Annotated in this window: 44 protein-coding genes (1 of these 44 running past the window's edge); 22 read left to right on the forward strand and 22 right to left on the reverse strand. The window is 61.6% G+C overall.

From position 1 onward, the window contains the following. Positions 1 to 1,284, reverse strand: a 1,284-nt coding sequence (locus tag SGJ19_15150) for a hypothetical protein (protein MDZ4781586.1), incomplete at its 3' end; no start/stop codon positions are given. A 579-nt stretch (positions 1,285 to 1,863) separates the two neighbouring features. On the opposite strand from SGJ19_15150, the gene SGJ19_15155 reads away from it, so the two are divergent. The 5 genes from SGJ19_15155 to SGJ19_15175 all read left to right on the forward strand — a co-directional run bounded on the left by SGJ19_15155 (position 1,864) and on the right by SGJ19_15175 (position 8,168). Then, complete coding sequence (locus SGJ19_15155; protein MDZ4781587.1) at positions 1,864 to 4,929, forward strand: tetratricopeptide repeat protein; 3,066 nt, start codon at positions 1,864 to 1,866, stop codon at positions 4,927 to 4,929. 21 nt (positions 4,930 to 4,950) lie between these two features. After that, positions 4,951 to 5,997: a hypothetical protein gene (locus SGJ19_15160; GenBank protein MDZ4781588.1), complete on the forward strand. Its 1,047-nt coding sequence runs from the start codon at positions 4,951 to 4,953 to the stop codon at positions 5,995 to 5,997. Between the two features lie 112 nt (positions 5,998 to 6,109). After that, the gene (locus tag SGJ19_15165) at positions 6,110 to 7,027 is read left to right on the forward strand and encodes a MotA/TolQ/ExbB proton channel family protein (protein ID MDZ4781589.1); all 918 of its coding nucleotides are present in this window, start codon (positions 6,110 to 6,112) and stop codon (positions 7,025 to 7,027) included. A 220-nt stretch (positions 7,028 to 7,247) separates the two neighbouring features. Next, positions 7,248 to 7,685, forward strand: a complete 438-nt coding sequence (locus tag SGJ19_15170; GenBank protein MDZ4781590.1) for a biopolymer transporter ExbD — start codon at positions 7,248 to 7,250, stop codon at positions 7,683 to 7,685. A 3-nt stretch (positions 7,686 to 7,688) separates the two neighbouring features. Continuing rightward, complete coding sequence (locus SGJ19_15175) at positions 7,689 to 8,168, forward strand: biopolymer transporter ExbD (protein MDZ4781591.1); 480 nt, start codon at positions 7,689 to 7,691, stop codon at positions 8,166 to 8,168. A gap of 142 nt (positions 8,169 to 8,310) precedes the next feature. Here SGJ19_15175 and SGJ19_15180 read toward each other — a convergent pair whose 3' ends face one another. The 3 genes from SGJ19_15180 to SGJ19_15190 all read right to left on the reverse strand — a co-directional run bounded on the left by SGJ19_15180 (position 8,311) and on the right by SGJ19_15190 (position 13,954). Beyond that, positions 8,311 to 11,460: an efflux RND transporter permease subunit gene (locus SGJ19_15180; protein ID MDZ4781592.1), complete on the reverse strand. Its 3,150-nt coding sequence runs from the start codon at positions 11,458 to 11,460 to the stop codon at positions 8,311 to 8,313. 56 nt (positions 11,461 to 11,516) lie between these two features. Then, positions 11,517 to 12,728 carry an efflux RND transporter periplasmic adaptor subunit gene (locus SGJ19_15185; GenBank protein ID MDZ4781593.1) on the reverse strand — a complete coding sequence of 404 codons (1,212 nt, stop codon included), beginning with the start codon at positions 12,726 to 12,728 and terminating at the stop codon, positions 11,517 to 11,519. 182 nt (positions 12,729 to 12,910) lie between these two features. Next, positions 12,911 to 13,954, reverse strand: coding sequence for a type II secretion system F family protein (locus tag SGJ19_15190; GenBank protein ID MDZ4781594.1), 1,044 nt, complete (start codon positions 13,952 to 13,954; stop codon positions 12,911 to 12,913). Between the two features lie 269 nt (positions 13,955 to 14,223). On the opposite strand from SGJ19_15190, the gene SGJ19_15195 reads away from it, so the two are divergent. Beyond that, entirely contained in the window at positions 14,224 to 17,250 is a 3,027-nt protein-coding gene (locus tag SGJ19_15195) for a PVC-type heme-binding CxxCH protein (GenBank protein MDZ4781595.1), read from the forward strand. Between the two features lie 129 nt (positions 17,251 to 17,379). Here SGJ19_15195 and SGJ19_15200 read toward each other — a convergent pair whose 3' ends face one another. After that, a complete protein-coding gene (locus tag SGJ19_15200; GenBank protein ID MDZ4781596.1) occupies positions 17,380 to 17,595 on the reverse strand; it encodes a cold shock domain-containing protein in 216 nt (71 codons plus the stop codon). Positions 17,596 to 17,947: 352 nt separating this feature from the next. Next, positions 17,948 to 18,250 (reverse strand): glyoxalase superfamily protein, encoded by a 303-nt coding sequence (locus SGJ19_15205; protein ID MDZ4781597.1) that lies wholly within the window; start codon positions 18,248 to 18,250, stop codon positions 17,948 to 17,950. 276 nt (positions 18,251 to 18,526) lie between these two features. Between SGJ19_15205 and SGJ19_15210 the strand changes: the two genes are divergently transcribed. From SGJ19_15210 to SGJ19_15230, 5 genes are all read left to right on the forward strand, one after another. Beyond that, the gene (locus SGJ19_15210; GenBank protein ID MDZ4781598.1) at positions 18,527 to 19,507 is read left to right on the forward strand and encodes a PEP-CTERM sorting domain-containing protein; all 981 of its coding nucleotides are present in this window, start codon (positions 18,527 to 18,529) and stop codon (positions 19,505 to 19,507) included. Between the two features lie 248 nt (positions 19,508 to 19,755). Continuing rightward, positions 19,756 to 21,189, forward strand: a complete 1,434-nt coding sequence (locus SGJ19_15215; GenBank protein ID MDZ4781599.1) for a tetratricopeptide repeat protein — start codon at positions 19,756 to 19,758, stop codon at positions 21,187 to 21,189. Between the two features lie 15 nt (positions 21,190 to 21,204). Continuing rightward, positions 21,205 to 21,729, forward strand: a complete 525-nt coding sequence (locus tag SGJ19_15220) for a MogA/MoaB family molybdenum cofactor biosynthesis protein (protein ID MDZ4781600.1) — start codon at positions 21,205 to 21,207, stop codon at positions 21,727 to 21,729. A 194-nt stretch (positions 21,730 to 21,923) separates the two neighbouring features. Further along, positions 21,924 to 23,294 (forward strand): hypothetical protein, encoded by a 1,371-nt coding sequence (locus SGJ19_15225; GenBank protein MDZ4781601.1) that lies wholly within the window; start codon positions 21,924 to 21,926, stop codon positions 23,292 to 23,294. A 395-nt stretch (positions 23,295 to 23,689) separates the two neighbouring features. Then, the gene (locus SGJ19_15230; GenBank protein ID MDZ4781602.1) at positions 23,690 to 24,238 is read left to right on the forward strand and encodes an inorganic diphosphatase; all 549 of its coding nucleotides are present in this window, start codon (positions 23,690 to 23,692) and stop codon (positions 24,236 to 24,238) included. Positions 24,239 to 24,285: 47 nt separating this feature from the next. Here the strand turns inward: SGJ19_15230 and SGJ19_15235 are convergent, their stop codons facing one another. Together SGJ19_15235 and SGJ19_15240 are read right to left on the reverse strand one after the other, a co-directional pair. After that, positions 24,286 to 25,179 carry a PDZ domain-containing protein gene (locus tag SGJ19_15235; GenBank protein MDZ4781603.1) on the reverse strand — a complete coding sequence of 298 codons (894 nt, stop codon included), beginning with the start codon at positions 25,177 to 25,179 and terminating at the stop codon, positions 24,286 to 24,288. A 154-nt stretch (positions 25,180 to 25,333) separates the two neighbouring features. Further along, positions 25,334 to 25,531, reverse strand: coding sequence for a hypothetical protein (locus SGJ19_15240; GenBank protein MDZ4781604.1), 198 nt, complete (start codon positions 25,529 to 25,531; stop codon positions 25,334 to 25,336). Positions 25,532 to 26,022: 491 nt separating this feature from the next. Here SGJ19_15240 and SGJ19_15245 point away from each other — a divergent pair, with 491 nt between their 5' ends. From SGJ19_15245 to SGJ19_15260, 4 genes are all read left to right on the forward strand, one after another. Continuing rightward, the gene (locus SGJ19_15245; protein ID MDZ4781605.1) at positions 26,023 to 26,250 is read left to right on the forward strand and encodes a transposase; all 228 of its coding nucleotides are present in this window, start codon (positions 26,023 to 26,025) and stop codon (positions 26,248 to 26,250) included. Then, positions 26,214 to 26,750 (forward strand): hypothetical protein, encoded by a 537-nt coding sequence (locus tag SGJ19_15250; GenBank protein MDZ4781606.1) that lies wholly within the window; start codon positions 26,214 to 26,216, stop codon positions 26,748 to 26,750. Before SGJ19_15245 ends, SGJ19_15250 begins: the two co-directional genes overlap by 37 nt. Before the next feature lie 16 nt (positions 26,751 to 26,766). Further along, the gene (locus SGJ19_15255; protein ID MDZ4781607.1) at positions 26,767 to 27,465 is read left to right on the forward strand and encodes a pirin family protein; all 699 of its coding nucleotides are present in this window, start codon (positions 26,767 to 26,769) and stop codon (positions 27,463 to 27,465) included. Between the two features lie 249 nt (positions 27,466 to 27,714). Next, positions 27,715 to 28,860, forward strand: coding sequence for an anthrax toxin-like adenylyl cyclase domain-containing protein (locus SGJ19_15260; protein ID MDZ4781608.1), 1,146 nt, complete (start codon positions 27,715 to 27,717; stop codon positions 28,858 to 28,860). A gap of 151 nt (positions 28,861 to 29,011) precedes the next feature. Here the strand turns inward: SGJ19_15260 and SGJ19_15265 are convergent, their stop codons facing one another. The 6 genes from SGJ19_15265 to SGJ19_15290 all read right to left on the reverse strand — a co-directional run bounded on the left by SGJ19_15265 (position 29,012) and on the right by SGJ19_15290 (position 37,640). Continuing rightward, positions 29,012 to 29,899: a protein-glutamate O-methyltransferase CheR gene (locus SGJ19_15265; GenBank protein MDZ4781609.1), complete on the reverse strand. Its 888-nt coding sequence runs from the start codon at positions 29,897 to 29,899 to the stop codon at positions 29,012 to 29,014. Next, positions 29,896 to 30,996 (reverse strand): chemotaxis response regulator protein-glutamate methylesterase, encoded by a 1,101-nt coding sequence (locus SGJ19_15270; protein MDZ4781610.1) that lies wholly within the window; start codon positions 30,994 to 30,996, stop codon positions 29,896 to 29,898. The genes SGJ19_15265 and SGJ19_15270 overlap by 4 nt, the downstream gene beginning before the upstream one ends. A 107-nt stretch (positions 30,997 to 31,103) precedes the next feature. Continuing rightward, a complete protein-coding gene (locus SGJ19_15275; GenBank protein ID MDZ4781611.1) occupies positions 31,104 to 33,155 on the reverse strand; it encodes a methyl-accepting chemotaxis protein in 2,052 nt (683 codons plus the stop codon). Positions 33,156 to 33,232: 77 nt separating this feature from the next. Continuing rightward, the gene (locus tag SGJ19_15280) at positions 33,233 to 33,718 is read right to left on the reverse strand and encodes a chemotaxis protein CheW (GenBank protein MDZ4781612.1); all 486 of its coding nucleotides are present in this window, start codon (positions 33,716 to 33,718) and stop codon (positions 33,233 to 33,235) included. Positions 33,719 to 33,754: 36 nt separating this feature from the next. Then, positions 33,755 to 36,433, reverse strand: coding sequence for a hybrid sensor histidine kinase/response regulator (locus tag SGJ19_15285; protein MDZ4781613.1), 2,679 nt, complete (start codon positions 36,431 to 36,433; stop codon positions 33,755 to 33,757). A 439-nt stretch (positions 36,434 to 36,872) separates the two neighbouring features. Beyond that, the gene (locus SGJ19_15290; protein ID MDZ4781614.1) at positions 36,873 to 37,640 is read right to left on the reverse strand and encodes a 3-hydroxyacyl-CoA dehydrogenase; all 768 of its coding nucleotides are present in this window, start codon (positions 37,638 to 37,640) and stop codon (positions 36,873 to 36,875) included. A gap of 234 nt (positions 37,641 to 37,874) precedes the next feature. Here SGJ19_15290 and SGJ19_15295 point away from each other — a divergent pair, with 234 nt between their 5' ends. Further along, entirely contained in the window at positions 37,875 to 39,263 is a 1,389-nt protein-coding gene (locus SGJ19_15295) for a serine/threonine-protein kinase (GenBank protein MDZ4781615.1), read from the forward strand. A 171-nt stretch (positions 39,264 to 39,434) separates the two neighbouring features. Here SGJ19_15295 and msrA read toward each other — a convergent pair whose 3' ends face one another. Then, positions 39,435 to 40,028 (reverse strand): peptide-methionine (S)-S-oxide reductase MsrA, encoded by a 594-nt coding sequence (gene msrA, locus SGJ19_15300; protein MDZ4781616.1) that lies wholly within the window; start codon positions 40,026 to 40,028, stop codon positions 39,435 to 39,437. A 254-nt stretch (positions 40,029 to 40,282) separates the two neighbouring features. On the opposite strand from msrA, the gene SGJ19_15305 reads away from it, so the two are divergent. The 4 genes from SGJ19_15305 to SGJ19_15320 all read left to right on the forward strand — a co-directional run bounded on the left by SGJ19_15305 (position 40,283) and on the right by SGJ19_15320 (position 43,693). Beyond that, positions 40,283 to 41,281 carry a beta-RFAP synthase gene (locus tag SGJ19_15305; GenBank protein MDZ4781617.1) on the forward strand — a complete coding sequence of 333 codons (999 nt, stop codon included), beginning with the start codon at positions 40,283 to 40,285 and terminating at the stop codon, positions 41,279 to 41,281. Between the two features lie 7 nt (positions 41,282 to 41,288). Next, positions 41,289 to 41,654 carry a DUF202 domain-containing protein gene (locus tag SGJ19_15310; GenBank protein ID MDZ4781618.1) on the forward strand — a complete coding sequence of 122 codons (366 nt, stop codon included), beginning with the start codon at positions 41,289 to 41,291 and terminating at the stop codon, positions 41,652 to 41,654. A gap of 98 nt (positions 41,655 to 41,752) precedes the next feature. Next, a complete protein-coding gene (locus tag SGJ19_15315; protein MDZ4781619.1) occupies positions 41,753 to 42,910 on the forward strand; it encodes an aldose 1-epimerase family protein in 1,158 nt (385 codons plus the stop codon). Between the two features lie 15 nt (positions 42,911 to 42,925). Continuing rightward, on the forward strand, positions 42,926 to 43,693 hold the full coding sequence (locus SGJ19_15320; GenBank protein ID MDZ4781620.1) for a methyltransferase domain-containing protein: 768 nt from the start codon (positions 42,926 to 42,928) through the stop codon (positions 43,691 to 43,693). 122 nt (positions 43,694 to 43,815) lie between these two features. On the opposite strand, the gene SGJ19_15325 is transcribed toward SGJ19_15320, so the two are convergent. The 6 genes from SGJ19_15325 to SGJ19_15350 all read right to left on the reverse strand — a co-directional run bounded on the left by SGJ19_15325 (position 43,816) and on the right by SGJ19_15350 (position 49,918). Beyond that, the gene (locus tag SGJ19_15325) at positions 43,816 to 44,502 is read right to left on the reverse strand and encodes a glycerophosphodiester phosphodiesterase (GenBank protein MDZ4781621.1); all 687 of its coding nucleotides are present in this window, start codon (positions 44,500 to 44,502) and stop codon (positions 43,816 to 43,818) included. A gap of 185 nt (positions 44,503 to 44,687) precedes the next feature. After that, the gene (locus tag SGJ19_15330; protein ID MDZ4781622.1) at positions 44,688 to 45,485 is read right to left on the reverse strand and encodes an SDR family oxidoreductase; all 798 of its coding nucleotides are present in this window, start codon (positions 45,483 to 45,485) and stop codon (positions 44,688 to 44,690) included. Between the two features lie 67 nt (positions 45,486 to 45,552). Continuing rightward, a complete protein-coding gene (gene gnd / locus SGJ19_15335; protein MDZ4781623.1) occupies positions 45,553 to 46,995 on the reverse strand; it encodes a decarboxylating NADP(+)-dependent phosphogluconate dehydrogenase in 1,443 nt (480 codons plus the stop codon). A gap of 87 nt (positions 46,996 to 47,082) precedes the next feature. Further along, the gene (locus tag SGJ19_15340; GenBank protein ID MDZ4781624.1) at positions 47,083 to 47,619 is read right to left on the reverse strand and encodes a transposase; all 537 of its coding nucleotides are present in this window, start codon (positions 47,617 to 47,619) and stop codon (positions 47,083 to 47,085) included. A gap of 63 nt (positions 47,620 to 47,682) precedes the next feature. After that, complete coding sequence (locus tag SGJ19_15345) at positions 47,683 to 48,549, reverse strand: HAD hydrolase-like protein (protein MDZ4781625.1); 867 nt, start codon at positions 48,547 to 48,549, stop codon at positions 47,683 to 47,685. Positions 48,550 to 48,628: 79 nt separating this feature from the next. Then, positions 48,629 to 49,918, reverse strand: a complete 1,290-nt coding sequence (locus tag SGJ19_15350; protein MDZ4781626.1) for a diphosphate--fructose-6-phosphate 1-phosphotransferase — start codon at positions 49,916 to 49,918, stop codon at positions 48,629 to 48,631. A 441-nt stretch (positions 49,919 to 50,359) separates the two neighbouring features. Between SGJ19_15350 and SGJ19_15355 the strand changes: the two genes are divergently transcribed. Both SGJ19_15355 and SGJ19_15360 read left to right on the forward strand, forming a co-directional pair. Then, positions 50,360 to 52,645: a diguanylate cyclase gene (locus tag SGJ19_15355; GenBank protein MDZ4781627.1), complete on the forward strand. Its 2,286-nt coding sequence runs from the start codon at positions 50,360 to 50,362 to the stop codon at positions 52,643 to 52,645. A 167-nt stretch (positions 52,646 to 52,812) separates the two neighbouring features. After that, positions 52,813 to 54,906, forward strand: a complete 2,094-nt coding sequence (locus SGJ19_15360; protein MDZ4781628.1) for a flagellin hook IN motif-containing protein — start codon at positions 52,813 to 52,815, stop codon at positions 54,904 to 54,906. A 47-nt stretch (positions 54,907 to 54,953) separates the two neighbouring features. Here the strand turns inward: SGJ19_15360 and SGJ19_15365 are convergent, their stop codons facing one another. Then, positions 54,954 to 57,671 carry the 3' portion of a PVC-type heme-binding CxxCH protein gene (locus SGJ19_15365; GenBank protein MDZ4781629.1) on the reverse strand. It continues 252 nt past the right edge of the window, so the window shows 2,718 of its 2,970 coding nt (coding positions 253-2,970); its start codon lies off the right edge, out of view; its stop codon occupies positions 54,954 to 54,956.

Here is a 57,671-nt window from a genome sequence, read left to right on the forward strand (position 1 = left end):
AATGGTGACCGTGGTCCGGTTCAACAGCCCGCTGGAATCCACGTCGTTGGCGACGACGTCGATCAGCACCGGCTTGACGTTGGTCGTGGCGGCGCTGTCGTTCGTGGCGGTGGGCGGCGTGAGATCGACGGTCGGTTGCACCGTGCCGGTGATCGTGTAGCGGCCCAAGTCGCCATAGGTTCCTTGGCTGGCAACGACGAGGCGATAATCGCCCTGTGCGACCGAGGTATTGATCGTCGCCCCCAGGCTGTTCGAAGGGGCCGCCGAGGCGATCAACGTGTTAAACGAATCGCGTAGCTCAATCCGCGCATCGAGATTTGCGCCGACCGAAGCGACGTTCACTGTCAGGCTGATGGCGCCGGCGCCGCTGGAGAAGCTGAAATAGTCGACGTCCGCCATCTGGCTGATCAGGCCTGAACCGCTGCGGCTGTTATTGAACGCGGACAACGCTGTAGCGGTTCCGGCGCTGTTGCCGTGATCGTCCGCGACATAGCCGTAGCCGTTGGTTCCGTTACTGAGTATCAAGAGGTTGTCTTGGTAAGTGCTCGAAGTGTTGGTGGTGCCGTTGGCCCACGTGCTGCGTTCCGAATAGTAGCCGACGCCCATAATCGGCGCCCAATTGGCGTCCCCTTGGTAATAAGTCGATTGGAGGTTGCCCTGAGCGTCGTACAGGCTTTGATGCAATAGCCCCAGCGCGTGCCCGTATTCATGGCTCGTCGCCTCGGCGACGTACTTGCCGTTACCATTGCCGAGATTCGCCGAGAACACGTAGACCGTGTTAACAACGCTATTCGTAAAGGCGTTGATATACGCCACGCCGCCGGCCGAACCATACCAACTGCCGTTACCGCCGATCGATGCGCGCAGGCCGACGCCGTTGCTGAAATTCCCAGGATCCTGCGTCGTGACGTCGATGTTAAACGGCGCGAAGTCCTCGGACACGCGTTCCCAGATCTCTTGAATCGTGCTTAGTTCGCTATTGCTGAACGTCGTGGCGTCGCCGTCCCGATCGAACACGGGCGTCGTAACATTCGAATAACTGCCCCAGGTCGATTCGAAGTGTCCGTTGAAATCGAGATAGAACTTCGCCGTGGCGCTCGAGCGGCTGTGCAGGAGCGGAATGCTCGACAGGGGATTGCTGGCCTGAGGCTCTTCGGCTCCGACCGGCTGGTTCAATTCCTCGGCAAGCAGCACCGAGGCGTCGATCAGCGGCAGTCCGCAGGCGCACAACGTGCCGCCGCATTGAGAGCAGCAGCAACTATCTGAACCCCAATCGGCGTTCATAAGCTGCTTCGCCTCGAGCGGCTCGATCCGCAGCGCGCGCCGTTTCCGCGGCCTGTGGCGCGGGGCGGGCGCAACCGCCTTGGGAGTAAGTGTCCAGCTAGTTAGCCAATGCGAAATAGAGCGGCGCGATGCCATGGAAGTCCCCGTCCCGGATGCTCAGTCGTGGCGGCGCGAACGGCCGTTTGGATCGATCGACGGGCATCGACGCGGCGGGGAAAAGATGAGTAATTTCCGCTGCGCGACGACCGGCACTCTGGGGAGGGGAACCCCTGCTTCCAGCGGGACTCCACGGCAAACCTAGGTCAAAAGACGACCAGACGCAAATCACGTGCGTAACGGTTCGGGCAGTCGGACATGTTCTGCGGCGAATCGCGATTGTGCGGTGTCAAACACTCGCCAATCAGGTCGAAAACAGCGGCAAGCTCGCTCGGCAAACTACCTTCCGGCAGACAACTTGCTTGAACATTTCCTGGCGCGGCTATACCCTGGAAGGGACATGTGCGAGTTTCCTTCCACGGCTGGCGGACCGGAACCCGTCGGTCGAAATGTTTCGCTCGGTCGCGCCGCTCGGAGAGATCGGTGACGAAAACTTTGTGTTGGTCGCGTTGGTGCGCGCCGTGGGCCGTGGCGTTCGCGCTGGCTTGGGGTGTTACGGCTGGCGCTACCGAACCGTATGCGGCGTTTCTCGAAGGCCTCAAACAGCGCGGCATGCTGGACGAGGCCGCGGCCTATCTGGACTTGATGGCCGACAGCCCGCTGATTCCGACCGAACAGCGCGCCCGCATTCCGTTCGAAAAAGCGCAGCTCCAGTTCGACCGCGCCCGCGCGGAGCGAGACACCACGCGGCGCATGAAGCTGCTCGACGAAACGGCGGCCGGCTTCCGGACCTTCGCCGAGGCCAATCCCACGTCGCCGATGCTCCCGTCATTACGGATGCAATTGGGGAGCATTCTGGCCGAACGGGCCAATACCGCCGTGGCTCAGGCCGAACAGCCGGAGAACGCCGCTAAGAAGCCGGCACTCTATGAGCAATCGCAAACCTGGTTCACCGAAGCGCTCCAGGAAATCACCGCCGCGGAGATGGACTTGCTGGCGAAGATCAAATCCTTGCCGGAAGCTGACGCCGCGGTGGATGGGCTGCGCAGCGATTTGATTCGCGCGCGGTTGATGCTCGGCGCCGTGTTGTTCGATCAGGCGAAATCATTGGCCGCGGACAATCCGGAGCGCAAGAAGTTGTTCGAGGCCTCCGCCGAGAAATCGAACGAGGTTTACACCAAGTACCGCTCGCTGTTCGCGGCCTTGCGCGGCCGGCTGAACGAAGCCCGCGCTTATATCGAACTAGGCGACACGCAGAAAGCGCTCGGGATGTTGAACGAGATTCTCGTTCAGCCCTCGGAGGAACCGCTCGTCCGCGAGGTCCAATCGCAGGCGCTGGAGTTGGCGATTCCGGCCTGGTGCTCGGACCAGGAGAAGAAATACGCCGAAGCCGCGGCGGCGGGGCGTTTGTGGCTCAGCGGCGCGAAATCGGCTGATGCCCGCACGCCGTTGGCGCTGGCGGTGCATTATTTCACCGCGGTCGCCATCGAGCAGCAATTGCTGCATGCCCAGGCCGGCGACGCGTTGCGCGAGGATGACCTCAAGGTCGAAGCTCGCGATTTGGCGCAGATGGCCAGCCGCTACCCGAACCGGCATCAACTGGCCGCGCGCGAGTTATTCCATCGCATGCGGGGCGAGCGCGCCGCGGACGCCAAGGAACCGCAATCGTTCGCAGAAGCGTTCAGCTTGGCGGAAGAAGCGATGCGCGAGATGGAAGGCCGCTACCAGCAAATTCAACTCGCACCGAAGACCGGCGACTCGGAGAACGTCGCGCAGTATGAGCAAGAGTCGCGGCGGTTCGGGAAAGAAGCCCAGCGATTTTTCCGCCTGGCGCTCAGCCTACAGACTCCCGAAGTGGAGATGGAGCAAGTCAACTCGGTCCGCTACTACCTCTCGTACGTTCACTACCGGCAGGGAAATTACTACGACGCCGCGATCCTAGGCGAGTTTCTGGCGCATGGATACCCGCAGTCGAGTTGGGGGCGCAAAGGCGCTCAACTGGCTTTGGCCTCGTATCTGGCTGAACACAATTCCACGCCCGAACCGAACCGCGGATTCGACGCCAGTCGCTTGGAGAGTATCGCGACATACGCTGCGAAGCGTTGGCCCGGCGAACCGGAAGCGGACGAGGCGGTGATGTTGCTGGTCGAATTGGCGGTGATGGACAAACGCGCCGGCGATGCGATCAAATATCTGGAACAGGTTCCGACGGCCTCCCCGCGCCGCGGCGACGCTGAATTGAAGACCGGACGCGCGCTCTGGGCGCAATACCTGGCCACAAACCGACTGGAGCCGGGGCAGCGGCCGCCGCAAACCGATCTGGATCAACAAGCCAAGCAGGCGCGCGAGTTGCTCGTCTCGGGCGTCGCCCGGGCCGCCGGGGGCAGGGCTTCGACAGAGCTAGTCGCTGGCGCAATTACCTTGGCATCGATCAAGCTTAACGAAGGTGACGCCGCTGGCGCGCTCCAAGAACTGACCAAGGAAAGCTCTGGGCCGCTCATGCTTGCAGCGAGCAATGATCCGCTGCTGGCGCAAGGCAACTTGAAGGCGGAAACGTATCGCCTGGGGTTACGGGCCTATATCGCCGGGCAGGACTTCGCGAAGGCCGACGAAATGCTCGTGCTACTCGAGAAAGAAGTCGCGGCCGGCGGCGACGAAGCGGCGAACGAGCGTTTGACGATGGCGTTGGTCTCGCTGGGGCGCGAATTGGAGCAACAGATTACTCAACTGCGCGAATCCGGTCGCATCGATAAGATCGCGTCCATCTCGGCGGGGTTTGAGAATTTTCTCAAGCGCATTCTTGCCCGCGAACAGGGGAATGATTTCAACTCGTTGAACTGGGTCGCCGGGACGTTCGCGAGCCTGGCCACGGGACTCGACTCTGGCGCGGGAGAAAGTTCCGCGGAGGCGAAGCCGTATTTTCAGCAGGCCGCCGAGGCGTATCGCTTACTCGTCAAGAAGTGCGACGACGGCTCATTCCCAGCGACGCCGCAGCAGCGGATGGCGATTTCGGTACGGCTGGCCAGCGTGCTGCGCCGTTTGGGGCAGTATGAAGAAGCGGTTGACTTGCTGGTGAACGTGCTCAAGAAAAACAATCAATTGCTGGACGCCCAGCAGGAAGCCGCGATGGCGCTGCAGGCCTGGGGCGAAAAAGATGAGAAATACTTCGACGCGGCGATTCGCGGCCATCGCCAGGCCAAGAACAAGCAGGGACAAATCGTGCCGATCGTCTGGGGGTGGGCGCATTTGTCGCGTCGTGTCGCCGGCAGCGAGAAATACGCCGAAGTCTATTTTGACGCCCGGTACAACCTGGCCAGGTGCCGATTGAAGCAGGCCATGAAGCTCAAACAGCAAGGGCAGTCCAAGGCCGCTGACGAATCACTGGCGCGCGCGGCGGCGGAGATTGGCATTCAATACCGTCAAACGCCATCCCTGGGCGGCGCGGAATGGTCGGGCAAATTTGATAGCCTGTTGCGCACAATTCAGCAAGCCGCCGGACAGCCGGCGACGGGGTTGCCGTCTGAGAAACCGATGGCCAAGAACAAGTAACGTGACCACAACGAGTTGATGATGCAGACATTTCGATTCACCAAGTGCGCATTCCTGGCCGCCCTGACCGTGCTCGCCGGCGCGATGCCCGCTTGGGCGGATACCATCGGACGCCATCATGGCGCGCCGATTCCGGGCGACGTAGTTTCGATGTCGCCGTTGGAGGTTAAGGTCAAGCAAGGCTCCACGGAGAAATCGATTCCCGTCAACCAGATCGACTATATCGGCTGGAACGCGGAGCCGAGTCAGTTGAAGAACATCCGCGCCAAACTCAAGGCTGGCGACTATGAGTTCGTGATTCAAACCGCGGACAAGATCAAACCGGAAGATTTGAAGCGCAAGGAAATGCAGCAGGACGTCGAGTTCTATCGCGCGCTGGCGAAAGCACGATTGGCCTTGGCGGGCGGCGGCGACCTGCGCGAGGCCGGTCAATTGATGAAGGAATTCGTCAAACAGAACGACGGTAGTTACCACTTGCTGCAGGCGGCCGAAACGCTGGGCGATTTGCTCGTGGCGGTGGGCGCGTATGACCTGGCCGCGGTGGAATACGGCAAGCTCGACAAGACTCCTTGGCCGGACATGAAGGCCCGCGCCGCGATCGCCATTGGCCGTGCGCACCTTTCGCAAAAGAAATACCCGGAGGCGTTGGCGGAGTTCGACAAGGTGCTCAGCGTGCCGGTGACGGAGGACTCCGCGGAAGTTAAGACGCAAATGCAGACGGCGCAGCTCGGCAAGGCCACTTGCCTGGCCGCCACGGGGCAGTTCGACGACGGCATCAAGCTGATTGAGAGCGTGATCGCCGAGGCCGACCCCGAGGCCGCCGACCTGCACGCCAAGGCGTACGTAACGCTCGGCAATTGCTACCGGCAGAAACCAGGCTCGACCAAGGCGGCGTTGCTGGCGTTCCTGCATGTCGATGTGTTGTATTCGGCGCAAGCGGAGGCGCACGCCGAGGCACTGGCGAACCTGCGAGAGCTCTGGAACGAAGTCGGCAAGCCGGATCGCGCCCAGCAGGCGGCGGAGATGCTGGCCGAACGCTATGCGAACAGCGTTTGGGCGAAGAAGTAGCCGCGCGATCGTTACGACCGCTACCATATCGCGTTTGCTTTACGCTTGGCGCGATCAGGACTAGACTGAATGCTGCGACACCACACTGCGAACACGGGCGAGAGGAAAGATCATGGCGGAGCATGACGGACGTTGGGCCAGTTTTGCCGCCGGAGGCCTGCGCGGCGTCGGCCGCATTTGGTCGATAACTTGCACCGCGGCGTTGGTGGGACTGGTGTTGTTCATCGGCGCCAACGCAGTCTTTGCGCAGGATGCGAAGGAAGCGGCCGCAGCGAAACGTGCGGCAGCGGATGAAGCCGCCGAACTCGAAGAAGTCGCCGATGATGTACCTGCCGCCGACGCCCCGGCTCCCCAGGCGGCCGCGCAGCAACCGGCCGCAGCATCAGCGGCGCCGACCAGTGCGCCGCGTCAGAACTTGCTGTCCTGGATGTACAAGGCGCTCGGTAGGACGTACACGCTCGTGTTCCTCACGATCTCGTTCACTTTCGTGGCCCTGATCGTGATGAACTTGCTTTCCGTGCGGCGCGATCGCGTGGTGCCGGAGGCGCTCGTAGCCGCGTTCGAAGCACACCTCAATGAGAAGCGCTATCAGGAAGCCTACGAGCTGGCCCGCACCGACGATTCGTTTTTGGGACGCGTGCTTTCAGCCGGCCTGGCGAAGTTGCAGACCGGTTATCCGGAAGCCATCGAGGCGATGCAGGAAGTCGGCGAAGAAGAGACCATGAAGCTGGAGCAACGCGCCGGCTATGTGGCGCTGATCGGCACGATTAGCCCGATGTTCGGTCTCCTGGGCACGGTGGACGGCATGGTCGCCTCGTTCGGCGTGATCGCCGACAGCGCCACGCAGCCCAAGCCATCGCAACTGGCCGAAGGCATCGAAATGGCGCTCGTGACTACGCTGGTCGGCCTCTGGTTGGCGATCCCGGCGATCGGCCTCTACCACTTTTTGAAAAATCGCATCGCCCGCCTGGTGTTGGAAGCCGGCATCGTCAGCGAAAGCCTGATGAGCCGCTTCAAGGCTGGTAAGTAGGCGGAGGACTAAAGTGAAAGAGGAGGAGCCGGACGTGTCGCCCCGTTGGGGCTCAGGCAATTTTTAACGTATTCAATCCAGGGGTTGCCACCCCTGGCTACTATCGGTCGCCCCTGAGGGGCTAAAGGCATACTCCTCCTTTACTCCTTTACTCCTTTACTCCTTTACTCCTTTACTCCTTTACTCCTTTACTCCTTTACTCCTTTACTCCTCACGCCCCATGCGCATCAAACGTTACGACGCGGCGCCGCCCGAGTTGGATATGACGCCGATGATCGATATGACGTTTCAGTTGATCTGCTTCTTCATGGTGGCGCTGAGCTTCGATGAAGCGGATCGGAGCGAGAAGGTGCGGCTGCCGTCGAGCGAATTGGCCAAGCCGGCGGATGTGCCCTTCGAGTTGCCGATTACGTTGCAATTGACCAGCGAAGGGACGGTGCTGTACGCCGGGGAGGAACTGGCCTTGGCGAATCTCGGGTCGAGGCTCGTTTCCGAAGTGCAGGTCATGGAACGACTGGGGAAAAAGCCGTCCGACGCCACGGTGATCATTCGCGCCGACGGCGACGCGCCGACCGGCAAGGTGCAGAAATTGATCCAGGCATGCCAGGAACGACGCTTCGAGATCTTTGCGCTCCGCGCGCGGCAGGAGCAGAGCTAAGCCATGCGAATTCGCAAATCGGCCGGCACCATGCCGGACAAGATCGACCTGCAGATGACGCCGATGATCGACGTCGTCTTTCAATTGCTGATTTTCTTCATCTTCTCGTTCAAGATCGTCACCCAGGAAGGGGACTTCAACGTCAAGATGCCGCTGGCCGGCGGCGCGGCGATGAATACCGATGTGCTGCCGCCGTTCAAAGTGCGGCTGCAGGCCGGCGCCGACGGCAAACTCTCCGGCATCCAGCTCGACGACCAGCCGATCGATAGCTTCAAGACGTTGCACGAACAAATCATCGCCCGCATCGGCGTCGACGCGCCGGCGTCGCTCAAGGAAAGCGCCGAAGTTGAACTCGACTGCGACTACGGCCTGCACTACCGCCACGTGATCGACGCCATCACCGCCTGCTCCGGCTATATCGCGCCGGACGGCAACATCGTGAAGTTGATCGAAAAGATTCGGCTCACCCCGCCGAAACAGTGAGATTCACCTCGGACGGAGAGAGTTTGAAGTCTTCAGTGTTCAGTTTTCAGTGACTTGAAACTACGTCCTCACTGAAAACTGAACACTGAAAACTTCAAACTCCCTCCGTGCTCTCCGTGGTGAAGCACTGGAGTGACCCTTGCTATTCGTTGGGATAGACGAGTCCATAGCAAACCGGGACGACGATCAGCGTTAGCAATGACGCTACGGTGAGGCCGAAGACCACGGCGCCGGTGAGGGGTTGCCAGAATTCTGCGCCGCCGCTGAGGTTCAAGAGCAGCGGCAGCATGTCGCCGACGGTCGTCGCCAGCGTGAGAATCACGGGGCGCGAACGGATGATGCCGGCTTCCATCAGTGCGTCTTTCACGCGCATGCCGCGCGCCCGCGCGTTGTTGGCGAAATCGACGAGCACGATGGCGTCGTTCACTACGACGCCAGTCAAGCTAACCAGCCCGATGAACGACGCGAGGCTGAACGGGAAGCCGTACAGCCACATGCAAAGCACGACGCCGATAAAGCTCAGCGGCACCGTGAACATCACCACGACGGCTTGCCGAAAGCTGTTGAACTGAATCACCAGGATGCCGAAGATCAGCACGACGCCGATCGCCATCGACGTGACCAGATAGCCGAACGCCTCGCGCTGTTCCTCGTTCTCGCCGGTGAACGTCGCGCGGACGCCTTCCGCGTCGGTGCCTGGCTTGCCGATAAAGGCCATCGCATTGCCCTGCACCGGCTCGAAGCCGAGGCTGGGCAACAAGCTGCCGCGCAATTCGGTGAAGACTTCCGCGGGGATTTTGTCCGGAACCACGTCGCATCTGGCATTCACGGACCGGCTGCGCTCATACCGATTGATGCTGAACAACCCAGCGTCGCGTTGAATCTTCGCCACTTCGCCGATCGTGGCCATGCGCCCCGTGGAACTGGTAATCATCAATCGCGAGACGTCGTCCTCGTAGCGTTGAAATTCCGGCGCGGCCTGCACGCGCAGCGTCACGTCTTCGTCGTCGAGCGAGAGCTCGATCGCCGTGTCGCCTAGGATCGCGGTTTGGATCGCGGCCGAAATCTCCTGCTTGCTCATCTCGAACATGCCGGCCACGGCGGGGTCCGGCTCGATGACCAACTCGGGACTGTCGGGGCGATAATTGCATTCGGCGTCGAGCGTGCCGGGAATGTTCGCCAGTTGCGCCGCCAGGCGTTTACCGAGCGCGCCGAGTTGTTCCAGGTCTTTGCCGGTCAACCGCACCGCCACCGCCGCGCCTCCCGGCGGGCCTTCTTGCACCGCCTCAATGCGATATTTCATACCCGGCCATGGTTTGATCTTCTCGCGCAATTCCGCGATCACAAGGTCCTGATGCCGATCCCGCTTGCTGGGCGCCACGAGTTGCACCATCACCTTGCCGAATTCCGGCCCGGTGACGCTGTCGCCGTCGATGCGATTCGCCAGGCCGGCCGACGAGCCGACGGCGGTGACATAGTTGTCCAGTTCTCCCGTGTCGCGTAGTTCTTCCAGCGGATCGGTGATGCACTTCGCGGCGCGAATCGTTTCTTCGATGCTGTAACCGAGCGGCAGTTCGTACGTAAGTTCGAACTGGCCGCGATCGCTCCCAGGAAAAAAGTCAAAGCCCAGGAAGAAGACGCAGACGAACGCCGCCCAAGCGACGCCGACCAGACAACAGCCCAGCGCCACCCAAGGGTGATAGAGGCAATACTTCAACATCCCCGCGTAAGTGCGGGTGAAGAAGCCGAGTTTGGGACGTAACTGATCGCTGGCAAAAAAGCCGGCTTGCCCATCCGTAGTCAGCGCCGCCGGCACAGGGCGCTGTTTGAAAAAGCGGCTCGCCAACACCGGGACTAAAAAATGATCGACGATCAGCGAACCCAACAGCGCCGTGCTCACCACGACCGGCATTACGCCCATAAAGTCGCCGAGAATGCCCGGCACCAGCAACAGCGGCCCGAACGCGGCGACCGCGGTGAGATCGGCCGCGATGACCGGAACGGACACCTCTTCGACACCAATCTTCGCTGCCTCGATCGGCGGCAAGCCGCGCTCGATGTGCCGGTGAATGTTCTCGGTGACGATAATCGCCCCGTCGACGACCATTCCCAGCACGAGGATGAAGCTGAACAGCACCATGTTCGAGATCGGCAGGCCGAGCGCGTAGAGCGCGATCAGTCCGATGGCCGTGGCGAAGGGAATCGCCGTGATCACCAAGAGCGCGCTACGAAAACCCATCGACCAGATCAGGATGCAACACAGGACCATCGCGCCTTGGATGGCGTTCGAACCCAGGACGTTGAACATCTCCGAGATGTCGCCGGAGATATCCCGCGTGATCGACAGCTTGACCTGCGGATAAACGTCTTGCAGTTCTTCGACACGATGGCGGATCGCCTTGGCCGTGCCGAGCGTGTTGATGTTGGCTTCCTTGTTGACGATGATCGTGGCGCAATCGTGTCCGTCAAGTTGGGCGACGTTCATCAGCCGCCGGTACGTGTCGCTCACCTCGGCGACGTCGGACACGCGGACCAGGCGGCCTTCGCTTTGCGAGACGACGACCTGGCGAATGTCCTCCACGCTCTTGAACCGCGTGTCATTGCGAAGTTGCAGGTTGAATTCGCCAGTGTTCAACGGCCCGCCGGGCAGTTCGGCATGCGCCGTGGCGATCGCCTGTCGCAGCTTGTTGATCGACAATCCGTATTGCGCCAGTCGGTCGGGATTGGCATCGACGTGGATTTCCCGTTCCCGGCCGCCGAACAATTGCGTATTGGCGACGCCGGAGATGCCCTGCAGGTCTTCCTGAATGTCTTCGGCGATTTGCTTCAACGCCCGCTCGTCAAAGCCCGGCGGACCGCTGACGTTCACGAGCATCAACGGCACCGACTCGAAATCGATATCGGTGATGATCGGCTGGATCTCGCGGCGCACCGGAAGTTCATTGCGAATCTGGTTGACCAGATGTTCGACATCGTCCCGGGCGCGCTTGGGATCGACGCCGTCGAGAAAGATTACCTGCGTGACGCTCGACCCCCGCAAGCTGCTGGAGGCGATGAAATCGACCTTGTTTAGCCGCTGCAGCGCGTCTTCGATCTTGCGGGTAATCTGCTCCTCGACCTCGCTCGGCTCCGCCCCGGGATAGGGCACCGCCACGAGTACCACGGCCAGGTCGATCGCGGGCGTGCGCTGGACCGGAATCGTGAAGATCGCCACGCCCGCCAACAGCAGCACCAGTAAGGTGCCGACGATGGTGGCCCGTGGATTGTCAATCGCTTTGGCGCTGATCTTCATGAGAGTTCACGATCCTACAGGCGACGCGTGGCGAAATACACCGAACTGCGTCGCAGCTACTTTCCCGATGCGTTCTGCGCCGCCGTGCGCAGCGTGGCGTCATCCGCGGCGGGCGTGAGTTCCACTTCGCGGCCGTCCATCAACCGATGCTGCCCGCGAATCACCACGCGGCGCCGATCCTCGGGCAGATCGTCGAAGACGACGTCCGCCCCTTGTTCGACCCAGTGCGACAATTCCCAGGGATGCGCGCGACCGTCCTGGCCGACGGAGAAGATCAAGGCCTTCTGATCGCGAAACACGACGCTGGAAAACGGCACGCGAAAACCGTCCATCCGCTCGACGACGATTTCGCCGACGCCGATCAGGCCCGGCCGGATCGCTCGTTCCCCGTTGGGGATTTCGACTTCGACCTCGAACAACCCGGTTTTGTCGTCGGCCGTCTGGCTGACGCGAAAGACCTGGCCGTCGACGGCCGCGGCCTCGCGGCGGAAGCGATCACGGCCGGTGAATTGCACGCGCGCCGGTTGCCCTTCCTTGATCGAACGCACGCGCGATTCCGGCACGCCGACCACGAGCAGCACGCGATCGACTTCGATGATCTCATACACCGGCATATGCATATTGATCGATTCGCCGGAGTTAAGCATCCGCTTGGAGATGACTCCATCCACCGGCGAACGGAGCGTGGCGTCGTCGAGCCGCTTCTGGGCAATCTCGCGCCGTGCCTCGCCCAAGGCGACGTCAGTCACCAGCTTCTGGTACTCCGCCGCGGTAATCGACTTAACGTCCCGCTCTCGCAGGTCCGTCGCGCGCTGCAATTCGGATTGGGCTTGCTCCAGATTCGCCACGCTTTCGCGCAATTGAGCGACGAGCAGTCGATCATCCAATTTGGCGATTACCTGGTTCTTGGCGACGGCGTCCCCTTCATCCAGCGCAGCACCGGAAGCATTCGTTCCCAACTCGCGGACGCGTCCGGCCACTTCGAACGCCAGGGTGTAACGTTCCCAGGGGCGGACCATGCCTGAGTAGCGATCGGTAATGTCGATCGGCTCTTTCGCGACCGACATGACCGTGACGATCGCCTTGGGAAGCGTCTCGACGGGCAACTCCTTGGTCGCATCCATGCCCAACAGGCGTTCGCCGACGCCGATGACCCGCTCCCAATCGCGGACAAACGTACTAGCCACGACGAGAAACGTGAACACGATCAGAACGGCAAGGCCCGTAAAGCGTCGGGCTATATCTGCGGCGGCGGGGAGTAGTGCCACAAAAGGAATCTCGCGCGGTCTCATGAGAAGCAGCCAGGCGAAGCCCTTAGCTCGCTAATCAATCCAACGATCTTAGGCGGAGTGGAAACCGGATTCAACGCCGAAGATTCACCGTCGACAAGTTCGCACCTGCGAGACACCCCCTAAGATGGTGGTGGATCACCGCCAATCGCCGAAGACAGCTAGATCGGCTTGGCAAATTCGTTGATTGTGCCCACGTAAAAGAAAGCCAGTTTGAAGATCAACGAGATGATCACGCCGGCAATGACCATGAACGTCACAACCCAGCCCAGCACGGACAGGGCCCGAATCGCCAGGCGGCCTTTGTCCTGGTACTGCTGGGCGAGGTGCTCCATCGACTCCGGAATCCGGCCGCTCCGTTCGCCGATATCCAGGGCTTCGAGAAAATCGTCCGGAAAGACATGCGTTCGCTCGAACGCTTCCGTCAACGAGCGTCCGCTCGCCACCTCGCGATTAATATCGGGTCCGGCGTCCCGATAGACGCCGTTTTGCGTACTCCGCAACGAAAGGTCAATCGCCTGACGTGTTTCCATATTGGTGTCGAGGGTCAACCGCAGCGACCAGGCGAGGCGCTCCATCGCCAAGACGCGCAACGCCCCGCCGATGAATGGCACGCGCAGCAGGATGCGCTCGACGATGCGGCCCCAGAGCCAGCCTCGCTGGATGGCCTGCCAGATGAAAACGCCGATCGCCGACAGGGTCGCCAAAAAGGCGAAATACTTGATCAGTCCCTGCGTGCCATAAAGGCCGAAGCCCAGGATGTCGATCGGCTTGCTGTTGGAATAACTGGCGATGGCGCCTAACGCCCAAATGAGGACGGCGATGATCAGAATCGTGGCGCCCAGTTGCAGCAACGGCAGGGCGAGCGCCGTCAGAAACACGCGCCGCACCGCGAGTTGATGATCGTAATGGTCGGCCAGATGGCGGAAGATCTCGGCCTGCTTGCCAGTCGCTTCGCCGACCGCGATCATTTCGCGGAACAGCGGCGGGAAATAATCGCCGGTTGCCGCCACCGCCTCGTGAATGCTCACGCCAGCGGCCACCTGCCGGTCGATTTCCGCCAATCGGGAACGCAAGGCCGGGCTGCCGCGCCCCTCAGCCTCGCGGGTCATGATGCGGCGGATATCCAGGCCGGCTTCCAGAGAAGTAGCCAACCGCCGGCAAAGCGCCGCCAACTGCCGCTTGCCGACCCGGGCGGAGAACATAGGAATGCCCAAAGAGTTGTTCCGAAGATGCCAACTGCCGATCCACCGCCGGCAGGCAAACGCCCCTTCCCGACGTTATTCTAGTGTGTCACCGTGCCAACGGGCAATCAATGGTCGCTGAATTCACCAACTAGCCCGACGCGCCAGCGAGGGAGAGTTGCCAGCGGTCAGGATTCCGACATTTAAATCGATGCAACGTCTGCTCCCCCTCGCTGGCGCGTCGGGCTAGTATGGCGATCACCACTCCGCCACACAGGAATTCGCCAGTTATGTCGCGCATGTCCATGGTCGGCACCCTGACGTTAATCTTGTCGTTCGCGTTGATGATCGGCACGATCCAAGCGGACGAAGCGTTCCCTGAGCCGTTTGACACGGAAAAGGCGGCGACGAAACCGTTGGAACCGGAGGAAGCGGCCGCCTCGTGGACGACGCCGCCGGGCTTTCAGGTCAGACTGTTTGCCGGCGAACCGGACGTGCGCCAGCCGATTGGCATGACGTTCGACGATCGCGGTCGGCTGTGGGTGGCCGAGAACTACACTTACGCCGAATCGGGCGTGAACTTCGACGCCCGGCTGCGCGATCGGATCGTCATTCTGGGAGACACCGACGGCGATCATCGCGCGGACCGGCGCACTGTGTTCGCGGATCAGCTCGAACATCTGACGAGCGTGGAAATTGGGTTTGGCGGCGTCTGGGCGCTCGCGGCGCCTTACTTGTTGTTCATTCCGGACCGTGACGGCGACGACCGGCCGGATGGCGAACCGGTCGTGATGCTGGAAGGTTGGAACGTCGCCGACGTGCGGCATAACGTCGTGAACGGATTGCGCTGGGGCCCGGACGGTTGGCTCTATGGCCGGCATGGCATTCTGGCCACGTCGCGGGTCGGCACGCCGGAGACGGCCGAGTCGGCAAGGACGGCGCTCAATTGCTGCGTCTGGCGATTTCATCCGACCCAGCATCGTTTTGAAGTCGTTTGCCAGGGGACGACCAATTCCTGGGGCATGGATTGGAACGAGCAGGGCGAATTGTTCTTCATCAACACGGTGATCGGCCATCTCTGGCATGCCGTGCCCGGGGCGCATTTCCGGCGGATGTACGGCGAGGATTTCAATCCGCACACCTACGAGTTGATTGAACAGACCGCGGATCACGTCCACTGGGACGTCACGACGGAAGACTGGCTTGCCACGCGCAAGACGTTGTCCGAAAACACCAGCCACACCGGCGGCGGCCATGCGCATTCCGGGCTGATGATCTATTCCGGCGACAATTGGCCGGAGGAGTATCGCGGCGACGTGTTCATGCTGAATTTTCATGGTCGGCGCTTGAACCGTGACCGCCTGGAGCGTCATGGCGCGACCTACACCGCGCATCATCAGCCGGATCCATTGCAGAGCGGCGACCCCTGGTTTCGCGGCATCGACTTGGCCTGCGGACCGGACGGCGGCGTCTATGTGCTGGACTGGTCCGACACCGGCGAATGTCACGACGAAGACGGCGTGCATCGCTCTTCGGGGCGTGTTTTCAAAATCGTGCATGACGGCCCCTTACCTGTCAAAACTGGGAGCGTCGATCTCGCCAAGTTATCGAATCGCGAACTGGCCAAATTGCAATGCGATGGGCAGCAGCGACTGGCCGCCCAAGCGCGTCGCTTGCTGCAGGAGCGCGCCGCAGCAGGCATCGACATGAGCGACGCCAACGAAGTGCTGCGCATGACGCTCGTCTCCACGGACGAGCCCTCGAACTTCGCATTGCGAGCCTGCTGGGGATTGCACGCAATCGGCCAGCTGAGCGATGTCGATCTGCGCTGGATGCTCAGTCACGCGGACGAACACGTTCGCACCTGGGGCGTGCGCTTACTTGCCGACCGACCGATCACCGATGCCAACACACGCGCGTTGCTTGAACAACTGGCGGAACATGAGCAATCCGGCCTCGTGCTGACGTATCTGGCTTCCGCCATGCAGCGATTTCCGTTGGACGACCGTTGGGCGCTGGCCACATTGCTAGCGTCCCACGCGGAGTTTGCCGACGATCGCGTGTTGCCGCTCATGGTCTGGTATGGCATCGAGCCGTCGGTTCCGGTTTCGCCCGCGGCAGCGACGGAACTGGCGCTGAATTCGAAGCTGCCCAAGTTGTCGACGTTTATCGTCCGACGGATCACCGGGGAGTTGGCGCGGAATCCACAAGCGGCGGACCCGTTGGTGACGTTCCTCCGCAGCACGCCTGACGCTGCTTTGCGGCGAGCAATTCTCATCGGCATGAGCGACGCCCTACGCGGTTGGCGTCAGGCGCCGGCGCCGGCGGGATGGGCGGCGTTCGCAGCCACGCTGAGCGATGCGGATGATGAAACGATGTCGTGCGTCCGCGAGTTGTCCGCTGTCTTCGGTGACGGACGCGCACTCGATGAATTGAAGCAAGTTGTCGGCGACGCCTCGCAACCGCTCGTCCAGCGGCGCGAGGCGCTTCGCGCTTTAGTGCAGGCTCGCGTGGAAGGACTGGACGAGACGCTGCGGCCGTTACTGGCAAACCGCGAATTGGCCGTGGACGCGGTGCAGAGTTTGGCGACGCTCGACTTAGCGCACCACCAAGACCTCTTGTTGACCAGCTATCCGCGATTAACTCGGGCTGGGCGCGAAGCCGTGATCGAAGCGATGGCCACGCGTTTGGAAAGCGCGAACGCACTGTTGGACGCCATCGCCACTGGCAGCGTGCCTGCCGAGGACCTTGGTCCGACCGCGCTCCGACAATTGCAGTTGATGGGCGAGGCTGCGCTCACGGAGCGCCTCGCCAAGGTCTTACCGGGATCACGGCTGCTGGCGGTGGACAAGTTGAAACAATTGGCGCAATATCGCGAACAATTGACTGCGGAGCGTTTGGCGGCGGCCGATCTTGCGCAAGGGCGTTTGCTGTATTCACAGCATTGCGGGAAGTGCCACAAGCTGTTCGGCGAAGGGGGCGCGATCGGTCCCGAGTTGACCGGGGCGCAGCGCGGCAATCTCGATTATTGGTTGTCGAACATCGTCGATCCCTCGGCGACGGTTGGCACCAACTATCGGTTGTCGATCATCGCGCTCACCGACGGCCGCATTCTCAACGGCGTCGTGGGCGCCAAGACCGAACGCACCGTGGCGATTCAAACCGCTTCAGAGGCGTTGGTGCTGGAGCGCTCCGAGATCGACGCGATGGAGGAATCGGACCTGTCCTTGATGCCGGAAGGTCAACTCAACGCGTTCTCCGCGGACGAGATTCGCGACCTCGTGGGCTTCTTGATGTCAGACACGGGCGCTCATTGAGCCCGGTGAAACAAACAAGCCTCGGTCGCAGGCGACCGAGGCTTGATGAGGTGCGCTAAACTGAAGACAACTTCGCGTCGCCATTCCCCCTAGCGCTGGCGCCGCGGACCCGTCCGCGAAACGGAACAATCACAGCGGCTTCACAGTCGCCGCTCGCGGACCCTTTGACTTTCCGCCACCTCCACCCTGGTCGAGCGTAAACTCGACCTGTTGCCCTTCGGTGAGATCGTCAAACTGTTGGTCGTCCACGGTCGTGTGATGGAAAAACACGTCGGCGCCATCCTCGGGCTGGATAAAGCCGAATCCCTTGTCCGTCACCAACTTCTTAATCTTGCCGATCGGCATGCCGCACTCCTTCATGCACAACGCGCTCTTACTATCGCGAATCAGTTTTGTGCCTGCCAATTCGCGCGCCTCCCGCTGGCGCACCCGCAATCGACGAGAAACCGCTTTCATGGTCGATCTGCGCGCGCAACATGGGCAGCCCGAGCAACTCGCTCGAACTACGTGCAACAGACGCGGAGCGAAGAAGTATGCGCGGCCCAAGACGCCCATCACCGTCCCGCACGTCCCACGTTCATCGAACACAGCCTAGAAAAGTGTTCGGAATCCCGCAACCTAGGACGCACGCATTGCCCAAAAATGCAAATTCGTCACTCACTCGATAGAGGGAGAGCGATTCGCGCGCTAAGCGATATTACTTGTCCAGATACTCATTGATCCGGAGTCGATTGCCAAACGGGTCGATCACTTCTACGCACTTCGCGCCGTAGAACGTGCGTTCCACACCAGCTCGGTTGTAGCCGTAGTTCTTAGCCGCGATTTCTTGGTGGAATTCATCGCTGCCGGCCATCGTCAGGAAAACCGTGGATCCTGGACAGCAGTCGCCATGGTGCTCTGATAAGTGGAGCACGCATCCTGCACGCGAGAACTGCATGTACACGGGCGCCCGACTGTCGAATCGATGTTCCCATTTGCCATGGGCTGATTCTCGCCTCATTGCTAAGGCGGCGATCGGAGACGAGGCCCAATTCTAGTAGTCGCCGGGGCGCCGCGGCGGCGAATTTGTGAGCGCGCCATTGGCAAACCGCCTGGCGCCCAATTCGCACTTCGGCCAAATGATTGCGACATTCTGGTGAAAAATCGCTTGCCACGCTGGTTGCCGGCCGTTATTTTCACGGCATCCAGGCGGCTGCGCGCTCACTTGCCGGGAGTGGGCCGCTTGGTAAGTAGTGACCCATACGCACCGCGTTCACATCTTGAAGGACCATGATTTATGCGCATTCGTACTCGAGGGCTATTGCTGGCAGCGCTCGCCGCGCCCTTGTCAGCCACTCCCGCCCTGGCGGCGCCGATTGTTCCCGGCTTCACGGTCGAGCATTATGCTGACGTTACGGACCCGGCGGAGATGACGTTCAATCCCGCGACTGGTGACCTTTACGTCGGTCGCGATAACTCCGGCTCCGGCGGCAGCCAGGCCGAAGCGGTAAAGATTCACCTGTTCGCTCCCGGCGGGGCGACGGTCACGGAGTTCGGCGACACGGCAATTCCGGACCCGGATTCCGTGTTGTTCGACGCCACAGGCGATGTCAGCGGCGTGCCGGGATCTGTCCTGGTGGCCGGTCGCCAAGTCGCTGAAGGCGCATTGCGTGCGATCCATCCCGATCAGACGACCACGCTGTTGTTCCATGTCGGCAGCGGCCTGGTCAATCCGAATGGTCTGAAGTTCGACAGCACCGGACGCGTGATCATCGCGGATAATCTCGGCCCCGTGGCGGCATCGACCGGTGGCAATCCCACGATTCTCTACAACTTGGGCGGCGTGAACGGCACAATCGCCATCGACGCAGACGACAACATTTACACCGACGGCCCGGACGGCGTCATTCGTATCCATGCCGCCGACGGCTCGCTGGTGAATGGGAATTTCTACACCGATCCGAATCCGGGTCCTGGCGGGTTCCAACTCGAATTCGGCCCCGGAGGTCCCCTGTGGGGCGACTCCCTCTATGGCATCAGCCGTGATACCGGCGAGCTGCTTCGCTTCGATGCGCTCGGCGTCCCGACTGTCATCGGCACGGGTTTCGGCGGCCCCGGCGGCCCAACCGCCCCGGACATGGAATTTGGCCCGGACGGCGCTTTGTACGTCGCACTGTTCAGCGAAGACGAGATCATCCGCATCGTTCCTGAGCCCGGCAGTCTGGCCCTGCTAGGGATTGGTTTCGGCGCGGCCTTGTACTGCTTCCGCCGACGCTAAGCGGTTCGATTCCAACAGGCATTTCACCGGGGCGGACGCCAATGCTGGCATCCGCCCCGGTTTTTTTTGTTGGTTTGCACTGAGCGAGGATTTGGGTTGTGCCTCGATACCGCTTCAATGTCAGTTTCATTCACGTCCGGTGGCTCGTTGGAGTCCGCGCCTCGGGCGGTTAGAATGGACAAGGCGGGGCGTTTCCTACTTCGGAATCGCACGGACGTCTCGGCGCGGAATTTCCAGGTACTTCAGGCATGGCGACAGATATTCCAGGCAATACCGGCGGACTTCCTCCGGCAGTGCGCCGTCGATTACAGGCGCAGTTCGAGGCCGGCAGCCAGAAATCGAACCGCGGCGAGTACGACTATGCCACCACGATGTTCGCCGCCTGCGTCGAGGGGGATCCGGCCAACCAGATCTATTTGCAGAGCTTCCTCGGCAACCTCTATAAGAAGTTCGACAACAACAAAAAGGGAGATCGGCTGTCCTCGGTGAAAGGGGTCGGCATCAAAGGCTCGATCAAGAAATCCGAGATGCAGAAGGACTGGCTCGGAGTGATCAAATCGGGCCTGGACATGCTCAAGCTCAACCCCTGGGATGTCGGCGCGTTGACGGCGATGGCCTCTGCCAGTGAAAAACTGGGCCATGAGGAGTGCCGGATTCTCTACTTGCGCGGCGCGCTGGGGGCCAATCCCGCAGATCCGGAAGTCAATCGCTTATGTGGCCGTGCTTTGCGCGAGCTGGGGCGTTTCGACGAAGCCATCACGTGCTTTCGCCGCGTTGTGCAAGCCAAGCCAGGCGATGAAGAGGGAATGCAAACGCTGCGCGCGCTGGACGCCGAGCGGGCCATCAAGAAAGGCGGCTTCGAGGACGCCCAGTCCAGCACCGACGTGATGGTCGACAAACAATTGCAACAGGAACGTCGCCAAGGGGGCGGCGTGCAATTGACGGCCGAACAAGTGATTGAGCGACATCTCACGAAGAATCCAACCGACATTCCCAAGTATCTGGAATTGGCCAATCTTCATGCCAGCAACCAGAAGCTCGAAGACGCCGAAAAAGTGCTGACGCGGGCCCTTGAAGCGTCCGGAGGCGATTTGCAAATCCGCGAGCGTCTCGAAGACCTGCAGATGCGCCGCACGCGCGAAGCCGTCGAGACCGCCAAGAAACAGGCGGAAACGGACCGCACGCCGCAATCGGAAGAATTGTGGAGAAAGATGAAGGCGGAGTTGAACACGCGCGAGCTGGAGTTCTATCGCGGGCATGTGCAACGCTATCCGACGCAGCATGGCTACAAATATGAGTTGGCCTCACGCATGATGAAGGCAAAAATGTATCGCGAGGCGATCCCGCTGCTGCAGGAAGCTCAGCAAGACCCCAAGCGCAAGGCCGAGGTCTTGAAGGCGCTCGGCGAGTGCTTCGTGCAGATCAAACAGTACAAGCTCGGCATGCAAAACTTCGAGGCGGCCTTGGAACAAATTCCCGCTCGTGAGCCGGAACTTCGCAAGGAAACGCTTTACTTCACTGGCAAGGTAGCCTTCCTGGCGCTCAAGGATTTGGAGAAGGCCGACAAGTATCTGACGGAACTGGCCGGGATGGATTTCGGCTATCGCGACGTCTCTCAACTCCTCGAACAAATCGCTAGCGCCCGCGGCGACGGCGCCGCCGGCGCGGTCGATTTAAGTTAGTTCGCGGAGCACCTCATGTCGCCTGCGCCCCCACCGGACAGCGTCTCGGAACATCGCGCATCGTCGCCGCGCCGCATTCAATGCGCGGTCATCACCGTGAGCGACACGCGGACGCCGGAGACCGACACTGGCGGCGCCACGGCGATCGATCTCTTGAACGAGTTCGGCCATCACGTCGTAGTCCGTGAAGTCATCCGTGACGAGCCAACTGCGATTCGCGCAATAATGGAATCACTGCGCACGCGTGACGACATCGATGCGATCTTGCTCACCGGCGGCACCGGGTTGGGCTCCCGAGATCAAACTTTCGAAACGATCTCGTCGTTGCTCACCAAAACATTGCCCGGCTACGGCGAGCTGTTTAGGATGCTGAGTTACGCGGAAATCGGCGCGGCGGCGATGCTTAGCCGCGCGGTGGGGGGCTTGATCGACAAGCAAGTTGTGCTAACGATGCCCGGCTCGCCCGCCGGCGTGCGTTTGGCGGTACAACAACTGATCGGACCGGAGCTGGCACATCTGGTGCGCGAGGCGAAGCGCTAACGATCGCCGTGGGGTGCCAAGCCGAAAAACTCCAAAATGGGGGCTTTTTATTCTCGGCGGCTGTGCCTAAAGTAGCTCTGCGGGCAATGTCTTCGCCTCACGGGGCGAAGCCCACATGAGGCCAGGTCTTGAGCGCCGGATTCGTGTCGTGGCCGGGCAGGACGCCACACGGCGGCGGCTGAAAGGAACAGAGCTTGAGCGACGACGGTTTCCGGGCGCACCTCGTGCGCGCCGTGGGCAGGGGACTGGTCTGCCTGCTGGGCGTTTTTCCGGTTTGCTTTCTGAGTAGTCCCGCGCGCGCGCAACAGGCCGCGACGACTCCCGCGTCGTTCGAACCGGCCGACTACAATACTGCGCGGTTCGCCCTGCATACCGATTTGTCCGAGCCGGACGCCAAGGCGTTGCTCAAGCGTTTGGACGTGACACTCAAGTCCGCGGTCCGGTTGTTCGGATTGCCATCGCGACAGCCGATCGAGTCCTTTGTGGTGGAGCGACTCGACCAATGGTCCGCGGAATCCTTCACGCATCCCGCGGCCAGGTTGTTAATCGGCGGCGTCGGCGGCGGGTCCGTCTCCAGCGGCTACGATACGAACATCAATACGCCGCGCAAGGCCACCGTCTTCGCCGCGGCCACCGAAGGCATCCCCGAGCACGAAATCGTTCACGCCTATTGTGTACAAACCTTCGGGCAAACCGGTCCGACCTGGTTCGCGGAAGGCATCGCGGAGATGTTGGCGAACGGCGGCGAAGACCACGCAGCAGTGCGCTGTTCGACCAAGGTCATCGACTACCTACGCGGCGAAACTCCTCGGCCTCTCGACGAGATCGTCGGCGGCGATGAATTCACGGCGCCCTTGGCGGCCTCGCTCATCACCATGGTGGCCCGGCACGATTCCAAAGGTCGGCTCACCGACGTGGTCTCGATGGACCAATGGAAAGACGAGCAAGCGGAAATCGTCGACGCCGCCCGGCTTTCATATCATTGGTGTTGGTCCGCGTGCCATTTTCTTCATCAGCATCCGGCCTACAACGCACGCTTCAAACTGCTGGCGCGCAGTTACGTCGCTGGCCAGGACGTGCAGTTTGATCAGGCCTTCGCGCCGGTCCGCGATCAGCTCGACTTCGAATACCGCTTTTTTATGGAGCGGTTGGCGTCCGGATACCGGGTCGACCTTTGTGCGTGGGACTGGCGAGATCCCTGCCTGCCGAAATCCGGCGCCCGGCGACAAACCGTGAAGATCGGCGCCTGCCGGGGCTATCAGGCGACCGGCGTCAAATTGCACAAGGGAGATTGCGTGGCGTTTGAGGCCAGCGGCGATTGGCAGCTCTCCGCCGAGGGCGCCGCGCTGGACGCCGATGGCGACGGCTTCGGCCAGGGGCAGCTCGAGGGCGTGCTGTTCAACGCGGGAGAGCTCTCCGAACCGTTCGACCTGGGCCGGAGTGGCGAATTTGCCGCTCCCATGGAGGGAAAGCTGTACCTCCGTTGTCGCGACGGCTGGGGCGAATTGGCCGATAATCGCGGCGCCATCCGCGTCAACCTCCGCCCCGCCGACCCGCGCGACTAGCGCAGTCCGCGCAGGAGGATTCACCACGGAGAGCACGGAGCACTCGGAGGTGGGATCTAGTTCTACCTTCGTTCCCCGGACGAGCCGGCCAACCCAATCGAATGGGGATTGGTTCCTCGCCGTACGACTGTTCTCCCGCTCTTTCGTTCCCCTCTCCGTGTCCTCCGTGCTCTCCGTGGTAAATCCTCGGATTTGCGCCCCGTGGATTCCTCGCCGCGCCCCGTCCGCGCTGCTCTTGCGCGCGGCTATGCTTATTGGACGCCATGACGGCGGCATTTCCGAGCGACTCGGTTTTGATGCGACACCCGGTATTTCCTCCATTTCCCCTTGACGCGGCATTCGTGAGCAGCACAACTCCCCGACCCATTTCCCCGGCTATCCCCGCCTCCACCACTATGCACGCCTGGCACGACATCTACATCGACGACAACATGATCGAGAGCAGTTTCCCGGTCGTGATCGAAGTTCCCAAGGGAAGCAAGAACAAGTACGAACTGGACAAGGAAACCGGCTTCCTGCGTCTCGACCGAATCCTCTACAGCGCGATGTACTACCCCGCCGACTACGGGTTCATCCCGCGCACGTTCTGCGACGACGGCGACCCGCTCGACGCGCTCGTGTTGAGCCAAGAAGCCGTGGTGCCATTGACGATGGTAGAAGCCAGGGCGATTGGCCTGATGCGAATGCGCGACGAAAAAGGCATCGACGACAAAATCATCGCCGTCAGCATCCACGACCCGGCGTTCAACAACTACATGAACCACACCGAGCTGCCGGAGCACACGCTCAAGCAGATCAAGCGGTTCTTCGAGGACTACAAGGCCTTGGAAAACAAGCAGGTCGTCGTCGACGACTTCATGGGCCCGGTCGACGCGGCCCGCGTTCTGCGCGAATCCCTCGGCATGTACCGGCAGCTTCGCCGCGGCGAGCTATATCGAAAATAGGCGCAAAGTCGTCGTCGAATCGACGAACTTCGCGCGGAATTCGATTTTCAGTCAGCTGCCTGTTCCCGGCGGAGCGCGCGCATTTCATCCTGAAGTTCTTGCACCATTCGTTCCAAGCGGTAGATGCGGTCTCCCAGTTGGATCATTCGCGCATCCGCCAGATCTTGCGAAGTCGGGACGCGCTGAGTTTCGTACGTGGCCGGCGCCGTGTCCTCCGCTTCGGAGGCGCGCCCTGCGGAATCTTCAAACCGGCCGATGGCGGTATTCACCGGCACACTGGCGCCGTTCCGGTAAACTAATAGTTCCGCCGACGAGTTGGGAATCAAATTGCTGATGCGGTCCATCATGTCGCGATAGTCGACCACATTCTCGCCGTTGATTGCGAGCACGACGTCTCCGGCGCGAACTCCAGCACGCGACGCCGGACTGGACGGCGCTACTCGCGAGATCAGCGCCCCGCGTTCGGCGAAGTCGCGCGACAATGCCACGCCGATCCACGATCGATTCGGATCGGCCGCACGCGGCGCAATCGGCGCTGTACGCGGATAGAGCAGCGAGATCGTTTGCGGCTGGCCGTTGCGTTCCACGATGATCTCGATCGTTCGGCCTTCGAAACCCGATGCCGATGCGCGAAATTCATCCGCGTTCGCAACATTACGGCCGTCGATCGTCACAATGCGATCGTCGGCACGTAGCCCCGCTTGATCCGCCACGCCACCTGGCGTCACCGAGCCGATCGCGACAGCGCCTCCGTCGTAACGCAAATCAAACCCCGCATCGAATCCAGTCGGAACGGCAACGGTCGCAGGCGCCAGTGCGGGAGGCAAATTAGCGGCCGTCGGAGCCGGCGGCGGCAATTCCGCGTCGGGCGCCTGGGCTGAAACTCGCGTTTCGAACAACAGGATCGCCATGCCGGCGATCACGAGCATTTTGCGTGTCATCGGGAACCTCGGGAGTCGAAGAAGTTGCGTCAGTGTGAGTTGCAATCGGCGTGCCGCTACGGAGTTCGGGCGCTACGCGCGCTCCGTGGGGCGCGCGCCACACCGGTAAGGAAAGACTCGCGTGCGCCATTCCTGCCTGGTCAGCTCCGCGATCTCAGATCATGCCCAACGTCAGCATCTCTTGGCGCGTCAACCAGCCGTGCTCAAGCGTCGTCCAAGCATCCAGGGATGCACGCAGCAATGGACCAACAATCCTTAGATCGAGTGCGTAGCAGAATAGCTCGTCCAACCCGATCACCGCCTGCTGCTGCATGGCACGTCCAATGGAGCGAAGCGCCTCGGCCGCAAGCATTTTTGCCGTCCCTCCTGTGCCACGAGCGAGTGAGAATCAAGCAGTGGTCGATCTCAATTCTTTCCCACTGCGCTCGAATCGACCACGATTGGTTCGAAGCTGAGAGGAGGCCGAAAGGCGGGCGTGCCAGTACCGCTGTGCACGACAGACGGGAGCTCGCGTTGAGACACAGCGAGTGAATCTTCAGCGGCCTGGCACGCCCATGAATTCCGCGCACGAAATCAAGTTGCACATTCATCGAGGCACATGCCCGTGCCTTGCATTGTGGTGCAAAAGCTGCGCCGCAATGGCCTACCCGATCAATAGCAGGCTGCTGAAAAACCTCGAAAGCGAGGCGTTTGTTCTCTTTTTGCGAGCTGGTTTTTGCTTGGGCCGGGCGGGTTGCTGGCAGGATCGCGGTGGCCAGTGGCGCTGTTCGCCCTGCGGGCGCCCCCCCAGGACTTTCGGACCGTGGCGTGGAGCGGACAATGCTCTCTACAGGAGGTCCGACGATGGGTACTACGAAGCTGGATGTGAAGGCAGCGGTTGCGACTCTGCCGCGGTATAGCGAGGCGTTCAAGCGGGATGCCGTGCGGTTGGTGACCGAGGAGGGTTGCAAGTTCGCGGCCGCCGCCCAGGCGGTGGACGTGAGCGATCCGACGCTGCGGTTGTGGCGCAAAAAGCTCGGTTCAAGGAACGGGGCATGGCGCCGGGCTCGAAACTTTCCACCGCGAACCTGAACAATGATCTTCGGATGCTCAAACGTGCGCTCCGAACCGCGGAGCGATGGGGCTACATCGACCGCGCGCCGCCCGTCACGTTTGCTCGAATGGATCTGGAACTACCGCGGATCATCGCGCCGGACGACTTCACGCGAATCTACGCGGCGTGCGATGCGGTGACCCTGCCGGCAAAGCTAGGTTGTGAACCGGCGGACTGGTGGCGGGCGCTGCACTTCACCGCTTTCACGACCGGCTGGCGCATCGGCGTGCTATTGTCGATGCGACGCGCTGACGTCGACTTTGAGACGGGCGAAGTCAGCTTGTGCGCAAGCAACACGAAGGGCCGCAAGCCTGCTGGTGCCCCGTCAAGAATAACCCATCGCCCACGGCTCGGAGGGCCTTCCCTGGGCTTAGCGCGCAAAGCGCTGGGCAAAACGCGACGATTTTCGACTACTGAAACCTTGTGCGTCGCGGATTCATCCAAGACTGTGCTAGTAAACCCGTTAGTCGACGCCTAGTAAGGAGGACGGTCCCATGCTCAGCCTGCGCAAGTCTCACGAACGCGGCCACGTCAATCACGGCTGGCTCGATTCGTACCACACCTTCTCGTTCGGCTCGTACCGCGACCCGAAGCACATGCACTTCCGGGCGCTCCGGGTGATGAACGAAGACGTCGTCCAACCGGGCCAGGGATTTGGCACGCATCCGCACGACAACATGGAGATCGTCACCTACGTCCTCTCCGGCGCGCTGGAACATCGTGACTCGATGGGCAACGGCGAAGTTCTCCGCCCGGGCGAATTCCAACGCATGACGGCCGGCACGGGCATCACGCATAGCGAGTTCAACCCGTCCCTGGACGAGCCGGTCCACCTGTACCAGATCTGGCTGTTCCCGGAACGCAAGGGACTCGAACCAAGTTACGAGCAAAGGCGGTTCGATGAAACGGAGCGGCATAACCGGCTGCGCTTAGTTGCCTCGCGTGACGGCGCGGAGGGTTCGTTGCTGATCCACCAGGACGCGCGGATTTACCTGGCGTCGCTGGATGGACACCAGCAACTCCGCCATCCGCTGCACGTGGAACGCCACGCCTGGCTGCAAGTCCTGCGCGGCGAAGTCACGGTTAACGGTGAACCACTCGCGGTTGGCGACGCCGCCGCACTGAGCGAGGAGCGGGAGCTGACGAGCGCAGCGCAGAGCAGCGCGGAAGTCATGCTCTTTGACCTGGCTTGAGGTCGATGCCAAAGGGCCGGGGCGGCCGGCACGAACGTAAACCGTTCGCGCCGAGCCGCCTATTTTTGTTACCGAACGGCCTCGCGAAACATTTCTGTAAGCGCCCCTGGCCGTGGGCGTAATCTCCCTATCTGATCGCGGGCCGTGCTCCACCTCGCCGGTGGACGGCCGCGATCTTGAAATGGTAAACCTTTGGGAGATCTTGCCATGGCAGCCCCGGCCGCAGGTATTTGTCGTTTGGACGGCACAATGACCCCGCTTCCTCCGCAAACCGCTCAACCGAACACCGCCGTAAACGTGGCGACGATGTCGCTCGACGATCGGTTTCGCGAAGTTCTGCGCCGCACCGCGCCGTTGCTGCCCGGAGAAATCCAGGAGGAGTTCGTGGCAATGCTTTCGCCGACGGCCTTGCTAATCATGGCCGGCACGTTGGCGGTCTGGGCCGGATCGCACTACTTCGGCGTCGGTTTTGTCGTCGACGCCTTGATGCTGGCCGGCGGCGCGATATTTCTTGGTTACCAGGTAATCTCCGCCGGCATGGATTTCTGCAACGCCATTTCGCTGACGGCCAGCGCGAAAACCAGTCAGGACCTCGACGCGGCAGCGGCGTTGCTCGCAAATTTCGTGGCCACGGTCGGAGTGGCCGCGTTCAGTTTCGTGGTAATGAAAGGAGCCAAAGCCGCCGCGCCGACCGCTCGGGCGGGAATCGCCGGACTCGCTGCCGCTAAGTACGGCGGTATGACTCCGGCGCATTACCGCATCTTTCAGCAAGTAGCGCGATTGCAGAATCGCATCATCGCGGTGCGGAATACCAACGTTCATTCGACGAAATGGATTGAGCTAGGATACCCCGGCAAGCCAATCGCGATTAAAGCGCATACGAGCCAGACGACCGGCATCGTCACTGCGGCCAACGCCGCTGAAACACAGACGGCGCGAACGTTCAACTACTATGTCGTCGACGCCGATGGCGTTGCCCGGAATGCCAGCGGGCAAGCATTGAAACTGCCTGCCCGTACCGATTGGCCGCTGGAACCGGGTCAAATCATCGACGGCAAATCGATGAAGCCGCTCGTCGGAGACTACGATCTGTTAGGCGTGATCGATCCCACAGCCCGCGGCCGCAATATCGTGCTGGCAACCGATCGCGGCAGGACGTTGCTGAACTGGAGCGGTCCGGAAAACGAGCGCGTCGCCAACGCTGTGAATCAACTGATGGACCAGCCCCGCGTATTGCACGGCGCTCACGACGGTTTCGCCGATGTCGGTTCCGCCGGACCTTCGACGGTCTTCTTTCCCGACGGGTTTGTGCTCGATCTGCCGACTCCGGAAGCAGTCACGCAGTTCTACCGCTCGATCGGGCGGCAACCGATCATCAAGCCGAAAGCGCCGTGAGTCCGCATGCGGGGTCGCCGACACTAGCCCGACGCGCAAGCGAGGGGGAGCGGACGTCGGCAATGAGTACGGCCAATACTCTCAGCCTACGTCAACTCCCCCTCGCTTGCGCGTCGGGCTAGTGAACATTCATCGTTGGTTATGGCGGCCGCTAGCGGCGCACCGGCGTGGACGCAGCGGTGCTGGCACGGGCCGGGTCGCCGAGCGCCGGCAAATTCGGGCGATAGTACATCCCGCGGCAATGATGGTGCGGCGTGTACTGCGGTCCCATGTCGGCCAACGATTCCGCGCACCCTACGAACAAGTATCCGTCGCGAGTCATCGTCTGGGCAATCTTCTGGAACACGTTGCGGCGGCCTTCGGGCGTGAAGTAGATCGCCACATTGCGGCAGAAAACAACGTCGAACGGTCCCAAGCCCATCAAGGGCTGCATCAGGTTCAGGTTCTGAAACGAGACGAGCGCCCGAACTTCGTCGCGGACTTTCCAACTGGCGTTGTGGCGCACGAGGAATCGATCCAGGTATTGGGGCTTCATACCACGTTCGACTTCGAAGGCCGAGTAAGTGCCCATGCTGGCTTGTTCGATAGCGGCGTCGCAGATGTCGGTGGCGTGGATGCTGATGTCCCACGCGTGGATATCGGGAATTAGCTCATGCAGCGTCATCGCGATGCTGTAAGGTTCCTGCCCGGTGCTGCACGCGGCCGACCAGATCCGCAATCTTCGCGGGAACGCGGTCTTGGACTTGGCGTCGATCAACTCCGGAATCGCCTTGTGGCGCAAGGCTTCGAACGGAGACTCGTCGCGAAAGAACAGCGTCTCATTCGTCGTGATGGCGTCGACAATTTGCTTGAGCAATTGTTGGTCGTATCCGACGCGGGCTTTCTGGACCAGTTCGGTATACGAACCGAGGCCATGGTGCTGCGCGATCGGCGCGAGCCGGCTTTCGATCAGATAGCCTTTGCTCTCATCGAGCAAGATGCCGCACAGGTCCATCACGAGACCGGCGACGGACGCGACTTCCGCAGACGCGAGTTTCATGGCGATGTTCTCCGCCCCACTCGGGCAACTATATGGGACGCGATTTCTTCCAAAGGTAGAACTTCGTCGGCCAAGCCTTCGGCGACCGCCACGGCGGGCATGCCGAAGACGACGCAGGTTTCTTTGTTTTGAGCAATCACGGCGGCGCCCTTGCGCTTCAGCAGTCGGATGCCAAGCGTGCCGTCCGTGCCCATGCCGGTCATGATGACTGCCAGTGCTGACTGCGGGCACAACTGCGAGACCGAGCGAAACAGGTAGTCGACCGACGGTCGGCAGGCACATTCCGGTGGATCGTCCGTGAGACGGACCAGGTATTGATTGTCTTCCTGTACGATTTTCATCTGGCGACCGCCCGGGGCGATGAGCGCCATGCCGGGGCGGATGGGCTGCCCGTCCGTGGCTTCTTCGACTTGCAGGGCGCAACGCTTGTTCAAGTCGTCGGCGAGAGACTTGGTGAACATCGGCGGCATATGCTGGACGATCAACACCGGCGCCGCGAGATCGCCGGGCAGCTTTGGCAACAAACGATTGAGGGCTTCGGGGCCGCCGGTCGAGACGCCGATCGCCACCATCGTCGCAGCGCCTGGCCGTACCGGCTCATGGCGAATGACGCTCGCGGGAGCGCGGCGCTCGGCCACTGGTGCGGATGGTCGGCGCTTACCTCGCTTGGTAATCAGCGCTTCCACGCGCGGCGAAAGCTTCTCGCGCAGTTGCACCAGGTTGTCTTGCGGCGACGCGCCGGAGGGTTTCAACACAAAGTCAAAGGCGCCGAGCGCCAAGGCCTCGGTTGTGCGCGCGGCGCTGGAGGAGTTCGCAGCGCTGAGCATAATCACCGACGTCGTCAGGCCGCGCTGCTTGATCTCTTGCAGCACCTGCACGCCGTTGAGTTCCGGCATCTCGACGTCGAGCGTGATGAAGTCGGGATGCAGCTCGATGATTTTTTCGAGCGCAATCCGCCCGTTGACCGCCGTGCCGACGACTTCCACGCCGGGAATTTCCTGCAATACATCGCTGACGATGCGCCGGTAGATGACGGTGTCATCCACCACCAGGGCCCGAACGGGAGAGCTGTCAATGTTGTCCGTCACGGTTGACATGCGAGCTAATCGAGGGAGATGCGTTGTCCATCTAGAGAAAACCGGTCCCGGGGACACATGCCCCGGGACCGGCTCTTACGATCACGTTCGAACGATCGAGTTCTGAGTTAGACGCGGAACTCGACGACCAGGCCTTGCAACGTCTCGGCAAGTTGCGAGAGCTGCGTGCCCGACGACTTGGTCTGCGAAGCCCCGGCCGCCGTGCTCTTGGCGGCCTGGTCGACGCCGATAATCGTCTTGGTGATTTCCTGGCAGGCCGAGGCAGACTCGGTCACGCCGCGCGAGACGCTCGATGCGGCTTGCGAAGTCTGCACGATGTTGCGGGAAATCTCTTGCGTCGCCGTGCTCTGCTGGTCGACCATTTGAGCGATCGACTTGGCCACGTCGTTGACATTCTTGATCGCCGCGCCGATCTCGGCGATCGCCTTGACCGTGTCGGTGGTCGAGCCTTGCATGCCTTGGATCCGCTGACGGATGCTGTCCGTCGCGGCCGCGGATTGCTTGGCCAACTCCTTGACTTCGGTGGCGACGACCGCGAAACCCTTGCCAGCTTCACCGGCGCGGGCCGCTTCGATCGTGGCGTTCAGGGCGAGCAGGTTCGTCTGATCGGCGATGTCCTGAATCACGTCGATGACCTTGCCGATCTCATCGGCGGCCACGCCGAGCTGCCGGACCTTGTCGTTGCTGATCGTGGCCAACTCCGCGGCCTGGCTAGCGACGCCCGAGGACGACTCCGCACTGCGGGCGATTTCCGACACGCTGGCCGTGAGTTCCTCGACCGCGGCGGCAACCGTCTTGATGTTGCTGGACATCTCTTCGGTGCTGGCGGCCATGGTCCGCATGTTGGTGGACATCTCTTCGGCGGCCGCGGCAACCGTGGCCGATTGCTGCGTCGTGCCTTCGGCGCTTTGCGCCATTTGCGTGGCGGTGCTAGTCAACTCTTCTGAGGAGCTAGCCAGTTCACGCGAGCTGCCGACGATCTTGCGGACCACATCCTGCAAGCTCGAAGACAGTTTGTTCACGCAGTCGCCCACGCGGCCGATCTCGTCGTTGCTTTGGACTTCGACGCGCTTGGTCAGGTCGCCAGCGGCGATCAGTTCCAACGTGTTGGCCGTGGCGACGAGCGGACGAGCGAACGACCGGGCCACGAAGAAGCCGATCGCGGCGATGGCCAACGCCATTCCACCGGTAAGTGCAGCGACAAAGTACGCCAATTGTGAGGCGGCCGCAAAGGCTTCCGCCGTGTCTTGACGAACGAGCACGCCCCAGCCATAGCCCTTGAAGCCGAGGGCGCCCTTCGACCCGGCGAAGCCGTTGATTTGTTCCGTGCCGGTGCGCTTGTTGTTTTCGATCGTCACGCCGCTCTTGCCGGCGGCTGCATCGATGGCGCATTGAAGTTTGGCGTCCACCAAGTTGAACGTCAGTACCGCTGCGGGATCAGGGTCTTCCAGCAGGAACCCCTGCTTGTTGATCAAATTCACGACGCTGGTCGTGGCGCCACGGTCCTTGAGACGCTGGCGGAGGCCGGTCATGATTTCGCAGCCGGTCCGCTCCCAGTTCGCGTAGTTGGCCCAGACGCGGGTGACCTTGCCGTCCGCGTCGACGATCGGCGCGGCGAAGACGAGCGACAGCCCCCGTGTCTTGGTTGCATCAGCAAGGCGCTTATCCGCCGTAACGTCCCCGAAGTACGACTGTCCGAGCGGCACCGTGCCCGAGGTAACGGACTCGAACCACGCCTCGCCCTTGACGCTCGTGCCAATCAACGCGTCCGTGAGGAACGGCGCGCCTTGGGAATTGACGGTGTTGGCCGCGATGATTTGACCATTCGCGTCGGCAATGACCATCAGGTCATAGATGCCATACGTACGCGTGTAGAAGTTCGCGGCACGTTTCAACAGTTCCGCGTCCCCCTTGGCATCGGGGTTCGCGGCGAAGGCCTGTACGTCGCCGTAGCGTTCGAAAAAGAGCCGGTCGAGCTTATCAATCGTCTCTTCAGCCACGGATTGAACGCGGCCACCCGCCTCGACGCGCAGCGCGTCACGTGAGCGATTGTACGAGACAGTCGCCACAATCGCCGCGGGGATCACGCCGATCGCCACGAACAGAAACATGAGTTTCGTGCGGACGCTCTTGAACTTCAGAATACTCAAACGGGACATTCTTCATCTCCTTCGCGACTCGTGAAAACGACGCCGGTTGCTTGACCGCGGGCGACGTGGGCACACACGCCGCGCGACTAGGATTCGTTGCAGATACTGGCCAACGTGACGTTCACGTCGAGGATCACCAGCAATCCGAGTTCCAGCTTGTAGACCGCCTTGAAGAACCGTTGATCGATGCCCCGCAAGTTCTCAGGCATCGGATCGAGATCATCCGTGTTCGCTCGCACCACGTCGGCGACGCGATCGACCAGCAGGCCGATCTGTTCGCCGCCGTTCTTGACAATGACATTTCGATTGCTGCGGGTGAGGGCTGATTTCGGCAGCCCGAGCACTTCCCGCAGATCCACCACCAGCACGACTTCGCCACGGAGATTGATCACGCCGCGGACGGCCTGGGGCGCGTGCGGCACCGGCGTCATGTCGACGTTGCGATTGATTTCCTGAACCTGGTGAATGTCAATTCCCAGCAGCAGGTCGCCGAGATAAAACGTGATAAATTCTTGTTCGCCGGCCGTGGCGGCGACGCGGTTGGCCGTGGGCGCTTGCATCAGGGCGGTCATGAGTTTAATCCTCGCCTGTGGAGGGGAGTCAGGTGTTTATACGGAGAGCAATTCGGCGCGACGGTTGGGGAGCAATCGCCGCACGGCGGTCAGCAATTTGTCGCGGTCCATCTTGACCTGGTAATCGTCGATGCCGACTTCACGCCCGTGGGCCACGTCGTCTTCTCCCGCGAGCGAAGTCAACGCGATGACCGGCAATCCATCGAAGCGGGCGTCCGTTTTGATGCGACGGCACAGCTCGAAGCCGTTCATCCGCGGCATCTCGATATCGGTCACGACAAGGTCGACCTGGCGCTTGGGGTCCTGCAACGCTTCCCAGGCCGCCTGGCCGTCTTCGAAGGCGACCACGTCATGCCCCAGCGTTTCCAGGAAGTGCGAGACTTGCGTGCGGAAGAAGTTGGAGTCCTCCACCAGCATGATCCGCAATTCGCGAACGTCCTCGAGTCCTTCTTCCTCGGCCGGAACCGTGAGTTGCGGACAGCCTTTCGAGGCCAGCTCATGGACGTCGAGCAAACGGACCGTACGACGATCGACGACCAAGGAACCAATCACACCCGGCTCGCGGAGCGTGCGGAAATCGACGTTCGTCGACAGTTGGCGAATCTCCACGAGCTTCGGCACAATCAGCCCGATCTCGCGGCCGCCAGCTTCGAAGACCACCACGTAGAGCCAGGCTTGGTCCGGGCGCGGCTCGGCGCGGATCAAATCGTCGAGCGCCAACAGCGTGAGCGTTTCCTTCTCGTATTCCAGCAGGCGCTGCCCGCCGACCTCGTGTACTTGCTCCTTCTGCACTCTTTCCAGTCGCTTGATGACTGCCATCGGGATGGCAAAGTATTCTTCCGGCCCGTTGGTCAGCATGAGCGCGGCTTGCGTCTCCTCCGCTCCGCTGCCAGAGGCGTCCTCGTCTTGCTCGGCTTGGGAGTCGGAACGCTGCAACTCGGCGTAGGCGGCGATGCCGTTGGCGTCCAGGATAAACGCCACGCGGCCGTCGCCGAGAATCGTGGCGCCGGCTAGGCAGATGGAGCCCTTCAAATGTCGTCCCAATGGCTTGACGACGATTTCTTCCGAATCTTGCAAGCCATCGACAATCAGCCCGTAACGCACCGCGCCGGCGTCGACGACGATGATATCGAGATTGCGCGGCGTCCGGCTCTCGTCCAGATCCATGCGTGCCTGACGTTGTTCCGCGTTGGCGAGAATCTTGCCCAGGCGGACCAGCGGCAGGAGCCGTCCACGCAGCTTGAGCACTTCCGAGCCGTTGATCGTGGAAATCCGCTTGTCGGCCTCGTTGGCGCTGACCCGGACGAGTTCCACGATGGACGCTTGCGAAATCGCAAAGGGAGCGTTGCCGCTATGCACAATCAGCGACGGGATAATCGCCAGCGTCAGCGGCAGCTTGACGAGAATCGTCGTGCCGCGACCCAACTCGGACACGACTTCGACCGTGCCGCCGAGTTTCGTAATGTTCGATTTAACGACGTCCATGCCGACGCCGCGTCCGCTGACGTCGGTGATCGTCTCAGCAGTCGAGAAGCCGGGATGGAAAATCAGATTCACTGCGTCTTCGTCCGAGAGGGCCGCCGCTAGTTCGGCAGTGAGGATGCCTTTCGAGACCGCCTTGCTGCGCAACCTGATCGGGTCAATGCCGGCGCCGTCATCGCGTACGACGATCAGTACGCGACCGGCCTGATGCGAAGCTTCCAAGGCAATCGCGCCGATCGGCTTCTTGCCCTTCCGCGAACGGACGTCCGGCAATTCGACGCCGTGGTCGAGCGAGTTCCGCACCAAGTGCACGAGCGGGTCGCCGATGGCCTCGATGATGGACTTGTCGACCTCGACGTCCTTGCCGGAAATGTTCAGATCGCATTGCTTGCCGAGCTTGGCGCTTAGGTCGCGGACCAATCGCGGGAAGCGGCTAAACACGTTGGCGAGCGGCTGCATGCGGGTTTGCATGACCGCTTCCTGAAGTTCGCTGGTGACCTGATCGAGACGCGAAGAAATGGTCTCGACTTCCGGGCGCCCGAGCGAATTCACGGCCTGGAGCAACTGATTGCGGCTAAGCACCAGCTCACCGGCGAGATTCATCAACCGGTCCAACAAACCAACGCTGACGCGAATATTCGCGTCAGCCGCCGGCGTCGCTTCAGACGATGCCGCAGGCGCCGGGGCGCTATTGTTGGCTGTCGCACTCACCGGAGTTTCGACGTGTTCGATAATCGGCGTCGGCGTCGGCGCGAGGGGAGGCGCGACAATCTCGACGGTTTCAATAGGAGGCGTCGGCGTCGGTTTGGCGAAGGTATTGGGATCAAACGGCTCGGGCACGTGATTCGAGTTCATATTCGCTACTCCATCGAGAGCGGAGACCAAGGCGCTCACATCGGCGCCGTTGCTGTTGGCGAGGTCATTGATCAGTGACTTCAGTTGGTCGCACGACCTGAGCAGCACGTCGACTGTCTCCGCCGTTGGCGTCAAGGCGCGATTTCGCACCAGATCCATGACGTTTTCCAGCGAGTGCGCCAGCTTGGCCACGGTGTCGAAACCGAGAAACCCGGCCGCGCCTTTGATCGAATGTACGGCGCGAAACAGCGCGTTCACGGTTTCGATATTCGAGTTGGCGCCGCCAGCTTCGATCTCCAACAGTTGCGATTCCACATGAGCGAGATGCTCATTCGACTCCGTTACGAAGTCTTGAATGATCGATTCGTCTTGGAACATAGCAATTCCGCGGGGAAGAATGCGCTAGGAATGGGGGCGTCGTAGGCCAGGATCGCAGCGTCGCTGGTGGATCAATCGTGGCAACACGGGCGCAGAGCGAATGCCAAAACAAATCGCTCGAACCCCGTCGGCTGCCGTTACTTGCAGTGAGCAACGCTAAGTCAGAAAAACTAGCCTGATGGAGGGGAAACGACCAATTTGTGGTTCCGCGCAATTTTCGCCCACTCGCGTAGGTGAAACCCCCGATCCAGCGACCTTCCCAAGCGCCAAGATGGCATTGCGACCGGAAAACCTGATGCAAGCAAATCTGGAAGCCGCGGCGTAGAGATTGGCTTTGAGGGCTGCGCCATTGAAAAGACGTCCGCCCGGGAGACGAACGAGCACGTTCGCAATTAAGCTCAAAGCGTACTTATTGGCTCGTGCGATGGCGCGTGCTTACTTACTTCGCCCCCATCCGCAGCGCACCATCAAGGCGAATGACCGTGCCATTGAGCATGGTGTTGCCGAGGATGTGTTCGACGAGCGCGGCATATTCGTCAGGGCGGCCCAAGCGCGGCGGGAAAGGAACTTGAGCGGCGAGGGAGTTGCGAACTTCTTCACTCATGCCCGCCATCATCGCGGTGTCGAAGATGCCGGGGGCGATCGCCACGCAGCGGATGCCATGTCGTGCCAGTTCGCGCGCGATCGGCAACGTCATCGAGGCCACCGCGCCCTTCGAAGCGGAATACGCGGCCTGGCCGATCTGCCCGTCGAAGGCGGCGACCGAAGCCGTGGTGATTAACACGCCGCGTTCGCCTGTTTCGTTCGGTTCCTGGGTAACCATCTGCGCCGCGGCCAGGCGCAACGTGTTGAACGTCCCAATCACGTTCACCGCCAATACGCGAGCGAAGCTATCCAATCGATGCGGGCCTTGCTTGCCGACGACGCGCTCGCCGATCGCGATTCCGGCGCAACAAACTGCTCCGTGCAACCCGCCACCCTGGCTAACCGTGGCTTGAACGGCGGCGCTGACGTCGTCCTCGCGTGTCACGTCGGCGGCGACAAACTGGGCAGCGCCGCCGAGTTTCCTGGCGGCGAGCTCTCCTTGTTCGCGATTGAGATCGGCGATCGTCACAAGTCCGCCGTTACGGACAAGCATTTCCGCACAGGCGAAGCCCAGGCCCGAGGCGCCGCCGGTGACGAGGAAGCTGTGATCGGAAAGGAACATTGGCAGTACCTGGTTCAACTGGGCTGGGCGAAATATGGGCGACGAAGCCGCTCTCCGCAGCAACGGCTTTGGGGCGACGCACTGCTGGCGGCGTGATTATAGAGGAATTGGCCGCGGTCCCGCCTGGGCGCGTAGTCGGCGACGGGTAAGCGGATACTTGGCGCGGGATCGTGCGGGGGGGTAAGTTAGGTTGGGCCAAATGTTTTCCAATGGACTTCAGCCACCAGATCGGCAATGGGCGGCGGTTCGAGCACCGTATTCCGAAAGTCTGCGCTGGCGAGCGGACTCCTCACGACCGAGGAGCTCGACGCCGGGGTAGCGGAGCTGTGCGCCAAGCACGGATTGGTCGCCGCCGAGGTGAACGATGAATTGCTGGCCGCCAAGCTGGTTGAGAACGGGCAGGTAAATCGCTGGCAAGCGGGACAGCTCGCCGCCGGTCGATCGAAGTTCAACCTCGGTCCCTACCAGATCGTCGATTCCATCGGCGAAGGGGGTATGGGCCAGGTCTTTAAGGCCGAGCACACCGTGATGGGCCGGATCGTCGCGGTCAAAGTGTTGCCGCGATATAAGTCCACGCCCGAGTCGGAAAAGAGCTTCATGCGCGAGATTCGCAATCAAGCTCAGCTCGATCACCATCACCTGGTCCGCGCATACGATGCTGGCCACGACGGCAATGTGAACTACCTGGTCACCGAATTTGTCCCCGGCATCGATCTGCGGCGCTTCATCCGCCGACACGGACGCCTATCAATGACAGCCGCGGCCTCGGTGATTTCACAGGCCGCGATGGGCTTGGAGCACGCGCATAGTCGCGGCCTGATCCATCGCGACGTCAAACCCGGCAACCTGCTGGTTTCACAAGATGGCGTGGTGAAGGTGTCGGACCTGGGCCTGGCCGGCAGTTTCAATCTGGACGGCGAGGCACAGAACCTCGGAGACAAGATCGTCGGCACGGCGGACTACCTGGCGCCGGAACAAATTACCGCGCCGCAAATGCTCGGACCGCCGACGGACGTTTACAGTCTCGGTTGCACGCTGTACTACGCCGTGACGGGCAAAGTGCCTTTTCCCGGTGGGACTGCTGCCACGAAGGTTCGCGCGCATTGCACCACGGAACCGCTCGATCCCCGGCGATTGAATCCGGAACTCGAGGATGACTTCGTCGACCTGATCGCAGCGATGATGATGAAGCAGCCGCCGGAGCGGGTTCAAACCATGGGCGAGGTGGTGCGCCGCCTCAGCAAATGGGCGGATCCGCAGTCGATCGCCCATGCCGCGGCCGTCGATCATCTCGACGCCATCGCCGTGCAGAGCATTCACCCCAGCGAGCGCCGCCGCACGCCCCCCGTGCTAAGCGATACCGAGCCCAATTTCCTGGTCGAGCCCGGCCAGGAGTCCGGACCGGTCGAATCGCCCAGCCAGGCCAGCGTGAACACCAAGCCGGTGTACGGCCTGCAAGAAGAAACAGTTCCCGACTACGTCAGCCGGTACGATCAAGCCCTGCTGACCGGGCTGAACGTCACCAAGCGGAACGATCACTCCTTCGCACTCGCCGTCATCGTGTTCTTGACAATTCTCGTCGGCTGCGCGGGAATCGCCATTTGGCTCGTAACGCGCGGCTAGCGCTCCGCCAAAATCAGCAGTTCCAGTCATCCAGATTGTTGGGTGGCTGGGGTCGAATGTACTCATTCGCCCCCAGGTTGAGCGCGCTGGGGGCGAGCGAGTACGCTCGACCCCAGCCACTCGCGCGTTTCAGTAGCCCGAGAGCCAGGCATTGATTGTTCGCTCGCGGCGCTACTCGGAATCCTTCTTGATCTTGTCGGCGAAGACCTCGCGCACCTTGTCAACTTTCGGCTTGATTACGAACGCGCAGTAGCCCTGCCGGGGGTTGAGATTGAAGTAGTTGAGGTGGTATTCCTCGGCCGAATAGAACTTCTTGAACTCGGTGATCTCGGTGACGATCGGCGCGCGGAAGGCGCCGGATTCGTCTAGCTTCTTCTTGTATTCTTCGGCGAGTTGCTTCTGTTCGTCATCGTGATAGAAGATCGACGAGCGGTATTGCGTGCCGACGTCGTTGCCTTGGCGGTTTTTGGTCGTCGGATCGTGCGACTTCCAGAACACTTCCAGCAACTCCTTGAACGTAATCACTTCCGGATCGAAGCCGATTTGCACCACTTCGGCGTGACCGGTCGTGCCTGCACAGACCGCTTCGTAAGTCGGCTCGTCGACCTCGCCGCCGCTATAACCGGACGTCACGGTCTGCACGCCTTCCAACTGCTGGAAGACCGCTTCCGTACACCAGAAACAGCCGGAACCGAACGTCGCCAGCGACAGGTTCTCGGCGGACTTTGCCTCTTGGACGGGTTTCGCGGCCGGTTCCTCGCTCATCGCATCCTCTCCTCGAAAAATCAACGCGCCCGCGGCCACCAGAATCGCCATCGCGGCGGTCGCAAATAATCGGTAACGCTTGGGCATGGGCTTCATTCCTCGGTGATATCGCAGTTTTTGGATGCGCGTCCCGAGTAGAGGTTACGGCGGACAGGCGAAATCGGCAAGCTGAACGGGGTTCGCCACCGCCGGAGGGTACATCCGGTCGATCAAGGGTGATATCCTAATGGTCTGTGCCGAACGAGGAGCCCGCATTGCCGTCCGAACAAACCATCGCTGCGACCCAGGTCGAGGTGACGGCCCATAGCCGGCTGCATTTTGGATTGTTCTCGTTCGGACCGCGCGAAGGCCGCTCGCAGTTTGGCGGCGTCGGAGCGATGATCGATCGGCCGCGGCTGCAACTACGGCTGGCTTTGGCCGACGACTGGTCCGCCTCGGGACCGAACAGCGACCGCGCGCTCGCCTTCGCCCAGGAGGCCGTCGCAGGCCTGCAACTGGCGGACGATTTGCGTTGCCGCATCACGGTGCTCGAAGCGCCGGCCGCGCACGTCGGGCTGGGTTCCGGCACGCAACTCGCCTTGGCCGTCGCGAACGGGCTCTGCCGCCTAGTACGTCGACCGATCACGCGACTCGAAGAGTTGGCCACGGTGATGGGACGCGCGCGCCGCTCGTCCGTCGGCATGCACGGGTTCTTCCGCGGCGGGATGATCGTCGACGCCGGCAAGCGCCCGCAAGACGTGGTGTCGCCGCTGTTGGCGCGAATCGACCTGCCGGCGCCGTGGCGATTCGTGCTCCTGTTCTCGCCCAACGAACAGGGCTTGTTCGGCGACGCGGAAGAACAAGCCTTCGCCGAGTTGCCCCCGGTCGATGCGCCCACGGCGACAGGCCTGCGCCACCTGGCCCTCGAAGAACTCATGGCCTCCGCGGCGAACATGCGTTACGCCGAGTTCGGCGAAGCCCTCTACCGCTACGGCCGGCAAGCGGGACTTTGCTACGCGGCCCAACAAGGCGGGCCGTACGCTTCGCCGCGTTTGGAACGCTTGGTCGAAGCCGTGCGAGAACTCGGCGCGCCAGGCGTTACGCAAAGCTCCTGGGGGCCAACACTCTGTGTGGCCATGTCGAGCCAGACGGCCGCGGAGGAGTTCGTGCGGAGATTCGAGGCGCTGCCCGAGGCGCACGGCATGAGCACCTTAATCACGGCCGCAGCCAATCAAGGGGCGCGGGTAAGCGTGTTGTCCGACAGTTCGATGTGAGGACCCGATGCACGACCCTCGCGTCTACTACGCCGCGGAACGCACCTTCCTCGCCTGGATTCGCACCGGCCTGGCGATGATGGGCTTCGGCTTCGTCGTCGCTCGCTTCGGCTTGCTCCTGCGGGAACTGGCGAACGCCGAGCGAGAAGTCTCGTCGACGGGGCTCTCGCTCTGGTTCGGCACGGCGTTAATTCTCGGCGGCGTCGGCGTGCTGGCGTCCGCCGTCTCCCTGTATTGCCGCGACATCGGTCGCATTCGCCGCGGCGAGATCCTCCCGGCGAAGCTGAATCTGCTTGCTGTTGGACTGGGTGTCGGCCTGGCGCTGCTGGGACTGGCAATGGCCGCGTATTTGGCTTGGTGGATGCGGGGCTAGCGAATGCGGCGTCCTGTTTGTGTTGACGACGATTGCCGCGTAACATAGCCGTGCCGTGCTCATCGACCGCAATGTTCTCTTCTCCCACGCCACTTCCCATGGAATCGATCGTCCTCACCGACGTTTGTAAGTGCGTGCATACGCCTGAGCTGCGGCTGGGCGAGGCAGAGTTGCCAGCCAAGGCGCGCGGGTGCCGCGTGGTGAAACACACCATGCATGGCGGGCTGAGCGATGGCGTTGAGACGGTCGAGATCGACAATGGCCGCCTGTCGGTGGTCGTGTTGCCCACGCGCGGCATGGGCATCTGGGCGATGTGGCTGGGCGATCTGCGGATCGGTTGGCATTCGCCGGTGCGCGGGCCGGTGCATCCGAAGTTCGTGCCGCTCGCGGAACCTTCGGGCGTGGGTTGGCTCGACGGCTTCGACGAATTGCTCTGCCGCTGCGGCCTGGTGAGCAACGGCGCGCCGGAGTTCGACGAGCGCGGGCAACTCCGGTACGGCCTTCACGGGCGAATCGCCAATCTGCCGGCGCGCAAGGTGGAGCTGAACATCGCCGAGGACACCGGCGAGATCACGCTGATCGGCATCGTCGAAGAGACGCGGTTTCTGTTCCATCAACTGCGGATGAAAACCACGATCACGCTGGCGCCCGGCGAGAATCGCATGCGCGTCGTCGATGAAGTGACCAACTTCTCCGCGCAGCCGGGAAGTATGGAACTGTTGTATCACATCAACATCGGCCGGCCGCTGCTGGAGCCCGGCGCCACGTTCGTTGCACCAGTTAGGGACATGTCTCCCCGCAACGCGCGAGCGGCGGAAGGGATCGGCAACTGGCAGCGCTACGGCGAACCGACGCCCGGTTTCGTCGAGCAGGTGTATCTCTGCGAGCTCGCCGCGGCCAATGACCAGCGGACCAGCGTGCTGCTCAAAAACGCGACTGGGACGGCGGGTTTCGGGATGCGCTTTCGACGCGATCAACTCCCCTGCTTCACGCTCTGGAAAAACACCGGCGCGGAGAGCGACGGCTATGTCACCGGGCTGGAACCGGGCGTGAATTTCCCGAACCCTCGGTCCTTCGAAGAAAAGCACGGCCGCGTGCGCAAGCTGGCGCCGGGCGAAACGGCGCGATTCGCGCTGGAACTGGCGGGCTACGATACGTCGGACGAGGTCAACGCGGCAGAAAAGGCGGTGCGTGGCGTTGTCGCCGACTTGAATACGACAATCCATGCAGTTCCGGATGCAACTTGGTGCGCATGAGGCAAGGAGCACACTTTGAACCTTCATTTCGTTCAAGCAGCTTGGAATTCGGCAATTCGCTGCGCCTGCGCGGCAGTGCTGCTAGCGCTGGTTGCTACGAATGCAGCGCGTGCCCAGGACGCCGCCGTGGAGGAACTGCCGCCGGCGTTGACCCATTACCAGGGCCGGGAAATCGCGCAGACGATGCACTACCTCGGCGCCGATTGGCTAACTCGCGAATCCCGGCAGCGCGAAGAGGACTGCGACCGAATGTTGGCGGCGCTCAAGCTGCAGCCCGGACAAAACGTCTGCGATTTAGGCTGCGGCAATGGCTTCTACACGCTGCCCATGGCTGCGCTGGTCGGTGAAATGGGGCGCGTGTTCGCCGTCGATATTCAGCAAGAGATGCTGCACCTATTGGATGAGCGAGCCAAAGACGCCGGGCACGCGAACATCGAGCCGGTGCTCGGTTCGCCGATCGATCCGAGATTGCCCGAAGGAAAGCTCGACGTGATTCTGCTCGTCGACGTCTATCACGAGATGTCGCACCCCGAGCAGATGCTCCAGGCGATGCGCCGTGCGCTTCAACCCAAAGGCAGGTTGGTGCTCGTGGAATTCCGTTTGGAAGACCCCGAAGTGCCGATCAAGGTGCTGCACAAGATGAGCAAGGAACAGATCAAGAAAGAGCTCGTGCCACACGGTTTTCGGCTGGTCGAGGAATACGATGACCTGCCGTGGCAACACATGATGTTCTTCGAGCCGGACGCGAAGGAAGGCACGAAGAATCGCGACACCAGCCCGTAGCGCAAGCGAGGGAGAGGGGACGTGGTTTACCGTTTCGAATGAAACTCTCAGTTGCTCCGTTGATGCGCAACTGAGTGTTTCATCCCAAACTGTATGGCAGAATCCTCTCTCCCTCGCTTGCGCTACGGGCTGGTGTTTGAGGCCTTGAGAAGCGCCGTCTTGGCGAGCGCCGGGTCGTCGGTGATGATGCCGTCGACGCCGCAGCGCACCGCATGATCGTGATCGGCTTGCGTGTGCGCGGAGTAGACGAAGTTCTTCGAGTGCATCGCCACCGTTTGTTGCACGAGCTCCGGCGACAGATAGTCGAAGTGCCACACAAACGCCTCGACCGGCTGGCCGTTCGCGTAGCGGCCGAGGCGATCGGTCACCGGATCGATCGGTCGATGCGCGGTGAGCAACCCGCATTCCACGTCGACGGCCTGCCGCACTTCTTGGACGGCGGTGTGCCAGAACGAACTGACGAGAATCTTGTGCGTCGTGCGATAGCGCTTCAGGAGCGGTATCAACGCCGGCAGCACCGCGGGATCCTTGATCTCCAGGTTCCAGAGAATGCCCGGCTGCGCGTCGAGCGCTTGCGTCATCACGGGCGTGTCGTAGCCGGCCAGCTTCGACAACTCGGCGACGGTATGCGCGCCCACCTCGCGTCGATCCGGCGCCAGGCGATCGTGATATAGCACAATCTGCCCATCGGCGCTCCACCGCAAATCGGTTTCAATGCCATCGACGCCCAACTTCACCGCGGCGTCAAATGCGGCCAGCGTGTTTTCCGGCAGATCGCGGTGATAGCCACGGTGGGCAAGGATGAGCATGGGAGGGGAGTTTGAAGTTTTCAGTGTTCAGTGACAGTGAAACCAGCCGACGCGACTGTTCTCACAGTATACCGCACCTCAATCCCCCGTTCGTGCCTTTCGCGCCTTTCGTGGTTTCCACCATTTCGTACACTCTCCCTCCTCCGTCCCCTCTGCGCCTCCGCGTCTCCGCGGTTCAAAACGAATCAGAACCTCATCGCCGTATAGCCGCCGTCGACGAAGTAGTCGGCGCCGGTGATGAAGCTGCCGGCCTTTTTCGAGAGCAGCAGCAGCATCGCGCCAATCAGTTCGTCCGGCTCGCCAAACCGGGCCATCGGGGTGTTGCGCATGATGTTATCCACGCGCTGGACGTCAAGGATGACGCGATTCTGTTCCGCGGGGAAAAATCCGGGACAAAGCGCGTTCACTCGGACATTGAACGGCGCCAATTCCCGAGCGACGTTTTTCGTAAGATTGATGACGGCGGCTTTCGAAGCGCTGTAGGCAAACACGCGCGACAGCGGCGTGTGGGCCGTGGCGCTGCCGATATTGAGAATACTCCCGCCGCCGTGCTCGGCCATGTGCTTGCCGAAGATCTGGCAGCCGTAGTGGACGGCCATCAGGTTCGTTTCAAGCACGCGCTGCCAGTCGTCGTCGGTGGCTTCGAAGTACGTACTGGCCGCGTTCACGCCGGCGCCGTTGATCAACATATCGACGCGGCCAAAACGGGCGAGCGTCGTCGTCAACAATGCTTCGATCGACTCGCGCGACGTAACGTCGATCAATTGAAATTCGACGTCGCCCAGGGCACTCATTTCCTCCGCGCGGCGCACGCCCCGATCCGGCTCGCGGCCGGCGATCATCACCGCCGCGCCGGCTTGCAGAAGTCCTTCCGCAAGCGCGCCGCCGAGCACGCCGGTCCCGCCGATCACGACGGCGACCTGGCCTGTGAGGCCGAACAGGGATTCGAGGTAACTGGCGTACTTGCTCATAGTGCGCGGCATTCATCATCCTGTGAAATCCGCGGCGCGCGGGATGCGCTCCGGGCGCTGACGCTTCCGGTTCCAGGTGCTATTGCGGCGGCTTGCGCAATTGCAACCACTCCGTGTGGAACACGCCGGGCTTGTCCGTGCGTTGATACGTGTGCGCGCCGAAGTAGTCGCGTTGGGCTTGCAGCAGATTCGCTGGCAGGCTGGCCTGGCGGTAACCGTCGTAGTACGTCAACGCCGCGGTGAACGCCGGGACCGGCACGCCGAGCGTCACGGCCGTGCTCACGGCATGGCGCCAGGCGTCTTGCGCCTTGTCGACGGCTTCCAGGAAGTACGGCGCGAGCAGCAGGTTTTCCAGATTGGGATGCGCGTCGAAGGCTTCCTTGATGCGATCCAGGAACCGTGCGCGGATGATGCAACCGCCGCGCCATAAGAGCGCGATGTTGCCGAAGTTGAGCGGCCAGTTGTGTTCCTTTGCCGCGGCCTGGAGTTGGAAATAACCCTGGGCGTAACTGCAAATCTTCGAAGCGAAGAGCGCCTGGCGCACCGCTTCGATAAAGGCCTTGCGATCGCCCGTGTATTTGGCCGACTTCGGGCCCTTCAACACCTTGCTCGCGCGCACGCGGGCGTCTTTGAACGACGACAGGTAGCGGGCATAGACCGCTTCGGTGATCAGCGTCGTCGGCACGCCGAGGTCGAGGGCCAACTGGCTCATCCACTTGCCAGTGCCTTTATTGCCGGCCGAGTCGAGGATCTTGTCGACCAGATGGCCGTCGCCGTCCTGACCCTTCACGCTAAAGATGTCGCGCGTGATTTCAATCAGGTAGCTGTCCAGCTCGCCGCGATTCCACTCGGCGAAGGTCTCGTACAATTCGTCGTTCGAGAGGCCGAGGACGTGTTTCAACAGCGCGTACGACTCGCAGATCAACTGCATGTCGCCATACTCGATGCCGTTGTGGACCATCTTTACGTAGTGCCCCGCGCCGCCGGGACCAACCCACTCGCAGCAGGGAATGTCGTGATTCGGCCCGACCTTGGCGGCGATGGCCTGAAAAATCGGCTTGACGATCGGCCAGGCCTTCTCGCTGCCGCCCGGCATCAGGCTCGGTCCCTTGAGCGCGCCTTCCTCGCCGCCGGAGACGCCGGTGCCGATGAATTGCAGGCCTTTTCCTTCCACGTACGCCGTGCGGCGATCGGTGTCCGAATAGAGCGTGTTGCCGCCGTCGATCAGCACGTCGCCCGGCGACAGCAACGGCGCGAGTTGATCGATCAAGGCGTCGACGGCCGGGCCGGCCTTGACCATCAGCATGATCTTGCGCGGCGTGGCGAGGTTCTTGACCAGTTCCTCGACGGAATGGCACCCGACAAAGCGTTTGCCCTTGGCGCGGCCATGGATGAATTCATCGACCACGCTCGTGGTCCGATTGAACACCGCCACGCTGAACCCGCGGCTCTCCACATTGAGCGCCAAATTCTCGCCCATCACGGCAAGACCGATGAGACCGAAATCGCAATTGGATGACATTTGAATTCTGAAAGGCTTGTGATAGTTGCTGACTGTGGGAGGCGTCTCCGACGCCGATGGAGTTGACGTTGCGATGAAACACAACCGTCATGTTTTGTCAGAATACCATTTTCGATCGAGTATGCCTGCCCATTGCGGATTTGCCGATGAATACGCCCACAACTCGGGACGGTCGACTAGCCCCGCCCGAATTGGATTATTCTCGATGTAGTTGATTCGTTCGATGGCATCATCCACGTCACGGCAACGATGGTCGAAAAAGCCTTCCTGCCACATTTGTCGACACCGCCCATCATTTCTAATGAACCGTGCTGAAGTGAACTTGCTGATACTACCAACGACATCCGATAGAGACTTCTTGCAAAGCAGAACGAAGAGCAAATGGTAGTGGTCTGGCATAACGCAAAACGCAAGTAGCTTCAGCCATTCACTTGTTCTTGCGTATGCCAAACTGTCCACGATCAGTTGGGCATTATGGGCATTCTCAAATAGCTTGTGTCGACCCTCAATAGCCTTTGTCACGAAGTAGGCCGCTGTTGCCTCGGATTGCCGACCGCCCCGCAATAGTTGGCTTTGCGGTTTTGGCTCTTGAACTATCTTGTGATTCGAGGTGTTGTCGTGCATCGACGTCCAATATCGGCGTCGGAGACGCCTCCCACAAGTCGTGGCTGTTTCCGAAGTCGATTGTTAGTCCAAAGTCTTCCAGCTCGGCTTGGCCGGCAGGTACGAGTCGAATTCCTTGACCAGCGATTCCTGGTACGCTCCGGCGAACGTGCCGCTCAGGAAGCGGTCGATGCCTTCGTTGAGCAGGCGTTCCCAGCTCGCTTCTTCGGCGCCCGGGTTGATCGGGAAATACAGCGTGTCGTTGGCCACCGCGGCTTTGTGGTCGCCCGGGGCGTCGCCGATCATCAGCACGTGGTCCGCGGCGTACTTCTTGGCGACGCCGAGGATTTCCTTCTTCGTGCCGATTTCTTGCCCGCAGATCGCGGCCACGTATTTTTCCAGGTCGTGCTCTTCCCACTCGCGTTGCAGGGCTTCGTTCGGCGTGGCGGAGACGACCAGCAAGTCGGCCTTGGGCTTGAACTTCTCCAAACATTCTCGCACGAACGGAAACGGCGGCACGCCGCGGACGAATTTGGTGATCATCTCGTTGACGGCGACCGACCACGCCAGGGCCTGCTTCAAGTCCGGGTCGCCGGTCGCTTCCACGGCCGCCTGCAGCGCCGGATTCGCCTGCTTGGTTTCCCGCGCGATCCAATCGCGCAGGCCCTTCGCTTCCGGAATCTTCACGCCACGGGCTTGCACTTCAGGACGTTTGCGCAGCCAGTCGAGCGACTCCACGAGCGCCGGAAAGCGATTGATCCCACGGCTCTTCGAGTAGAGGTTGACGAACTCCGCCGCCTCGCGGGCGTACTTGCTGACGCCTTGCAGCTCGTAGTAGTTGATCGTGTTGGGAATGAAGCACTCCTTGTGCTTCAATTCCATCGTGTCGAACGCGCAGCCGTCGGAATCGATGCCGACGAGGAAGGAGTGTTTGGGCGATAAATCAAACATTGCGTGGTGGAGCGATTTCTTGAGTGCCGGCAGGGGAAATTCGTCATTCCTAAATCATGCGTTGAAACAGCCAATGCGCCTACTTCCGGTCCGCCTGTGGGACATACCGCGGGAGTTTTTGGTCCGCGTAGATCGGCGCGAAACGGGTTAATCTTTGCCGGCCGTCGACCATCGGGAGCGAGATCATGTCGTCACCGATCAGTGGTTTGGCGTACCGGAGAAACTCGTCGGTCACGTCGTAACCGCTGGACGAAATCCAGGCCTTTGGGAAGGCGCGCTCGCTGTTCGCCACATCCGGCAGCGGGACTTTGTCGTAGCGGACGCTATACACCGGGCCGGGGCTGCGAAGGATCGTCGACATGAACCCGCTTTCACCTTGGGCGGCCAGCAACGCCGCCATTTGGCCGCTCTTATAGGCTTCCTCCAGATCGACGACCGAGGCGTAGGCCATGGCGTGTCGCTGGTCGGTGCCGGAGACGTTCGCGCGGGCGGCGCCTTTGGCCGACAAGCCCACTTTGTTCAGGTAGTTGACGATCACTTGCGCAACCGTGATCTGACTGGCGCTGAACGAAGTATGCCCGAACGCATCTTTCACTTCGCCGAGGCTGCCGACGTCGAAGCCTTCGCTGACCACGACCATGCAGCGCGCGGAGCGTTTGAGCTCGTCGTTCACCTGATCGGCAAGCTGTTCCAGCGTGCAATGGCTTTCCGCCAGGTAGATATGCAGCGGCATTTCGCGGCGCGGGTCGGCCAGTCGCGCGGCAGCGGGGATAAAACCGATTTTGCGCCCCATCGCTTGCATTACCAGCACGGGGTCGGCTGGCGAGGAACCTTCATTCTCCTCGTTCGCGTTCTGGACCATGTGCATCCAGTACTTGGCGACGGAGCCGTAGCCCGGCGTGTGGTCGATGAGCTTGAACTCGGAATCGCCTACGTCGTTGTCGATGGTCTTCGGGACGCCGACGCCGACCAGGTCGACACCGCGCTCCCGGGCCATCAAGGCGACCTTGTTGGCCGTGTCCATCGAGTCGTTCCCGCCGATGTAGAGGAAGTACCCGACGTTGTGCGCGCGGAAGACGTTGATGACCCGCTCGAAATCTTCGAGTTGATTGGGCTTGAGCTTATAGCGACAGGTGCCGATCGAACCTGCCGCCGGCGTGAACCGCAGCAGCGCGATCTCTTCCGCGGGCTGGGACGACAGGTCGAGCAGTTCTTCCTTGAGCACCCCCTCGATCCCGTGCCGGGCGCCGTAGACGGTGCCAATCGGGGCCAGATCGCGGGCGGCCTCGATGATGCCGCGGAGCGAGTTATTGATGACAGGGCTGGGGCCGCCGCTCTGCGCGACGACCATATTGCGAACCTTGGCCATTACGGACTTCCGACTCAACAGGCGCTCAAATTGAGGAAAGGAGGCATTGTAACGCCGCCTCCCAGGGCCCACAACGTGCTGCCCGACAGGGCTTTAAAGGCGCATTGCGATAAGCATGCTATTGCGTTCGATTCCAATGCTTACGACTCGCGTCGACAGATGGAGCCCATGTCGCGCGATAAGTTCGCGTCAATTGATATGATCGACACGAGCGATGAGCTGAGCTGCGCGACGGTAAATCCGCTATGCGCGAATTGTCGGATGCCAACTGGCAATTTGCCGTTAGTCCTTTTCCGACCTAGGGTTTAGATAGCTTCGAGGGCCTTTTTACCGGGTGATGGGGATTCGCGTATCCGCCGGGAACGCGCATCAGGATATCACGCCGCGCGCGGGCCCTCGCACTGCTCTACCCATCGCCTGACAGCTTCGCTCGACCCAACGATGACTCCAGCGGCGACTTCCTCCAGCGCTCTCTCGAACGACGGCCCGGCGCCACCAGCGTCGACGGATTATGCCGTAGACGCGACCGGCCGTGTGCAGGAGCTCAGCCAACTATTGGCGGAGCTGGACGGCTGGGGCAAGGAAAGCACCGTCGCGCAGAGGTTGGAACTCTCCGATGACGATCACGATCGCTTGGCGCAAGCCCGGCTGGGCGTCGCGGGAAGTTTGTTTTTGGCGCTGAAGCACAAAGACCCCGGCACGGCGCGCCGCTCGCTGCGCGTGGCACTCGGTTGTTCGGCCTGGTCGCTGTGGATGGAGCAGGAAGCTCGGTTTCGCGAGCAATTGGAGCTGGCCGCGCTGGTCCACGACGTCGGTAAAATCGGCGTGCCGGACCGGGTGCTGCTCAAGCCAGGGCCGTTGAATTCGGAAGAAGCCGGCATGATGAACCGGCATCGCGAATTCGGCTTGGAAATTCTGCACGGCAGTTGCGAAGCGACCGAAGTGCTCGTGATCGTGCGCGATGCGCACCTCTGGTACGACGGCTCCAATCATCCGCAAGGCTTGTCGGGTGACTCATTGCCGCTCGGCGCACGCATGTTGTCCATCGCGGTCGCTTACGAGGCGATGATGGCGGACCAGGTGTTCCGCCGCCCGTTGACGCCGGAGCGAGCGCTACTCGAAATCTATCGTAACGCCGGGCGGCAATTCGATCCGACGCTGGTCCGGCGCTTTACCGAGTTTCACCAGGCGGACCGCCGGCGGTTCGAAGAAGAAGTCGCCCGTGGCTGGCTGCGGCCGATGCTCGGCGAGTGGACGCAATCTCCCTGGCAGCGATTGGCTCCGTCGGAACCAAGCGCCGGCGGCGGGTTCGAATCGCTGATGCATCGGCGACTCGTGGAACAGATGCTCGGCGCCGTGGTGGCAATCGATCTGCGTCACCGTATCACCGAATGGAACCCCGGCGCGGAACGCCTGACCGGCATCAGCGCGTCGAGCGTAATCGAGCGTGAATGGTCCCCCAGTTTAGTATCGTTACGCGATAACGAAGGCCGGCGCATCGCGGATGAGAATTGCCCGCTGGTTTTCTGCCTGCAGTCTCGTACGCCCTGGCACAAGCGATTGATGCTGGATGGTCGCTCCGGGGATCCCAAAACGGTCGACGCGCATGGCATCCCGATCCTGGGCGTCGATGGCGCGCCGCATGGCGCGATGTTGATGCTTTACGATGTGACGCAGCAGCTCACGCTGGAAGAACGCTGCCACGACTTGCACGAGATGGTGACCAAGGATCCCCTCACCGGACTCGCGAACCGGGCGGAATTTGATCGCAAGTTGGAATCGTTCTCCGCCGACCACACGACGCGCGAAAGCGTCTGTGCGTTGGTGATCTGCGATATCGATCGCTTCAAGCAAGTCAACGACAACTACGGCCACCAGGCCGGCGACGCAGTGATTCAATCCTTCGCCCAGGTGATCGCCGCCCATGCCCGGCAGCAAGACGTGGCGGCGCGTTATGGCGGCGAAGAATTCGTGTTGCTCTGCGAAGATTGCGACAACGCCTCGGCGGCCGATCGGGCCGAAGGCATGCGCGCGGCCTTTGCGGCCATCCCGCAATCGACGCTAGCTGGCGCGAAAATCACGGCCAGCTTCGGCGTCACGGCCCTGCAAGCCGGCGATACGCCGGCCACACTACTGCGTCGCGCCGATCGCGCACTCTTGATGGCCAAGGACAGCGGCCGCAACCAGGTGGTGCAACTCGGCACCGGTGTCAATCCGCGCGAACCGAATTCGTCGCTGGGTCGCTGGTTGCTCGGCAAATACGGCGGGCGCGAGCAGATGATCGTCCAAGCGATGGTCAGCGCGGTGCCCTTGCAAGTTGTGCTGGAGAAGTTGCGCGGGTTCATCGCCGATCATCGCGCGGAGGTCGTCTCCGTGCAGGGATTCAAAGTCGTATTGCGCGTGGGTGACGAGCAGGCCTCGCCAGTGCGCCGCACCACCGACCGGCCGGTTAACTTCGAAATGGAAGTCGATCTCGAAGAAGTGCGCGATGGACTGCGAGGGCATGACGGGACGTTCATGTGTACGCGCGTCCGCGTGGGCATCTATCCCGTCGCCGGACGCGACCGGCGACGCACCGACGCCCTGGACCGCGCTCGCCACCTGCTGGTCAGTCTCCGCGCTTACTTAATGGCCACCTTAGAAGAAACGCAAACCACGGTCGCCCCGGCCGGTATGCTGCAACGAGCGTGCGAATGGCTGAACCCGTTCAAGTCGCCGGAAAAGTGAATTGATTGAAGTGTTCGGAAACAGTTTGAAGTTTTCAGTGTTCAGTTTTCAGTGATTTGACAACGCGACACTTCAAATAGCCGGCCAGCATAACGATTCTCGATCAAGGGACGGACGGTTTCTCAAATACTGAAAACTGAAAACTTCAAACTTCCCATCCTCCCCCCATGTCCCGCATCGGCGCAACGCTGAACGGCATCGAGCGGAAGCTGTTGAATCGGCTGGCCGATTCGCAAGCCGCGGCGAACTTGAACGCGCTCCGATTGGCCACGGGACGTAAGTTCAACGCCGCGAAGGACAATCCCTCGGCGTTTATCGCCCTGTCGCACTTTGAGACGGAACGCGAAGTCGTCACGCGGACGCTCTCGAACGTTGCGGCCGCCTCGAGCATGGTCAGCAAAACGCAATTGGCGCTAGACCAAGTGCGGACCCAGCTCAATACGATCCGCACGAAGGCGCTCGAAGACCAGGAACAGGCCCTGTCGCCGGCGCAACGCACGGCCAACCAGACTGCCATTGACGCGGCGATCTCCGAAATCAATCGACTCGCGGGCAGCACGATCGACGGGCGACGCGTGCTCGACGGTTCGGCGAACTTCGATTTTCTCGGCCGCAACGGCGCGCAAGTCAGCGACCTCTCGGTCTATCAGACCGACGGCGGACGCCAGTCGCTGGTCGAGAAGCAAGCCGAAGTAATTTACACGGGCGCGGATGGTTTCGCCACGGCCGCCGCGAATCTCACGCTCACCGGAAACGGCGGTAGCGTCACGTTCGCCGTGACGACAAACAGCAGCCTGGCGCAGATTGCCGCCAATGTGAACGCTCACACGAGCACGACCGGGTTGGTGGCCGAGGCCTCCGGAGATCAACTCGCGATTCGCAGCACCGCCTACGGCGACCACGCGTTCGTCGACGTGAATGTCAACTCCGGCGCCTTCGTAGTCACCGGCGCGGATGGGTCTGGCCGAGCGGATGGCCGCGACGCGGAACATGGCTTGTTGCCAAGCATTGCCGGCACGGTCGACCGCGCCGCCGAACGCGCGAGGCTCGTCTACGATGCGGGCGGCGGGACGATCGCCGCCAACGCGACGTTCACGCTCACGGGCGATCGCGGCAGCGTTTCCATCGCCGTAACCACGGCGGACACGCTGGCCGACGCCGCGACGCGCATCAATCTAGAAAGCCATGTCTCCGGCGTCACGGCTGCGGTGGATGGCAACCGTATACTGTTGGAAAGTGTGAACTACGGGCTTAAGGCCGAGGTTGAGGTGGATGTCACCGCCGGAACCTTCGCGACGACCGGCGGCAACGGCGATGGCACGTCCAATGGCCTGAACGCGATCGCCACGATCAACGGCGTGCGCTACAGCGGCAATCAGGTGGCCGCGCCGGCGAAGCTAGTCCACACCGAAAGCTCAGGCACGATCGCCTACAACGCCACGTTCACGATCGCGGGTCCCGACGGAACTTCCACGCCGATTGTCGTGGCGACCGGCAATACGCTGTCCGCCGTGGCGGGGTTGATCAACGCCCAAAGCGGCACGACGGGCATTGGCGCGAGCGTTGACGGCACCGAACTGATTCTCTCCAGCGAGACGACCGGCTACGAGGCGGAGATTGCGCTCAACGTGACGGCGGGCAAATTCGCCATCGATGGCGGCAACGGCGACGGCACGGCCCGAGGCGAGGAAGCCGTGACCAACAGCGGCCGCGTCGACGGCAATCGCTTCTTTATCACGGACAATCGTTTTCGCTACGAGATCGAGTTCGCCGGCGGATTCACCGGGGAGCTCGACACGATCTCCGTGGAATCCGGCGCGTTGCAATTCGCGCTCGCCCCCGATGTGCAGCGGCGCTCCACACTCGCGGTCTCCAGCGTACACGCCGCGCGGCTTGGCGGGTTAAGCGGCTCGCTGGCCGATCTCGCCACCGGCCAAACGTTTGGCGGATTGGACGCCAACGCCTCGCGGGCCATCCGCATCGCGGACGAGGCCTTAGGCGATCTGGACCGCATCGAAGGCCTCGTCGACGGCTTTGCCAACGCGACGATTAGTTCCTCTGCGGCGCTCATGTCGGCCTTCAGCGATCAACTGGACGAAAACATCGACTCCATCAACAAGGTCGACGAGACCGAAGAAAGCTTGTTGATGTCCAAGAACGAAGAGCTGATCAACAACGCCGTCGCCAGCCTGGCGATCCTCAGCCAGCAGCGCTCTAGCATTCTGGATTTGATCCAACAGGCAGCCGGCCTTCGCAGCTAATGGCGGCGTCAATTCTCCCTCGCTGGCGCTACGGGCTGGTGTGATCGTCAGTCGTCCACTGCCAAGGGTTGCGTACCACGGAGGTACGCGAACAGGTCGCGCGATTGGGCGTCGCTGAGTTGCTTGAGTAAACCTTCCGGCATTAGCGACTGGCCCGCGGCGCGGAGTTCCTCGATTTCTGCCCGGGGAACCGAGACGTTCTGTCCCTCGGCGGTCCGCAGTACCACGACTTGATTGTCTTGATCGGCAAGAAATCCGGTGAGCGTGCGGCCGTCCGTGGTTTGTAGCAGGAAGTTCTCGAAACCCTCTCGGATCTCAGCGCTGGGATTGACGACGCTGGCGAGCAGGCGATCGACGTTGTCGCGCTGATACGCGGTCAGATTGGGACCGATTTCGCCGCCGTGATCGTAAAGCTTGTGGCACTTCGCGCAATGCTCGTTGAACAATTTGCGGCCTGCGTACGGACTGCCGTTGCCGTCGTGAACAACTGCCGTCAGCCGCACAATCTCTGCCTGCAGTTCTGCGGCCGCCGCCGCGGCGGTATCGCCCCAGATTTCACGTACCAAAGCTGAATTCAAATCATCTCGTTGCAGCAAGATGTGATTCTGCACCGACGTCGGCATCGCACCCGCTTCAATCTCGCCCGCCTTAATTCGCTCCAACAACAGCCGCGACCAGGCGGCGCGACTCGTTAACACGCTCAGCGCCATCGACTGCGTGTCCGCCGGCAATCGCGGTAGCACCTCGAGCAGCGCGCGAGGAATTGCCTCGGTATCATAGCGCTGCAACGCGCCGATGGCGGCCTTGCGCAACTCGGCATCGTCCGCCTTGGCCAGGGCCAGCAGCGGCGCAACGGCATCCGCCGTCGGCACTTCGCCGAACATGCGAGCCAACTCACGTCGCTCCGCCAGGTCAGCGCTCGAATTGCTCAGTCGCGCCAACGCCTCGGCAACTGCGGCGGGTTCCTGTTGTCGTAGCCTGAGCGCTAATGATGCCTGGCCAGTGGCTGCCAGTGCGGCGACTAGCTCATCGGGCAATGACGACAGAGAGCGTCCCGTATAAGCCTCCTCAAATCCGACCAACAGCCGCTTGGCGTCGTCGGCCGTAGGCGCCAGCTTCAGCAATTCGGCGCAGGTCAACAAATCCTTCCGCGTACCGGCTTGCGCGAAGCGGCGCATCATGCGCGACGCGAGATGCGATTTCACAAGCGCGGCCTCCCAGAAGGTCGATTCGCCGCACATCGCCAGCACGGCGTCGCGATCCAGTTGGCAATGCGCTTCGATCGCCCACCAGATCAACAGCGGCACGCAGGGATCGTTTACATCCTCGTCATGGGCGATCAGTTGCCGCACGATCGGCATCGCCTTCGCCGCCGGCAAACGCCGCGCGGAACTGGCGAGCTGCCCACGGACTTCGACCTGCGCTTCGCGCTGAGCTTGTTCGGCGAGTCGTTCCGCCTGCGCCGCTGAAATCTCTCGATCGTCACAGGCTAGCCGCACCGCCCAGAGTCGGACATAAGGGTTCTTATGATCGAGACACTGTCTCACCGTCGCATCATCGAGCATTCCCAATAAATGGATCGCCCATAGCCCTTCGAGCGCCGTTTGACCTGGCTCCGCGGCCAGCAACGCGCGCAGTTGCGGCGCGATCGTAGTATCTTCGCGATTCGCCAGCAGTTGCAACGCCGTGCGACGCGTCCATTTATTGTCGGACGACAATTTGCCAACGAGCTCCTTCGATGTGAGCGAACCCAGATCGCGCGGCGCTCGTGGCTTTGCATCTTTGGCGGATAAGCGGAAGACGCGGCCCGTCTCCTTTTGCACCTCGCCTTCGGCGCCCTTCAGATGATTCACATTGGCGTCGCGCCAATCGGCGACATAGATCGCGCCGTCGGGCCCGACCTTGATATCAACCGGTCGGAAGTCGGATTGTTCGCCCGCGATGACACGCTGCACGTCCGAGGTTTGAAACGTGGAGCCATCCGGAAAGATGCGGCTTTCCACGACGGTGCCTTGCAGCGGTTCCACGCCGAAGAGATGGCCGCGATACGCCTCCGGCAATCCCATCGCCTCATAGATGATGAAGCTATGCGTGAACCGCGGTACGGCGTGATGACGCATCGCCGGGAAGTAGCCAAAGGCAAACGGATTCGACAGCGGCCCGTGCTTGTTGAAGCCTTTTTGAGAATAGCCGCCTTGCAGGTAATGGAACCCGCGCGTGTCGCCGCCGTTGTGGCCGGAGAAAATCCGGCCGACTGAGTCAATCTCCAAACCAAACGCGTTGCCGCCCCCTTCCGCGAAGATTTCGAAGCGCCGTGTGTCGGGATGATAACGCCAGATCAATTGGCCGAGCGAGTGAACCGGCTTGTCATCCAGGCCGGGGCGGATGATGTCGCCACTCACCGTGCTCCCTTGGCAGGCATACAACCAACCGTCGGGGCCCCATTGCAGGCTGTTCGCGCAGGAATGCGTGTCCTCCAGACCGAAGCCTTGCAAATGCACCTCGGGATCGCCGTCCGGCACGTCGTCGTGATTGGCGTCGGGATAGAACAGCAGATACGGCGGGTTCAACACCCACACGCCGTCGCGTCCAAAAGCGAGCGACGTAGCGATGTTTAGGCCGTCGAGAAACGTCTTGTGCGCGTCATACGAACCGTCGCCATCGGTATCTTCATGGATCGTGATGCGATCTTTCCCTTTGTCGCCATACGGCGGCGGCGCGGGAATCTTGTCGTACACGACGCGCCAAAAGTTATCACGGCTGAC

The sequence above is a fragment of the Planctomycetia bacterium genome (genome assembly GCA_034440135.1).
In the GTDB taxonomy this organism is placed as follows: Bacteria; Planctomycetota; Planctomycetia; order Pirellulales; family JALHLM01; genus JALHLM01.

What these genes read in the sequence shown, in the direction of transcription:
- SGJ19_15285 (MDZ4781613.1), bottom strand. Translation starts at nt 36,433, where the DNA reads ATGTTCCAAGACGAATCGATCATTCAAGACTTCGTAACGGAGTCGAAT.
- SGJ19_15210 (MDZ4781598.1), top strand. Translation starts at nt 18,527, where the DNA reads ATGCGCATTCGTACTCGAGGGCTATTGCTGGCAGCGCTCGCCGCGCCC.
- SGJ19_15340 (MDZ4781624.1), bottom strand. Translation starts at nt 47,619, where the DNA reads ATGCACGACAACACCTCGAATCACAAGATAGTTCAAGAGCCAAAACCG.
- SGJ19_15190 (MDZ4781594.1), bottom strand. Translation starts at nt 13,954, where the DNA reads ATGTTCTCCGCCCGGGTCGGCAAGCGGCAGTTGGCGGCGCTTTGCCGG.
- SGJ19_15215 (MDZ4781599.1), top strand. Translation starts at nt 19,756, where the DNA reads ATGGCGACAGATATTCCAGGCAATACCGGCGGACTTCCTCCGGCAGTG.
- SGJ19_15195 (MDZ4781595.1), top strand. Translation starts at nt 14,224, where the DNA reads ATGTCGCGCATGTCCATGGTCGGCACCCTGACGTTAATCTTGTCGTTC.
- SGJ19_15255 (MDZ4781607.1), top strand. Translation starts at nt 26,767, where the DNA reads ATGCTCAGCCTGCGCAAGTCTCACGAACGCGGCCACGTCAATCACGGC.
- SGJ19_15205 (MDZ4781597.1), bottom strand. Translation starts at nt 18,250, where the DNA reads ATGAGGCGAGAATCAGCCCATGGCAAATGGGAACATCGATTCGACAGT.
- SGJ19_15245 (MDZ4781605.1), top strand. Translation starts at nt 26,023, where the DNA reads ATGGGTACTACGAAGCTGGATGTGAAGGCAGCGGTTGCGACTCTGCCG.
- SGJ19_15260 (MDZ4781608.1), top strand. Translation starts at nt 27,715, where the DNA reads ATGACCCCGCTTCCTCCGCAAACCGCTCAACCGAACACCGCCGTAAAC.
- SGJ19_15360 (MDZ4781628.1), top strand. Translation starts at nt 52,813, where the DNA reads ATGTCCCGCATCGGCGCAACGCTGAACGGCATCGAGCGGAAGCTGTTG.
- SGJ19_15280 (MDZ4781612.1), bottom strand. Translation starts at nt 33,718, where the DNA reads ATGACCGCCCTGATGCAAGCGCCCACGGCCAACCGCGTCGCCGCCACG.
- SGJ19_15165 (MDZ4781589.1), top strand. Translation starts at nt 6,110, where the DNA reads ATGGCGGAGCATGACGGACGTTGGGCCAGTTTTGCCGCCGGAGGCCTG.
- SGJ19_15295 (MDZ4781615.1), top strand. Translation starts at nt 37,875, where the DNA reads ATGGGCGGCGGTTCGAGCACCGTATTCCGAAAGTCTGCGCTGGCGAGC.
- SGJ19_15270 (MDZ4781610.1), bottom strand. Translation starts at nt 30,996, where the DNA reads ATGTCAACCGTGACGGACAACATTGACAGCTCTCCCGTTCGGGCCCTG.
- SGJ19_15330 (MDZ4781622.1), bottom strand. Translation starts at nt 45,485, where the DNA reads ATGCCGCGCACTATGAGCAAGTACGCCAGTTACCTCGAATCCCTGTTC.
- SGJ19_15290 (MDZ4781614.1), bottom strand. Translation starts at nt 37,640, where the DNA reads ATGTTCCTTTCCGATCACAGCTTCCTCGTCACCGGCGGCGCCTCGGGC.
- gnd (MDZ4781623.1), bottom strand. Translation starts at nt 46,995, where the DNA reads ATGTCATCCAATTGCGATTTCGGTCTCATCGGTCTTGCCGTGATGGGC.
- SGJ19_15240 (MDZ4781604.1), bottom strand. Translation starts at nt 25,531, where the DNA reads ATGCTTGCGGCCGAGGCGCTTCGCTCCATTGGACGTGCCATGCAGCAG.
- SGJ19_15220 (MDZ4781600.1), top strand. Translation starts at nt 21,205, where the DNA reads ATGTCGCCTGCGCCCCCACCGGACAGCGTCTCGGAACATCGCGCATCG.
- SGJ19_15175 (MDZ4781591.1), top strand. Translation starts at nt 7,689, where the DNA reads ATGCGAATTCGCAAATCGGCCGGCACCATGCCGGACAAGATCGACCTG.
- SGJ19_15310 (MDZ4781618.1), top strand. Translation starts at nt 41,289, where the DNA reads ATGCACGACCCTCGCGTCTACTACGCCGCGGAACGCACCTTCCTCGCC.
- SGJ19_15230 (MDZ4781602.1), top strand. Translation starts at nt 23,690, where the DNA reads ATGCACGCCTGGCACGACATCTACATCGACGACAACATGATCGAGAGC.
- SGJ19_15350 (MDZ4781626.1), bottom strand. Translation starts at nt 49,918, where the DNA reads ATGGCCAAGGTTCGCAATATGGTCGTCGCGCAGAGCGGCGGCCCCAGC.
- SGJ19_15160 (MDZ4781588.1), top strand. Translation starts at nt 4,951, where the DNA reads ATGCAGACATTTCGATTCACCAAGTGCGCATTCCTGGCCGCCCTGACC.
- SGJ19_15180 (MDZ4781592.1), bottom strand. Translation starts at nt 11,460, where the DNA reads ATGAAGATCAGCGCCAAAGCGATTGACAATCCACGGGCCACCATCGTC.
- SGJ19_15170 (MDZ4781590.1), top strand. Translation starts at nt 7,248, where the DNA reads ATGCGCATCAAACGTTACGACGCGGCGCCGCCCGAGTTGGATATGACG.
- SGJ19_15200 (MDZ4781596.1), bottom strand. Translation starts at nt 17,595, where the DNA reads ATGCCGATCGGCAAGATTAAGAAGTTGGTGACGGACAAGGGATTCGGC.
- SGJ19_15325 (MDZ4781621.1), bottom strand. Translation starts at nt 44,502, where the DNA reads ATGCTCATCCTTGCCCACCGTGGCTATCACCGCGATCTGCCGGAAAAC.
- SGJ19_15250 (MDZ4781606.1), top strand. Translation starts at nt 26,214, where the DNA reads ATGGCGCCGGGCTCGAAACTTTCCACCGCGAACCTGAACAATGATCTT.
- msrA (MDZ4781616.1), bottom strand. Translation starts at nt 40,028, where the DNA reads ATGAGCGAGGAACCGGCCGCGAAACCCGTCCAAGAGGCAAAGTCCGCC.
- SGJ19_15275 (MDZ4781611.1), bottom strand. Translation starts at nt 33,155, where the DNA reads ATGTCCCGTTTGAGTATTCTGAAGTTCAAGAGCGTCCGCACGAAACTC.
- SGJ19_15345 (MDZ4781625.1), bottom strand. Translation starts at nt 48,549, where the DNA reads ATGTTTGATTTATCGCCCAAACACTCCTTCCTCGTCGGCATCGATTCC.
- SGJ19_15235 (MDZ4781603.1), bottom strand. Translation starts at nt 25,179, where the DNA reads ATGACACGCAAAATGCTCGTGATCGCCGGCATGGCGATCCTGTTGTTC.
- SGJ19_15355 (MDZ4781627.1), top strand. Translation starts at nt 50,360, where the DNA reads ATGACTCCAGCGGCGACTTCCTCCAGCGCTCTCTCGAACGACGGCCCG.
- SGJ19_15265 (MDZ4781609.1), bottom strand. Translation starts at nt 29,899, where the DNA reads ATGAAACTCGCGTCTGCGGAAGTCGCGTCCGTCGCCGGTCTCGTGATG.
- SGJ19_15315 (MDZ4781619.1), top strand. Translation starts at nt 41,753, where the DNA reads ATGGAATCGATCGTCCTCACCGACGTTTGTAAGTGCGTGCATACGCCT.